The following is a 57,671-nucleotide window of genomic DNA, read 5'->3' on the forward strand; positions in this document are numbered from 1 at the left end:
GTGGGGGTGGGTCAGGTTCGGTGGGGGTCCAGATCGCGAGTTCGTTCTGTCTGTGGGTGCGCAGATCCTCGACGTACGGGACTCGCCACACAGCTGGTGCTGCGGAGGCGACGACGTCCGCCCATCGGCGCAGGGTCTTGGGGAGTGGGCCGGGGGCGTCGGGAACAAGGACCAGTCCGAGGAGAGTGCAGTCGCCGACGAGGCCGGCCTGAGCTTGCAGGAGAAGGTCGTGGGCAGCGTCAAGGCCGGCCCGGTCCGTACGGCACACGACCACGACGTTGCGGTGCCGGTCGGCTGCGGGCCAGCCCCGGCGAGCATCGCCCGCCGGGGCCCAGATCTGAGCGAGTGTGCCTGCGCCGGAGCGCCCGTGAGCGGCGAGGAGCCACATCACGGGCGGGCGACCGTGGACTGCAACCGGGTCGTCGTGAATCGGTGCTCGGCGTGAGGGCGGCGGTATCCGCAGCCCGGCCGGGGTGACCGACACGTCGTCGTCTCGGTAATAGTCATGGTGCTCAGCTGGTTGTGCGGCCATCTCGGGCGCACCTCCTTCTCCGGCGTTCTCGGTCACCGAGTGGTGGTTGGTGAGACGGTGGTCGGCACAGCGGCAGAAACAGAGGGGGTCGTCGTGGTGGCCGCTGAGGTCGTCGTTGCGGTTCCGGTGGTTCCGACGGTGGCGTGGGCGGCGAGGATGCTGCCGGCACTGCGGACGGTGTCGGTGGTGGCGAACAAGGCCGCGCCTTGTTTGATCACTGCCCCGACCTTGTCTGCGAGGCTCTGATCGCCGGTCAGGTCGGCGGCGAGTGCGACGATCCACCGCACGGTCAGCTCGACGGGGGTCTCACCTTTGGATCCGACCGGAACGCTGTCGTAGGAGCCGTGTTTGGTGGCGGTGTTCCAGTACGAGGTGTCGGTGACGAGCTGCGCGAGACCGGCGTTCTCGTCGATGGTGTTCGACACTTCCTTGAACGCGACGTCGACGGCCGAGTCGATGGTCGCCGGGGGTACGAGCTTGACCGCTGAGGACAGCACTTTGGTGGCGAGTATGCCGAGGGCTGCGGGTGGGTTGGTCAGGCCGACGGTGGCGAGCTGGCCGATCGTTTCGGGGGTGATGACGTCCTTGGCGACGGTGATCGCCGCCCCGATGGCCATACCGGCGATCTTGGTGACCGCACCGACCGCTTCGTCGATCATCTCGTCGGTCGAGGTTGCGGACGGGTCGGAGTACTTCGCCATCTTCGACAGCACTGTTTCCGAGGACGAGTTGACCTCGAATCGGCCTGCCTTGGAGTCGAAGTCGATGTTGTCGTTGATCACCGACGCGCCGGTCATCAGGGCGGTGCGTCCGACGGCGGTGGAGACGTCGGTGAGGATCCGGACGGGGTCGCGGGTGTCCATCGAGGACTGTCCGGCGATGGATGCCACCAGCTTGGCGGCGGGGGCGTCGATGGGGGTGTCGCACGCGAGATCGCCTGCGGTGCAGTACGAGGCGACCCGGTCGGAGACTGCGCCGAATCCGGCGATTTTCGGTGTCGGTGCGATACCGCCGCCTGCGGGGGCGGCTGCGGCGACGGCCGGGGCGAGTTGGACGGTGTCCACTGCTGCACCGCTCGTTCCCGGTGCCGGGGCGGGGGTGGAGCCGCCGCCGGCGATGACGTCTTCACCTTCGGAGCGGGTGGGGTCGGAGAACAGTGCTGCGCCGGCGAAGTGGTCGGCGTCGACGGGGCCGGTTCCTGCCCCGATGTCACGGGTGACCTGGGAGGCGACCTCGCCGCCCTGGGAGTAGCCGGAGAGGAAGACTTTGGTGCCGGGGCAGCGTGCGGCGATGTCGGAGATCATCTTGGTGGTGTTCTCGACGCCGATGTCGACGGACTGGGCGTAGGGAACGGCGGAGCGATCGCCGGGCTTGCCGCCGAAACTCGCCGGGTACGGGACATAGCTGCGTTCGAGAGCGGGTCCGTCGCCGGAGTTCGCATCACGCATCGCCGGGACGGTCAGGCGGGAGAAGAAGCCCGAATCGGTGTCGGGTGAGGAGTTCTCGTCGATCTCGGTGGTGCCGGGGACGACGACGAGATGCAGTACCGGGCAGTTGCCGTCGGTGCTGGATTGGCTGGTGGTCGTCGATCCTGACGGGGTGGGAGTGGCGGAGGGCTGCGCGGCCGCGACGCCGCTGGCGGAGACCGCGACCGTCATCGCTGCGGTGGCGGCGAGCAGGCGCGGAGTGAGGCGGCGAACCTGGTCGATGGATGTGTGCACGGTTTCTCTCTTCTTCGGTGGGGTCCAGCAGATGTGCCTGGTCATAAGGGGTCAGCGCGGGACGATGGCGGAGATGAGCGTTGTGCCGTCCTGCTGCTCGGTGGTGGTGATCCGTTGGCGGCTCATGCGGCCGTCGATGCCGGGTCCGCGTTCGACGACGGTGACGTCGTAGATCCCGGCGTCGATCGGGTCGGCCAGGACACAGAACTCGATGTCGGGTTCGAGCTGGTCGATCCCCTGCTGGAGTCTCTGCGCGGACGCCATCACCGCGTCCGGTGCACCTGCTGCGCGGGCTGCGGCACCGTCGCGGTCGAAGTAAAAGGCCTTCTCGAACCGCCAGATCGCCACCGCGCCAGGGTCGTCACTGTCTTCGGTGACCGGGTCACCGTCGGCTTGGCCCTTGCACCAGGTGACATCGGCGGCGGCGGCACCGGCGGCAGCGGGGGCCGCCGATGTGGGAAGGGTTGTGGTGGTGACGATGTCGGCGGGAAGCAGTGCGGCAGGGGCCTGCGGTTCGTCACCGACGCCGGTGAGGACCAGAGCTGCTCCCAAGCCTCCTCCGACCAGAACCGCGAGTGCAGTCGTGACGGCGACAGCGGAGCGGTGACGTCGCCACCAGGACTGCGAAGGTGTGGGCGCGGCGTAGGGGCCTCCAGTGCGAAGTAGAGAGGTCCGTTCGTCGAAGGAGCTGTATCCGTCCGTTGGCCGTGCTGGGTCCACGTCGTCCGCAGAGTCGCCTGCGAACCAGTCGTCGTCGGGATCGTCGTCGGTATGGTGCTGGTCGGTCAGGACGGTCAGTCTGCGCTCGGACGCTGCAGCGGCAGTCTCTGTGTCGGCGACGATAGGGTCGGCGAACCAATCATCGGAGCTGTCGTCGGGGGTCTCTCGAGGTGCCACAACAGGGCCTTTCCGAGTGTCGAAGTGCAGGAACGGGATCGAACCTTCGGATACAGCCCGCCCACCGGTACGGTCGGGCTGTACCCGGAGATCAGATCGCGAGGTTCAGGCCTGCCAGGGCAGCGTTCGCCTGGTCGAGAACCGGTGCGACGGCGGTGTTCACCGCAGCGACGGTGTCAGCCACAGCGGGCTGCTCGAGCACCGTCGAGGTGAACTGCGCGGCCTGCTCGAAGGCCGGTTCGGTCCACACCGGGGCGTCGATGACGCTCTGAACGCTGGGGGCATCCAGTGCCAGCGGCGCGGCGGTGACCGGCGGGGCCGGGGGTGCCGGTACGGCCTCGGGTGCCGGGAGCGGGGCGGGCTCTTCGATGATCTGCTGCTCACCGCCGAGGACGGTGGCACCGAGAACGCCGCCGATCGCAGCGCCTGCACCGGTCAGACCGAGAACGATCGGTGCCGACAGGGCGGCACCCACGCCTGCCCCGGCCAGTGCGGCTGCGCCGGGGATGAAGACCCAGCCGACCGGTCCGCCCCAGACAATGGCTCCGGTGCCGGTAGTGGCTGCGACGCCGAGTCCGCCGCCGATCGCAGCGGCGGTACCGGTGATGACTGCGGCCGGGACGGCGGATGCGGCAAGGCCGGCCGCGCCACCGGCGACGACGCCGGTGATGGTGCCCGCAGCGATCCGGTCCGCGCGGGATGCGTCGGCGAATCCGTTGTCCACGAGCCAGTTTCCGCCGTCGGCCTGGATTGCGGCTCCGGTGTTGTTGAACTGCTCGACCAGGTTCGGATCGAGCAGGTTCGGGTCGTACGGCACGAGCTCGCCGCCGACGAGGACATAGCCCTCGGGTGCGTCGATCGGTGCGATGACCTTGCGCTGCACAGTCGGAACCGGCGGCGGGGACGGCGGGGCCGCTTGCACGGCAGGCGGTGCATCGGTCGGCGCGGCCTGCGGCGCGGGAGCCGGCTCGTAGTAGGTGTTCTGGTACGAGGACTGCTGATTACCGGACCTGTAGTCGTCGTAGCTACGCCACTGGGACTGCTGGACCTGAGGTGAGGCCTGGTAGCCGGGCAGGAACTGGCGTTCCTGGTTCGGGGCCGGCGGCGGCGCGACGGGAGTGGTGTCGGTGGTTCCGGACTGGGCGGTGTCGGGTGCGGTGACGAAGTCCTGCGGTGCTGCGTGTGCGGTCGCGGTGCCCCACGCGAGGGCGACGGCCACGGGAACGGCAGTGAGAACGAGAGCCCGGTCCCTGCGGCTGCGGTGACGCCCACCAATTCCTTGCTGAGGAGACATTGTGTGGCTGTGCCTTTCGTAAGCCGCTGTGATGCAGCGGTATTGGGTGATGTGTGACAGGAGTGGTTGATGGTGGAACCACCACCGTCCGCGCTGGGGAACGACCGAAAACGAGGGTCAGCCTTCGGGCGAACCCTCAGCGCGGACGGGTGATGCCTTGGGAGTGGATGCCAGCGGGCGTCCGTTGCACGCTGGCATCCACGAGCACTCAGCCCAGTAGGCCGAGCCAGAACCAGAGCTGCGAGAAGATCCAAGGCATCGGGCGTATTCCTTTCTGTTAGTAAGGAGTTGTGGAATGTGTTCGATGTCCCGGCGGGGTAGCGCAGTTCGGCACACGATGAGGTCGAAGCGTCACCATGCGACCCTCGCGCCGGTCCACCAATTGAGGGGCTACACGGGAGCCTCAGTGCAGTGAGTTCGCCGCGTAGACCCTCGCGACTGATCGCCTCTTCAGGCGTCAGTCGAGATTGGGGGTACTAGGCCACGTGGCTGAAGAGCGGAGACCGTGGGAGTGGTTCCAGGAACGTCGCATTGGCGTCAGTCCATTCACCAATCACCGCGCCCGTCTCTTCGCAGATCAGCCTGTGGTGGCTGTGGTGGGGCACGGCTGGGAGCGAACACACGGCCAGGCCCGCAACACGGTCGTTGACCGAGGGGCAGAGGGCGATGCCGGGATTGCAGGTGGAGCCCGGATGTAACGTTCGCGGTTGCGCGACAGATGTCATAGGTGTCTCCGATCCGATTGCGGTTCTGCTAGATCCGCTTAGGCTGGGAGAGCCCCTGCGGATACAAGTTGGGCCCGATATTGGGGCTTTGTTCTGTAGGTGGAGGGGACTCCGGATGCGTTTCGGGACGACCAATCACGGCGCATCTGGAGTCTGCTAATTCGAGTTACTCTGAGCCAGTCGGCTTCTCGCTTTCTTTGGCGCATCAGTGATGCGTAGACGCTGTGGTTGATGCGGTGTGCGTCTGTAAGCCGAATCTTGCTCTGCCGACGCCCCGGGGGTGAACCTCAGTTGCATCGTCTAAACAACTGTATCTATACACTAGCATCAAAACATGCTTTATGTGCTACCGAATTGGGACAAGTGGCATCGTGTCCTCTCGTGAGGTTCCATCGGTGAGGCGTCGGTTGCGTGGTTTCGCACCTGACAAGCTGCGGGCACGACGAATTGAACTCAAGCTGAGTGGTGCCGAGGTTGCGCGCGTTCTCGGAGTGGCTTTGACGACGTACTCACAATGGGAGCGAGGCCAGTCCCATCCCCGTATAGACACTCTTGCTCGATGCGCTAAGGAATTCGGGTGCGAGATCAGCGATTTCGTCTCAGTGCCGGAGGACGAGGAATACCTCGGTGATCTGCGAATATCCAGGGGGCTGACCCAGGGGATGCTCGCGAGCGAAATCGGCGTCAGTAGCCAGTACATCGGGGCGCTCGAGCGCGGGCAGAGCAAACTGAGCGCGCCGGCCGCCCGCCAGATAGCGGAAGCGTTGGGGTACCCGGCGCAACGGGTCAGCGAGGCATACGAGCGCGTGCGGAAGCGGCCACGGGGCGAACCGGCCTGAGTAGGGACCTGACTCTGGATCGACATTCTGGCTCCAAGACGCGTGCTTGTTAGCCACGTGAAATATGTTCCACGTGGTGCTCAAAGGCTGCGTCTGAGGGCCATGCGGCCGACAGGAAATCTTCAACTCTTCGGGAGAGCGGAAGGTGCCGAGGGCGAAGCTATCACGATCAGTTAGGGAGTGGGAACCTCGAGCACCTGCTCGGAAGGTTGTAGCGCGGGGAGCACCGCAAGGACCAGCCGGTCACCAAGCTGTCCAGGGTAGGGCCTTAGTTCGAGTCGGGTTTGCTGCCACTTCCAGCCGGTCGCGTCGCCGCCGTCGATTGCACGGACGCGTACATCAGCTGACACAGGTGACGTATCGTGAGTCCACTTTTCCAGAGCGTCTGACAGTGTCGCTCGGTCGTCGTCGTGCAACACGCCACAGCCGCTTGTGAGGTCACGCCATTTCACCCAGGTTGGAGCTTCCGGTAACCACATTGTCAAAATCCCGGTTCGGCCGTCGAATACAGCGATGCGTGTTCCACCGCTCTCGAGGCCGCTCGGCATTCCCAGCTCAGCCAATGTCGGTTTGTCGGGTTCCGTTGTGTCTGTCACGTCGTGCCATAGCAGCCTGAGGCCGACGTTGGGAGGGTCAGTTCTCCCCCTCCCCCAGCAATGCCAACGCATGATTCGGCCATCTGCGTGGAGAACGGACATCGGGCCCTCCCACTTCTGACCGTGTGTAGGAACCAACGCCTGGGCGAACAACTCCTCGGACCCATCGAATTTGACAGCCTTGGCGTTGTACTCAGCCGGGGTTCGTTCTGGTACGTGATCAGCAGCAGAGACGCCGGACATCGCGGAAGCCTCGACTGTCTGCTCGATGACGGTGCGTTCGAGTAGCCAGGCTATTCCGGAAACGATGCGCACAGGATCGGGTTCGACCTCCGGGTCCCCCACCCAGACCTGTATGCCGTGGGTTTCCCCTGACGGCCCCAGAACTGGTACTGCGCGTATGCGAGCTTCACGCCGACGGCCTTTGAAGAGCACATCTTGCTGGGCGCGAGAACTGCGCGTGAGTTCCAGAAAACCAGGTAGATCGAACTCAGGCCCAGGTGACAAGCGATCGATTTTGGTCCAATCTCGGACCTTCCCCCCAGTACTGATGACTGTCATCTGTCCCGGCACCAGAGTTTCCACCAGGTGCCAGCTGTTCACGGTGTCCACAGGTTCCCCCTCCTGATCGACTTAGACCGACGACGGTACAGTCACAGCCGCCGCGAAACAGAAAGTCTGACGCCGTGTGGCCTCATTGTCACTGCTTCGCGCACATCGAGCTGGTAACCGGGGTCTGCCCGAATCTCGTACCGACGAGCGATGGACGCCAACGCAAGCACCGCCTCGTGTAAGGCGAATTGGCGGCCGATACACGCTCGCAGACCAGTGCCCCAAGGCTTGTAGATGCGGCGGTTGGTGTCGCTGGCCTGGCCTGTGGCGAACCGGTCGGGGTTGAACTTGTCTGCCTCTGGCCCCCACTCCGGTGAGCGATGCAGCTGTGGAAGGAGAACAAACACCCAACCCTCCGGTACCTCGTACCCGCCCAGCGAAGTTGCTCCGCGCTCACGAGCCTTGCGGAAGTAGCCGGGTGCAGCGGGCCACAAGCGGAGAGTTTCGTCGACTACATGTCGTGTCCGTCGCAGCTTGGGTACATTCTCGAACTCGATGTCGGTGCCATCAGGAGCGACGGCGTCAACTTCGGCCCGTATCCGCTGCATCTCATCGGGCCGCGTGCTCAGGAAATGCAACGCAAAGGCGATGGTCGATGCTGTTGTCTCGTTCCCCGCGATCAAAAAAGTGATGATCTGATTGCGGATGTTCTCCAGGGCCAGTCTGTCGCCCGTATCGGGGTCTGGCGTGCTGAGCATATGTTCGAGCAGATCCGGAGATGTTTTGCTGGAGTCAGGCTGGGCCATTCGCTGTTCGATCAGGGAGTCGACAGTGTGGCGTATGAACTGGAGGTCCTCATCGTGCTGCCTCGTCGCCCTTCGTCCTAAGACAGAGCGGATGATCGGCACATCGTTCGATGACTTGTTCACATAGTGAAGGACGCGAGCGATGGCGTCCGCAAAGGGCACGGCCTGGCGAAACGAGCCAAAATCATGCGACAGGGCGCAACGCCCGATCACGTCGAAGGTCAGCTTTGAGCACTCGTCGTAGGCGTCTACCGGACCAGATCCGCTATCCCACGAGGTCAGAAGTTCGTTGACTGATTCCTGCATGGCTTCGTGGTAACCGCGCATGGCCCCTTTGCTGAACGCCGGCCCTAAAACAGCATGCGCGCTATGCCAGTTCGGCTCCGAGTTGAACGCGGTGAACAGACCGTCTTCGCCGATGGCGCGTAGCTTGCGATGTGGCAGGGCGAGAAATTTTGCCCAGTACTTCTCGTCGTTCACTTCCGCGACAAGCTCCGGTTCCGAGACGACCACGAGTCGGTGGCCGAAAATCTTGCGTTCGTAGATCCCCCCTAGCTCGGTGGCCATTGCCATCTCTTTCTGAACCGGCTTGGCAGTATCGAGGCCAACGATGTCTCCGGCAAACGGCAACCGGTAGCGCGGATGAGGCAGAGTCTTCGAGATGGTTTGGGCGATCTCCATGCCAGATAGTGTCCACCACGTCCACAGACTTTGGTCGACGGCCATTATGTGACGCAGCTGCGAGAGTGGACCGGCAGCGCGTGAAGACCGTTTGAATGACAGAGGTGTAATTCCTGGTGACTTCCTCGGCGTGTCTCAACGCTTCGAAAATGATTCTGGTTCAGGATAGACACCGGTTGGGACCGCGGAAGTAGACGAAGGAGGCCGTGCCATGCCGATGCCCAGTAAGGGTGACCGGACGTCACTGACTGTCCGACTGCCGTCGGAGCTGATTGACACGCTCAAGGCGCAGCGAAGCTCGGCTGGTGCGACATCTCTGAGTCAGTACGTCGCTGATCTGATCGCGATTGCCAGCGACCGCGAAGATCTTGCGCGCGAACTGAATCGCGCGCATGAACAGGGGGTACTGCCCTTGACTGCGTAGCCGTCTCGACCTGAATCGACATTCGGGTCTTAGTCCAACTAAATCTACGCAGCACCTTGAGATGACAAAAACCCCCGGCGTGCGGGCCGAGGGCTTCTGAAGTCAGAGAAGCGAGTGACTAGCTCGCAACTCGTTCTGTGTTGCTTTCCCCGAAGGGACTGTCTTGGCGGACATGTCTCAGGGTACATCGTGCCCTGAAGTAGGTACAAGATTGAATGCTCGTGTCGTCCACCCGGATGCGACTGCGGACCGGCTGTGGCATCGATTCGCACCAGCCATTGCTGCTCGCCGATCGATGCGTCTCTACGACCCGACGACACGTAAATACGTGTCCGCGGGGCCGCTGACGGTCAAACGGCCGGCACTGCCAGCAGCTGTACCGCTGTTCTCACGCGAGCGCGCCTGCATCGTTGCCCTGGACTTCGACACCAAACACCACGGCCACGCCTGCGTTGTCGCCGACGTGACGCGTCTGCTGGCCTGGTTGACCGAATGCGGTGGCCGCGCCGTCGTCGACCAATCGACCAGCGGCGGCCGACACGTACTGATACCGCTGGCACCGGGAAGAACAGTCACCGCCGGCGAGATCCGGCCACTGCTACGTCTTCTTGCAGCGAGACTTCCCACGTTGGACATCACACCGATGACCAACCACAAAACCGGGTGCATCACCGTGCCGGGCTCGCAGTGCAAAGAAGGTGGCTACCGCACCCTCGTCGACCTCGACCCGGCTACAGCGGCCGACATCCTGACCGTCGGGTCCGATGCCGGCACACTCCAACGCCTCGAAGCCCTGCTCGGAGGAACGGGCCGCACGGTCACCAGCCCGATCGACACCCACATCCGCGCCGAGACGTCCACTGAACGCGTCCTCGGCAGCAGCGATGACGCCCGGCTGCACCCACGTTTCTGCCGTTCCGCCCCGCCGCCTCGCTGCGTCCTCGACTTCGCCAGCACCGGCCGCATCGACACCCGCCGCTGGCCCTCACGCTCGGAAGCACGCCAATCCGTCATCACCCACGCAGTCCTCGCCGGAGCCAGCGCCACCGACATCCTCACCCGCGTCACCGAACCCGCGTGGGCGGGTGTGCGTGCCGCATACGCCCGCTACGCCGAACCCGAACGCGCCATCCGCCGCGACACTGCCCGCGCACTCGACTGGGCCGCATCGACACTCCCCGACCCAGTCCGGGATACCGGGCACAAGCAAAAGCACACAGGGGGTACCTACGACCCGGTACTTCGTTCATGGCTCACCCACGCTCAAACCTGGGTCGCCTCCGAGTTTCATCATCGCCGGGATCGCTGGACCACCCATGCAGTCGTTCAAGCACTGGCGTGGGCTGCCGCAGTGTCAGGGCAGATAGTGGAAGGCGTCCCCACTGTCGGTGTCGGTGGGCGGTCACTGTCCATCGCCGCCGGCATGCTCCCCGAATCGACGGTGTGGTCCGTTCTGGAGCGGCTGCGGGACATGGAAGGCTCACCGCTGTTGCTGATCGAACGCGGAGTCGGCCAGAACCCCGACCGGTACGCACTAGTGCCCACACATGCTGGACGAGCGGCGGTAGTCGACACCGCGGCAGGGCCAGCCGAGGTCGAATCGGTACACCCGGCGTGGAGTGTCATCGGCTGGCGTCACCGCATCCTCTACGACGCAGTCCTCGCCGCAGCAGAGCCCCAGACCCCGGACGAGTTGTTCACCGCCATCAGGATGGGACGCACCAGCGGATACGAGGCCCTGTTGGATCTGCGCGTGGCCGGGCTCCTCACAATCGAGAACACCCACATCGGTATCGGGCCCGTCGAACTCGACGACATCGGCCATCGTCACGGCCTCACCTCGGCCGTCCGTGCCCGCATCGTGCGCCACCGAGCCGAACGCATCGTCTGGCGAGAATGGCTTGCAGCCCGCGAGGAAGCACGCACCCCGCCGGAGCCCGATCGGTCGGTGTTCGCGGTCGCCGACGATCACCCGGCCGACTTACCCGACCACGACTACATCCTGGCCGTGATGAACACCGGCCCACCGGACCCGTTCTAACGCACCGTGTATCGGCCACGAGTCCAGGGTGATACCGAGCGCCGGCCTTGTTCGCGTTACTCGCCCTGGCCCTCCCCCCCAGCGCGGCTGGATGCTGCAACGCCGGACCGAACTGGACTCTTTGTGCAACGGCGCTGTGTGGATGCTGGGCTGCGTGAGCAATCGACGTGCTCGATGTCGATCCAGTCGACGTCCTTGGGTGTCGAGGTCAGATAATCGGTGCGTTGGGTTGGCGGCGGATGAAGTCCGCCATCCCGGGGACGGTGAACGCAACCAGGCCGCGGGCCGGCGACCAGATGAGTCCTTTGCGTATGCAGGAGTCACGGTGCGGTGCCATCGACTGCGGGTTCGATCCGAGGGCCTCGGCGAGGGCTGCCGTCCGCGGAGTATCGGTTCCGCTGCGTGCGATGGCCACCAGATAGCGTTTCTCGGCTTCGGTGGCCCGTAGCCACCGTGAGCTGTAGAAGCCGGAATCGAGCGAGGCGTGGCCGGTGTCGACGGCGTCCTCGGCGTCGGCGAGTGTGAACGGGGACTGCTGGGCTGCCTGCCAGAGCTCGTGACCGAACACCTGAAGGAAGTACGGGTATCCATCGCTCGCCGCGACGACGTAGTCGGTTGCCTCGGCGTCGATGTCCTGGTTCAGCCGGGTGATGGGGGTGACGATCGCATCGCGGGCCTGATCGTCGGCGAGAGGACCGATGGTCCTGTAGTCGAACTGGCGCTCGGCGTACGAGCGTGCGTCGGCCAATGCTTGCGCAAGGTTCGGCAGGCCGGCACCGCACACGAAGAACGGCCACTCGCGTTGGGCCGCGCGGTGCTGGGTAGCCAGGATCACCTGCAGGAGCGCCGGCTCGAGTTCCTGCATCTCGTCGATGAACAGCCCCAGCGCGGTGCCGTCCTTGCGGAGTTCTTCGGTGAGATCTTCGACGAGGTCCTCGAATTCGACCCCCAGGCTTGGTTTCTCGGCACCGGCGGAGCGGGCGAGCTCGACTCCGACACCGAACGCGGTGGCGGACATCGAGAATTCTTCGGTCAACTGCCGGATCTTGTCCGCCACCGGGCCGGCGAACTGACGACGGCGTACAGCGCGAGAGATATCTTTGGCGATACGCCTCCGCAGGGCCTCGGCACCTTCCACACTGGTCTGAGCTTCGACCTCGACCACCACCCAGTTGTGGCGGCGAGCCTGGTCCGCCATGGTCGCCAACAGCGTGGTCTTCCCTACCCCTCGAAGCCCCTGCAGCATCAACCCACGGTCGTAGCGGCGTTGTTTCGCGCGTGTGATCAACAGGTCGAAGCGTTCGAGCTCGGCGGTACGCCCGACGAGTTCGGGGGGTCGGGTGCCGGACCCGGGTGTGAAGGGGTTCAGTCCGTACTCCATGCATTCAGACTATCGGATTGTATGTATCTGTATAGCATTCAGTCTTATATAGTTGGATACATTCCGATAGATCATCGGCTGGGTGCAGATCTGGCGGACTACGTCGACAAGCAGCACCTGCTGCAGGAGCAAATACGGTGACAACCTTGCGGTGTCGATGTCGGCCGATGCGTGAACAGTGGATACGCACCGTCAAGAGATGTTGACGTGCGCGGCGGGTGTCGAGCCCACTCCATAGGCGTAGACGCCATCTGTTGCGGTTGTCTGGGTCCAGGTGCAGCGGCAACGTTGCGGTATCCGATCTTTGTGCTCGACGAGTTGGACGATGACCAAGGTGTCGGTGTGCCGGGTCGTGAGCGTGCCGCATCAGATGCTGTCGCCGCTGGTGGATGAGTCGAGGAGTTGCAGGGTGCGTTGTAAGAGGCGCTCGATGCGGTCCTCGACGTCGTCGACCATGTCCGGTACATCGGCCAACGCCGTGTGGGCGCGTCGACGTGCCTCGACACCCGAGCGGTAGTACCCGGAGTCGAGCTCGACAGACACTGGCTCAGGCGCGGCGATCGGGAAACTCCGATCGGTACCACCGTCGGTGGGTCTGATGATGGGGCGACGTGGGGTGTGCAGTGGAGAGGCACCGGTGCGGTGCCTGGCGATCACCGCTCCGACCTCAGCGGCGGTCATCGCCGTGACCGGCAAGGGTAGGTGGCCCCACCGGTCGATCGGCACCGCGACCGGACCGCTGCGATGCGGCAATTCGGTCATGTCGGGAAAAGTGTTGCGTTGCAGATGTTCTGCTAGCAGCGTCGTCGAGGGATAGTGTTCGGAAAACTGTAGGACTGTGTGCCACCGATCCCATATCGTGGCCGGCTCGACATTGCTGGCGTCGTGGGGGGCGATGCGGATTCGGTGGCGGCCGCCGATCCACACAGTGTCACCGTCGGTGGTGATGTCGGTGCGATCGAGTTCGGCAATGGCTTTGTAAGACAGGCCTGCTCCGGCGAGAACGAGAAGAACGGCGTCACGGCGACCGAACAGTGCGGCCGTCGATCCGGAGGTCGGTAGTCCGGCCGCGATGATCTGGTCCTGCTCGGCACGCCGGATCGTTCGCTCGCTACGTGCCGAGTCCAGTGCGATCCGGATCGACGTCACTCGGCCGGGAGCGGGCTGGCCGGCATCGCGGTGAGCGCGGTTGATCGCGGACACCCGACGCAACTGAACCGCATCGCCGGCAGGATTCTCATCGAGGAACTGCGCCAGCGTGATCGGCGACGCAGGTAGGGCCTTGACGTCGGCCGCAGCGCACCAGTCGGCGAACAGTGACCACTGATAGCGGTAACCGCTCACCGTGCTGCCCCGTTCGGTGTCACAGGTGCGACGGTACCGGGCTGAAGGCCGACCGATCAGGGACGCCGCCGAGGGTCGCCCGCCGCGAACGTGGCACGCATGCGCGTCGACGGCATCGCTGTCGACGGTCGATGGTGCAGGTACGCCACAGGCTCGATGTCGGCTTGCGATGAAGCCACAGGACGTAGCCAGTCTTGTGGCTTCATCGTGTGTGCCGTACTCGAGTCTTACTCGGCGAGCTTGGCGATCGACTGCGCCCAGAGGAAGTACTTGTTGCGTCCGAGATCGCCGATGGTCTTGATGTTGAACGCGGCCTTGAGATGCTCGGCATCGCCAGGGCTGACGCCCTGAAGTGCTTCGGCGGGTGCGCCGACGAGCTCGGTGAGTGGCTTGTCTTCGTATGCTTTGTCGAGCTTGTCAGCGATTCCAGCCATGGAGGTGCCTCCTTGCGTCTCGGATAGCGCTGCCTGTTCGATACCGCCACCCGAATGTACGGAGACGTCCACTAGAAACCGTTGCGCTGCAGGCACTGCGCCGTACCGGCGAGCGCGTCGAACGCGTCCTTTGGACCGTGGCCTTCAGAATCCGTAGAACGGTGGGTACGTGGTGGGATCGTCCGGCGTCGCATCAATCCGTGCGGTGCGAAGAAGATCTGCGATAGCGGACTCGCCGGCACCGATGGTGGCGAAGTGGGGGTCGACGTCGTTGGCGATGCACCACGCACGATCGGCCGGCCACACAAACGCAGGTATCGGCAGCTCACCAGAGTCGTCTCGGGCGTCCTTCCACGTCGACACGTCCTCCGCAGTACCTCGGAAGAGGTAGCAGGGCCGCTCCGGGATCGAGACTGTCGCGGCCTGCATGTGGTCGAGGTTTTCGTAGCCCTCCCAGATCAGGAAATAGCACTCGTCCGGAGTTGTGGTGAACCGGGCGAGGGTGGAGACAGCGATTCCGAGCTGGGCGATCTCGGGCGGTCCGTCGTTGGCGAAGTCGGTGTCCATTTCGCGCTGACCGTCGTAAGTCGGATCCGGGATGAATCTTAACCGTGCGTAACGCTCGTACCCCGACGGGCCGCGGGTGACCAGATCCCACCAGTCGCGTCTCTGATCGATCAACCATCGAGCGGGTGAGCCGTCACGACACGGAGTAATCGTCACTTGGACGCCGCCGTCTGCCGACTACGCGCCTGCCCGCACGACACCGGCGGGCGTGAACCGCAACACCGGGTGTTTCGGAGGGTGGCCGCTCCAATGCAGGCCGTCGCTGCCCGTACCGCTATCTCGGCGCTCTCGCCCTGCAGCAACGTCATTCGACGATGTCCCAGTCCAGCACCCCGTTGTCGACCGCTGCTGTGTACCAGCCGACCGATATCTGATCGGTCACGGCCAACCTGACGTCGCGAACAAATGCTTCCAAAGACGGCCAGGTTGGCACACCCAGGTGCCCGCCGTCGTCTGATCGGTACGACACACTCCCCCGCATCTCTCCCGAACGGGTGTCGCAATACATCAAATTCGAATCCCAAGCCGCGATAGGGACGTACCCCGGTAGGAACAGGTGATCTTCCGCCTCGGTGCCCGCCTCGACCAGGTTGTCGACGATCTCGGCGTACGTCCCGTCGAACATATCTGGTTCTGTTGCAACGACATCCGCCATGACTTCGACCATGTCGCGATGCCGCTGAGGTATCTCCACGACCTGCAGCAGACGTCCGGCCGGAACGACGAGTCCCGCGCCGCCGACCTCCTTCTGACCGTCGTGAAGGCCGAAGAACTCGCGAAGCTCGTCCGGCCACGGAACCGTCGCTGCCTCGGCCCGTTTCACCGCACTCGTCGACGCGCATGGCCTGAGCGTTCGCGCCGTCACCGGTGCCACATCCCGCAGCGCAGTCACGAGGAGGTTCCACTCATGAGTCAACGACATTGCCCGACCCTACTGCGTAGAGGAATCTTACGATTATCGCAACGCAGATCGCTTCGCGACAGTTTTCCGCACCGTCACCGTGATTACCTCGTCGGGCGTCGGGACGAAACGTCGACAACTGTTGAGTAATTCTGTTTGTCGACCATTCTTCGACTTGGTGTTACCGTCGTTTCATGACGATCCAGCAGAAAGGCGCATGAGCGCCCGCACCCCACCCGGGCGCTCCTCGAAGCACCTGACCAGATGGAGTCGAGCATCCAGATGTGACGACCCATGACAGCAGCGCCGCACCTTCCCATTGTCCCCGCCGACAGTGCAGCTGAAATCGTTGTGCTGCAACGGTTTGTGAATTCCAGAATCCGGTCCGGCTCGTTGTCGCCCAGTCATAACCCGCACCCGGCCGAGGTGCCGAGCATCGAACTCGAAGATGTCACCGTCCGCGTGGGTGCGACGGTCAGAGATCCGACGTTCATGGGCACCTTCGACAGGACCGCCGGTGTGCGGTGGATACAGGTGAACCTTTACGCGGTGTCCAACGCGCCCTCCGGCACCGGGGCGACGGCGCATCGGCCGGCCACGGACCTACCATATCCGGAGCAGATCGTCTGGTTGCGTACAGTTCTGGGCGATCTCGCCGACTATGCGTACAAGGTCGTCACGGACAGAGGGCTTCTCCGCCCCGGACCGGCCATGTTCACGGTACTCGTGGACCGCCACGGTCACGGCCAGCTCGCACCGAGCGACTTCGACTGGGCTATGGCCGGCGGCAGTAGCCGACGGATCTACCCCGAGAAAGTTGTACCGGAAGACCCGGCGTTGCTCAAGTATCTTCGCCTCCACGGTGACACAGTCGACGCGGATTCGATACTGCACCCACAGATAGTTCCCCCACCGGTGTGGGCGCAACAGTTCCTGTCCGAGATGACGGCGACGATCGCAGACCACATCGGTCGTCTCGACGAGGGCCGGTTGTTCACGTTCCACAAGGTGGCGCTGCACAGTATGGATCGGGTCATCGTGCGATACACCTGGCACCTGCTCGACGGTGGCAGGGAGTACGGGTACGACATCGACCTGAACGGGCTGCGCGCGCACCGGCTGCGCGATCTGGATGATCCCCGAGCGTTCAGTGCAGGCCGATCGATCGGCGGCATACCGTTCGGCCAACCCGTCTTTCACTCCCCTCGCTTCGTCGATGGAGTCATATGGATCGACATCGGCACACCATCGAGGTCGCCGACCGACGGTGCAGGAGAGTCCGCATGACCGACCGGTCAGACCTCATCATCGCGGGAAAACTCAACGCCCACTTGGGCTTTTGGATCGGCCCTCACCGCGCATGGGCCCGGGCGTCAGTGCAGCGCGAGCCGTTCCACGACGTCCACGTTGGTTCTAGCTTGCCAGTTAAAGGTTCCAGTGTCCTCGACCCACAATCGACCGTGGTCACGGTACGAGCCGGTAGTCGTCCGGGGTTGGAAGAGTACGGGTCATTCCCATCGGATGCGCAGCCGTGTTTAGTGATGGTGCAAGTCAAAGGCTTCGCTGCGGGATCCGACCCGGACGACCTTCGCCGGCCTCGACGCCCGGTCGCGGCAGAGGAGGCCGCGGGGTGGATGCGTGCGGTCATCGGCGACGACTGGGCCGACTATGCGTACGTACTCGTGCACGACACAACAGTGACCACCTCCATGGCCTGGCACCTTTTCGTCGTCTTCGTGGACTGTGCAACAAGGGAACCGTCACTCGCACCGAATGATCTGGACTGGAACCGTCTGCCGCGCAGTAGGTACGGAACGTTCGCCAAGGCGGAACCGGACCCACGCAATGTGGTGCTCGTTGACACTCTTGCGACCACCGGACCGTACGCCGACACCGCGGGTCTGACACCCAAGATGTACGCCCCTTACGGAACATGGGATGACGTCGCTCTCGACTCATCGGCGGCGACGAGGGAATGCTTGCCGGCTTTTACCGCACTGGCCGACCGTCTGGTCGTACGCCGCCGAGTACACGAGCGGTTCAGGCCGGTCTCGGTCACCCTGGTCGGGACCGACATCACCGTGACTTATCGCCATCCCATCGATGCGACGACGGATCGAACGGTCAGCATCGTGGCACCGACGATGACTGATATCGAACGCAGACAAACGGATACACGTCACGGGCTCAGCGGTGATGGCGGAAGCTACGTGAAGACCATGAGCGGGTGGGCGAACGGAGTCACAGGAAACTGGCGCGAGTCGATCGCATACGGACCTATGTGATCAGAGCACCGGAGAACCACCTGGGACAGAGGGCGACCAGCCGAACCCGGACGTGCAGCCACCTGTTCCCAGTGATGAACTTGCAAAGCAAGCTACAAGAACATCGAGCGGACGCTCGGTCCCGCTGAACCTTCCTGATGACGCAGATACCGCACCGTCAAGAGATGTTGACGGCGCGTACCCCATTGTCTGGCCGTAAGCATGCAGGCGCGGCATAAAACACACTGATGGGATTACAACCTGTTGTGTCACACGCAGATGTCGGACACCAGGTGTAGCGTCTACTGGGAACAAACCGAAAGCCCCGAAACGGGCACACCAGAGGTAGCGGCTTCGGAGCTATTGGCTGAACTTGGACGGTTCACAGCCAACGTAACTCCGTGGGACCAGCGCGTCAACATGGGCGTGTGCTTCGCTGCCTCGCGCATCTGAGAGGCACCCACACATGTATGAGTTGGATTTCTTGCCTGTTGAAGCTGAAGATGGCAATGGCACGAAGAGTGGCGACGCGATCACGGGCAGATTTTGGCTGGCTGATGGGACTTCGCGGGTCATAGTCGTCGATGCCGGTTACTCCGCGATCGGAGAAAACGTCGTCGATCACGTTCAAACCTACTACGATACCGATCGGATCGACCTCCTCGTCTCGACCCATCCAGACGCAGACCACCTTAATGGACTGGTTTTCGTACTTGAGAACCTCAGCGTCGGAGAGCTACTTATCCATAGACCGCGGGAACATTTTGTTAGTGGGGACGCGGAATTATTCTCCAACATCGAGAGGGTCGATGCTGTCATTGCGCTTGCGGAATCGCAGGGAGTTACTGTCACCGAGCCGTTTCGCGGATTAACCCGATGGGGTGGCCAATTCAGAGTTCTCGGTCCGACGCTGGACTATTACCGGTCGCTGATTCAGCAGTACATCTTGGACGAGAGATCTGGTGTGGCTGCGACTGCTCGCGCAAAGAAGAGTCTGACCGCTGCCTTCTCCAAGGCCACGGACTTGCTGTCGAGGGCTTTGCCGTTCCTGCCACCCGAAACCCTTGAAGAAGATCCGGTTACCAGTCACCGCAATAACACCTCTACTGTGCTTTTGTTATCCGACAACGAGAAGAGGGTGATCCTCACGGGTGACGCAGGTGTGCCCGCCCTGTCGTTGGCTGCAGATGAGTACGAGCGAGTGATAGGTGAGTTCGCAACTGCGCCGGTCGACCTGTTCCAGGTCCCGCATCACGGGAGTCGGCATAACCTGTCTCCGTCTTTGCTCGATCGGGTGATCGGTCCGATTGGCGCAACGGTCGAGGTTGTCGCCGTGGTCAGTTCTGCTAAGGCCAGCACCAAGCACCCGAACCCGAAGGTAACGAATGCACTCCTTAGGCGTAGTGCTCATGTTGTGGCAACAGAAGGCCACATCGTTTGCAGTCAGAACAATGTAAATCGAGCGGGGTGGACACCGATTCCGAGTCTGGGACCGCTAGTCGAAGATTCGGAATAGACGTGGAATTGCCAAAGATGATGGATACATTTGATTTTCGCGCTTACGGTCTCCCGAGCCTGATCGTGAGCAGTCCGGTGGTCGCGCTCCTACAGGTCATTGCGTCCGAACTCGGTGCTGCTGCGCAGTGGTGGCAGGTCGTGCCAGTGCCTCTATGGTTGGCGGTGTGCACATTGTCTGTGCATCTTGGTCACAATCCGGGGAAGAACCTTGAACCGACGCTGTGGGCGAGCTGGGGTGGGCCACCCACAACGTCGCTTCTTCGATGGGTGAACGCAGAAAATCCCGAGCGGGTGGCCGACCTGCACCGCACACTAGCCCTGTTAATTGGCACGCTCCGTTTGCCCTCCGAGTCAGAGGAACGTGCAGATCCCCGACGCGCCGATCAAATCTATGAGACTGCGGTCGGCCGAATAATTGCGTTAACCCGGGACGCAGGAAAATACCCGTTACTAAAGAACACTTTAGTTTGGTACTGCTTCCGACGCAGCTTACTTGGTCTACGCCCGAAAGGAATCATCATTGGGGTCGTGGCAACACTTGCTTGCGCCATTCTGGGGGTCTTGGCTGCCTGCTCAGTTGTGGATATGGGCATAGCCGGCCCGTTCGTAGCTGCTGGAATCGGCTGTGTTCAAGTGTTGGTGCTCGCTGGTTTTGCATCGGAGGATTCCGTTCGAGCTGCAGCCGACAGGTATGCGCAGGAACTCGTCAAGCTCACGTACGCCCTATAGTTAGACGAGATTCTCGCGTCAGACCGACGGCATCGATGATCGTCCCGCACTGTCGCAAGACGGCCTCAACGGCGACCGATCGTGATCTTGCAAGTCGGGTTGCTGGGTACTCCTGGTGACCTTTGACGTTCAACCTGCGATCCCGAACATTGATCGTGTTTTTCTATCATCACCAGCTCTGTAGGTCTGCGGTGTTCCTATGGCAGCGCTGGTCAGGACTATGGACGAGTCTCCCGCGTTGTTGCGATCTTCCGAAGTCGTAGCTCACCGTCAGAGCCCGATATTGGTGACGGCATTACCGACGAGGGGCGCATGTTCACGGCGGTACACCTCGACGGAGTCAAGGCTGGCGTGGCCGGTCTGCCGGGCGATGGCGGATCCATCGGCACCGTTGCGGGTGCCTTGAGTGACGAAGCCGGCGCGGAGCGAATGCCCGCCCAGCTTCGCGAGTGCGGTCGGGTCGAAGCCGGCGTGGTCGGCTCGGCGGCGGATGGTCTGGTGGATCGCGGCTCCGGACAGCGGCGTGCTGCCAAGATTGCCGTTCTTCGCGACGGACCGGAGCAACGGTGCGCGGGCGGCGGTGCGCGGCACTCCCCCACGACATACGTGAGCGTCGAACGGTTCTCGCTTTCGGAGTAGGCGGATCACGGACGGACGGCCACCGGCGTCGAACGCAGCCACGACCTGCACCCAGCGAACGTAGGCGCACGGTGGGCAAGTCTCGTGGGAGTCTGTGTACGGCAGGGCCTTCACCGCTCCCCTGCCCTCTTGGTCGGTCTTCGACTTCCGCAGCCGCACATGCAATCCGTCGTGCCGGTGCACGGTGATGTCGCCGCACACGAGGTCGGAGAGTTCGCTGCGCCGGAATGCGCCGGCGAACCCGAGGAGCAGAATTGCGGAGTCGCGACGTTCGAGGACCTCGTCGGCCCAGCCTCGGCATCGGTCCCGTGCCGTTTCGACGAGGAGTTTGATGTCCTCGACCAGCAACGGGTTTCGTGGGGTGCGGGGTCGGTCGCCCGCCGCGGCATACTCGCGCCGGATGCCGGACAGTGTCGCGGTGACGAGTTCGTGGGCTGATGGCGACAGATGGCCGGTGGTGCGGTGGTGGTGGTTGATAGCGGCGATCCAGGTGCCGAACGTAGCGACGGCGTAAGCCCGCTCCCCTGTTTCGTTTCGGGTGTCGGCTGCGTCGACGAGGTAGGCGGCGACGGTGATCGGGTGTGCAGGGAGCGTCACGTGACCATTCGTCTCGCACCAACTGGTGAAGCGTCTCCACGCGGCGGCGTAGGTCTTGCGGGTTCCCTCGGACCGGGAGGAGTGCACGGCAGTCGCGATCCGCTTCGCGACGGCGGGTGGGATCTCGGGCTCGACCGCGACCGACCTGCCCGCGTCGGAAGTGCCGGCACCGGTGGTCACGGCAGGTGTTCGGCCTGGTCGGAAGTCCATATCGGCAGCCTAGCGTAGGTCACCGACACGCCTGCAGCGCAAAGCTATGCTGAGCTGGCGTTTCGCTTTAGACGGTGCGGAAAATGCAATTTACGTTGGTCTAATCTGAATAAGTAAGGGTGAGTAGGAAGCTCTATCTGCAAGAGTGCCATTGGCGACCGATCAGAGCTGGCGAAGTGGTGGGTCGCGCTTCTGACACAGACCGGCTACCTGGGCTTAAGCCTCCGCTCCACTTCCCCACTGGTCCGAATCGGAGGCTCAGCAGCAAGGCCTCGGCGGATGTGCTTTCCGCCGAGGCCTTCTTGGTTGGATGAGCTGTGTCAGATGCCTCGAAGCGTCTTCACCAGCTCACGTATGTCCTCCTCGTTGAGCGCTTCCCTGATCGCGACTGCCACAGAGTGGGGATCGCTTTTCAGCTTCATCAGCGCCCGGATTGCGGCGCTGCGTGATGCGATCTGCTTGTCAGCATCGGAGGGTCGGCGTGGTTTCTTCTCGTTTGCTTTCGGCGATGGTGGGTTCTGCTGGCGTGAAGACCACTCAGCGACCTGCTCCGCAGACGGAATCTGCGCCAGCGCCCGAGCGTCTCGGATCGCGAGATCGCCTGAACGTAGTTTCTCCCGCAACTCAGGCTCTAGCTTGAGCAATGCGCGCCGCTGCGAGATCCAGCCTTCTGATCGCCCCAATTTTTGAGCGGCCTTGGTGGCGCTTCCGAGTTCAGTAACAAGAAGGTTGACAGCTTCTGCCTCTTCGACAACGTCGAAGTCTTGCCGGTCCAGGTTTTCGACTATTGATGCCCACAGGATGGCCTCTTTGGATGTTGCAAGGCTGTCCTGAACGACCACATCCATTCCCTTGCGGCCATACTTCTCGCTCGCAGCAAGCCTTCGGCAGCCGTTGACCACAACCCAACGTGCGGAACCGATTCTGGCGACGTCCTCTGGCCAAAGTTCGAGCCACCGTGCGCTCGTAACCACTGTCCCAGGTTGAAGCTGCCGCTCCGCGATTGTAGCCAGATCGGCGAGATCCCCGACCGCTGAGCGCGGATTCCGAGGGTTGGCCACTAGTTCGGACAGAGGCACATCTGGTCTAAATTGGCCATCCACAGGGATGGATGCATCCACGGGCGACTTGTCCCCCACTGAACCAACCAGACTAGAAAAATCGACCCGACCGCCCCGGGACTTCTGTGATGTTGCCATTTACTTACCTACTTCCAGCTCAAGGCACAAGCGTTGGAAGTCCTCACGTGCCTGCAGCGATGCCCGATTTGGCGGGTACTCGGTAACCACTTGCCCCTGAGCTGCGGCTCGACTGTGCACCTTGTAGTGCCGAACAACGGTGTTGGCGAGTGGCCAACCTTGCGCTTGGACGAATGCTTCGGTCTGTTCCAGGTCGACTCGGCCGTCTCTTGGATCCCAGTTGTTGATGACGACAATGAATGGGATTCCCTTCGGCTCAAGCACTTTGGAGATTGTGCGGGCCGTCGGGTCGAAGCTGAGTGGCTCCGGGACGATCGGGACGATCGCGAGATCGGTCACCGAAAGTACAGTGTCGAGCGCTTGTCCTGAAGTGCCGTTATCTACAGCCCCAGGACGATCGCCGATCCAGCCCGGCGTATCGACGTAAACGTGTTTGATTCCATCCAGGTTTGGCAGATGGCGGAGCATTTCCGGGTCGTCGATCTGAGTGACCCGGAAGGGAAGGTCCTGCACTCTTTCGGCCCACCACACTGCCGAGCCCTGAGGGTCGATCGAAGCTGCCAGTACTGGCGATTCGCTCTGCTTGGCTCCGGAGCGAGTCAAGACGTCATTCTTGACTGCCGCCAGGTTCATCGTGAGGGTACTCTTCCCCACTCCGCCCTTTTGGCTGATTATTACGTGTACGGGCATTGAGCCCACCTTCCGTTTGCTTCACCGCGGTGCGGCTACTTCGGTGTGGTGTTCTGGCGATGATCTTTACCGCGGTAAAGATCCGCGAGAACGCGCAGCGCTGGAGTTGCTTGCGCCCTCGAAATGTACATCACTATGCCTCCAGAGTGTTCGGTTGTAGCTTCGACTCGCCGGGTCATGTCTGTGATCCGATGGCAGACTCCCCCGCTGGACCTCGGCGCTCACTGGCTCGTCCACGCGCTGTGGTACTTACCGGCTAAATCTTTACCGCGGTAGACGTCAAATCAGTGAAGGTGGGCAGTGCTTAAGTCCGCCTGTCGCACCATCAACTACTGGTATTCAGACTTCTGACCCGAGGGTGTGGGAGCTACACCGTTGCAGATTCGTGCGAGGACTGTGTCATTGAAGCAGCGAGCAGGGCTGCGGACGGCAGCCGTCCCCAACGTTGGCTGGTTCGCTGGTCGACAGCAGTTAGTCGGGAGGCTTGCTAGGTATGGTGATACACGAAGTGCCGGCACCACGCCCGTCGGATGTCTTTAAGGCCCGCTGAGGCGCGTCGTACTAAGATTTCTGGGCGCGACCTGGCGTTGGTTCTGCAACAGTCGTTGCACTTCGAAGTACGCGCTAGTTGCTTGCTGTTGCAGTGCACTGCAATCATGCGCGACCAGGCTCTTCTGATGCAATCGGCCGGCCGATATCGTAGTGAGGGTGCAACAGTTTTCGTTAGGGTTTTCGGGCAGGCCCAGTTTGGTCGTTTCGCCCAATTCCGGCGGACTGTCAAGGCGCTAGGTCCTGAGCCTTGGCGTTGTCGCGTCTTTACCGCGGTAAAGGCTGATCTCTCACCGCAAGGTGATGATTCAGTAAATGCGAGTGGGTGGTGGGGTGATGTGGGCTCCAGTGAGGCCTTGAGTTTCATTTCTTGTCGGCAGTTAGTTTCAGCCATCTCGTAGGACCTTGGTTTGGCCGGCAACGCCTTGCGGCGGATTTACGTAGGGTGAATCGCGATAGTTCGCGCCGAAGTAAGACCGGGGGGCAGGATGTCGCACCCCACCCAATTTCGTCACTGTGACGAAAAGTGTCGCACCGACAAGCGTCGGGATCTGGCCGATTTGCAGTCGAAGTTCCGGGTTCTTTGGCGGTGCGCATTCGAAGGCCGGCCGAAGGTGGCGGCGGGCCTTTGATAGACAATATTCAATCGAATCCGCTTTAACGAGGCTGGCGTGTGCTGGGGAACTTCCTGTTGAGTGCATTTGCTTGAGTTAAATCGTGGATGCGCTTGATGCGCTGGGGGACCGGGGCCTGCAGAGCCTGGAGTCCGGGTGACCCGTTCCATATCTTGGCGACCTTTACCGCGGTAAAGATTGAATTTGACCTTGGAGTGGTACAGAGCTGCACCCTTGCGTCGAGCTCTCTTCGTGTTGCCGTTCGAGCGCGCCCTTCGAGGCAGGCTTCAGTGCTATGCCTCGCTCAGGCCGAGTGCGACGCTGGCAAGGCTGCATCCTGACATCGATGGAGCGAACATAATCGCGCTCCTATGGGATTGGGGCAACAGGTGAGTCGAATCGTGGGCTGGCACCAATGGTCCAGGCTCTGTGTCCTCTAAGGAGAAGCGCTTCGTAGGAGGGAACGGATGAAGGTGTGTCAGGGTCTGGACGAACGAACATCTTCACGCCGGTGGCGCGGAGCAGCATCAATGCTTGCTGTTCGAGTTCGTGGACCCGATTGCGGGGCCTGGTCGGTGTTCCCAACGCTGTGAGCAGTGCGAGGTAGAACCGGCCGGGTGACGGGTCCGGGGGCATCTGCATGCACAACACCGGTATCTGCTCGCGGTCGGACAAGCTGATCGGCGGATGAGTGCGCCGGAACTTTTCGATGATCATCGACTTGTCGTTGTTCGTCGGACCGAGCAACAGTAGGTTCGGCATACGCTGTCGGTCCGGCCACGACAGCAACGTCTCCAGATGGTCGATGACCGTAGCGATCACCTCATCGGTGCTCACGCGCACTCTGTACCTCGGTCCCACCGAGCGGCGCCGCCAGTTCGAGCGCCACCTCGCGTGAACGCGCGGCTCGCGGCGATGCCCGATGATGCGTACGTTCGCCCGTGGCCGCTGCATCCGCAGCCACTGCCAGGTGAGGCCCTCTCGTCCCACCGCGGGCTCGGCCACGACACCCCGTGTGGCCACGAGATGGTGCGCGCCACCCTCGCCGGTATCCAGGTATCGGTCGCGTAATAGTCAGTGAGATAACCGATTTCGGGTGTACTGTAATGCGCTTCATGCCGTACTGTTGGGGGCAGCGGGAAGGCCAGGTTCTTCTCAGAGCACTTGCAGGCGAACGCTTTTCCCGACATGACCAGATGGTCGGTGCACCCAGGTCCCGTCGCCGTGCCGATCGACCGGTGGGGCCACATGCCGTTCCCCGCACAGTCGATGTCCCCGGCAGGGGTCGGATGGATCGTCGATGCCCATCGCACTGGGCAGCCGCCTCGACACGACCCACGACCGCCTCGGTCGCTGCTCCTCGGTGATCGCGCGCTGGAAGCGGACATGACCGGCTCGCCGCCGCAACCCGTTGCAGCTGCACTGGACTCGGACTACTACCGAATCGGTATCGATGCCCGCCGCCGTGCCCACACCGATCTGGCCGATGTGTCCGACATAACCGATGATCTCGAGCATCGGATCGAGAATCTGTTGCAACGCACCCTCGAACTGCTCGATGGCGCGCCGAAACCAGAAGCGCAACCACACATCGAGTGGGTCGGGTGAACAGTGATCGACAAGAACGATACGGCCATGCCGTGAATGCGTACGCCGGCGTCAGAGAGTTCTGCTACGGGGTCATCCCGCCGCGGGACCTCGCTTCTTGATCGAGCGCGCGCGATCGACAGCTTCGATGTCCGCGTTGATGGTTCGGCGACGTTTCCTCAGAGTCAGTGCCGACAGCGGCAGGCTTGCGGCAAGTGCGGCGAGTAGTACCAATACGAAGGGAATGTCGAGGGTCGTCAGCGCGTCGACGGCCAAGATCACGCCTGCAGCGACGCACACGAGTATCAGCCGTACGCCGTTGTAGGCCAGCACATGAAAGACGAGCTGCCCCTGGGGGGTTGCGGGTGTGCGGATCAGTGGCATCGGCCGTCCTGTCGTGCGTAGTTGTGCGGGCGTCACCGTAGGGTGCGGGGCCGGGTTTCGGTGCCGATCTGCTTGAGGAAATCGTTGTAGGCGTTCAGTTCGCTGTATCCGTCTTCTTCGGCGTGGCGATCCGCGACGGCCGATTCCTCTTTTTCGTCTCGGTTCCATCGAATGCAGAAGATGAGCACCACCAGCAGGGCCACCGGCTCACCGTAGGACCATGCCAGCGCCCCGGCGAGTTTCTGATCAGCTATCGGATCGACACCCCACTGCGGGGGAGGGGAGGCGAACGTGGCGAGCATGGGGGTGCTCGACATCATCAGGATGACACCGAAGAACACATGCAGCGGCATCTCGACGAACAGGTCGAACATACGGCCCAGATTGCTCTGCCGAACAGGGAGGGGGCCGACGGCGAGCACAGGGATGATGAACAGCAGCCCGCTGGCGAAGAAGAAGATCTCCATCGATACGTGCCCGATCTCGCTGACGGCGAGAACATCGAAGATCGACGACAGATACAGACCGTAATAGCTGAAGAGGAACAACGGAATCGTCAGCCCGGGGTGAAGCGCGATGCGCCCGGCGCGGCTACGCAACCCCGTCAGCGCCGCGATCAGTACCCACCGCCCGGTTCCGTGATGAGCGGTGGCACGCAACAAAAGTCGTCCGGGCGAACCCACCACCAACAACGGTGGGATGGTCATCGACAACGTCAGATGCTGGAACATGAAGACGCTGAACAGGCTGTAACCGTAGCGTTCGACCTGCAGTCCGGTCACCAGGACCAGCGCCGCGCAGCCGAGCAGAAAACTCGCACTCCGCCACCGTGACCACGCGATACCTCGACCGCGGACCCGGTAGAGCCCCCAGCAGTACAGCCCGGCCATGACGATGCCGGCGATCGGCAGGATCGGGAGCGGCGGTACATCGAAGCTCAGCAACGCTGCCAGCGTCGGCGGGCCTTCCGGGGGAGTTACTGCGGCGATGTTCATCGGGACCCTGTCATTGCTTGTCCTTGCCTCGGATCACCAACGTCAGGGCGATGGCAGCGAGACCGAGGACAGTCAGGCCCACGATGGAGAGCAGCATCATGGTGTTCTGTTTCGGTGGCCGGTCTTCGCTGGCGGAGGGATTGTTGGGATCGTAGGGCTGCGTAGCCGTGGTAACAGGAGTCGGCGAGGTCGAGGTCGCACCGCCCTGCGATTGCTGTGCAGCGGCGTCCTGAGGGGTGGCGGTCGCCGCAACGTCGACGGAGAAACCGTACGACCCGGTGATCGGGTGCCCGTCCGCGGAGGTGACACGGTAGCCGACGGTGTACTGCCCGTTGGGGAGTCCGTCCTCGAGCAGGACCGATACGTCGGGGCCCTCGACCGTGGCCGTTCCCTGTGCCCACTGAGTGTCGCCAGGACCCACGACGCTGATGGTTGCGAACGATTCGTTGATGTCCTGGTTGAACACCAGACCGACACCGATCGGCGCGAACTCCAGGGTGGCATCGGCGGGCGGGTCGGAGCTGACCAGTTCGCTGTGCGCCGACGCCGGCGCTGCAGCGAACAATGCTGTCCCGCAGATCATCACAGCGATCAGCATCAGACGTTTCACGTGGGGTACTCCTCTGTATCGAGCCCGACCCAACAACTACGGGACATAGTAGTAGGGAGGGCGGTTTAGCGGTGGGTCACTTCTGCGACGATGGTTATTTCACCGGGTCCGGCGGATCGGATCGCTCACGGCCGGCGATGGCTTCGGTGATCACTTCCGAGGGCGCGATCGAATCCGAGTGCGGGCCACCGACGTGCTGCTCGGCGCGGATGCGTTCGACCATGTGCGGATAGTGAAGCTCGAACGCCGGCCGCTCGGAGCGGATTCGGGGCATCTCGGTGAAGTTGTGCCGCGGTGGTGGGCAACTGGTCGCCCACTCGAGGGAGTTACCGAACCCCCAGGGGTCGTCGACGGTGACCACTTCGCCGTAGCGGTAGCTCTTGAAGACGTTCCAGATGAACGGCAGCGTCGAGGCTCCGAGAACGAACGATCCCACGGTCGAGACCTGGTTGAGGGTGGTGAATCCATCGGACGGGAGATAGTCGGCGTAGCGGCGCGGCATTCCTTGCGCTCCGAGCCAGTGCTGAACGAGGAAGGTGGCGTGGAATCCGAGGAACGTCATCCAGAAGTGCCACTTGCCCAGTCGTTCGTCGAGCATGCGGCCGGTCATCTTCGGGAACCAGAAGTAGATGCCCGCATAGGTCGCGAACACGACCGTTCCGAACACGACGTAGTGGAAGTGCGCGACGACGAAATAGGTGTCGGTGACGTTGAAATCGATGGGCGGGCTCGCCAGCAGCACCCCGGACAACCCGCCGAAGACGAACGTGACGAGGAATCCGATGGAGAAGAGCATGGGGGATTCGAGGGTGACCTGGCCGCGCCACATGGTGCCGATCCAGTTGAAGATCTTCACCCCGGTCGGCACGGCGATGAGGAAGGTCATGAACGAGAAGAACGGCAGCAGCACGGCACCGGTGGCATACATGTGGTGCGCCCACACCGCGATGGACAAGGCGGCGATGCCGACGGTGGCGTAGATCAGCCCCTTGTACCCGAAGATGGGTTTGCGGGAGAAGACCGGGAAGATCTCCGAGACGATTCCGAAGAACGGTAGCGCGATGATGTAGACCTCGGGGTGCCCGAAGAACCAGAACAGGTGCTGCCAGAGCAACGCCCCGCCGTTGGCGGGATCGAAGATGTGGGTGCCGAGTTTACGGTCGGCGAGCAGGCCCATCAACGCCGCGGTCAGCAGTGGGAACGCCAGCAGGATCAGAATCGAGGTCACCAGAATGTTCCAGGTGAAGATCGGTAGCCGGAACATCGTCATTCCCGGAGCGCGCAGGCACACCACGGTGGTGACCATGTTGACCCCGCCCAGGATGGTGCCCAGGCCCGCGACGAGCAAGCCCACGATCCACAGGTCGGATCCGATACCGGGGGAGTAGACGGCGCTGCTCAACGGGGTATACGCGGTCCAGCCGAAATCTGCGGCACCGCCGGGGCTGATGAACCCTGCGGTGGTGACCAGCGCGCCGAACAGGTACAGCCAGTAGCTGAAGGCATTGAGCCGGGGGAAGGCGACATCGGGTGCGCCGATCTGCAGCGGCAGGATGTAGTTGCCGAAGCCGAAGACGATCGGGGTGGCGTAGAGCAGCAGCATGATCGTGCCGTGCATGGTGAACAGCTGGTTGTACTGCTCGTTGGAGAGGAACTGCATTCCCGGAACGGCGAGCTCGGAGCGCATGATCAACGCCATCAGGCCACCGACGAGAAAGAACCCGAACGAGGTCACCAGATACATCAGCCCGATGACCTTCGGATCGGTGGTGGTGACCATCGTGTGCAGGAACGACCCCTTGCGGGCCCCGCGGGGAGGATAGGGGCGAACCGCCGGCGCAGCCGGAGGAGATGTCAGCGCCGTCATGGAACCACCTTCGAATCGCACGCGAATTACAGGACGCGTCCGACAGCCTAACTCAAATACTATGCTGCATAGTATTTAGGGGTGGTTCAAGTCAGCAGAACCGCGCACGCTGCGGCGGAGACCGCACTGAGAAGGAGGATTGCCATGGCGGCCGGCACCACGAGCGGCAGCACGGCGGCGGCAGCGTACGCGCCTGCCCCGGTTCGGCTCGGCGTGTGCGCGCTCGTGTCGAGGTGGTGCAACCGCTCGGCGGTCGATTCCCCGATCAGGCCCAACGCCCACAGTGGACGCGCTGAATGCGCCTGCGAGACCGTCGACAAGGCCGAACGCACAGTGTCGGCGCTGGTGACCGCGGCCGCGGACCGGTCCGCGGCGACCTCGACCAGAACCCGCACCGCTGCAGGTGCTGCGGCGAACAGAGGAACGCGAGGAAGTGCTTTGGCCAGGATCTCGCAGATGTTGACGATGCGGTGGTGTCGCCCGCGCAGGTGGGCACGTTCGTGTGCGATCACAGCTCGCTGCTGATCGGGATCGAGATGGGCGAGCAGGCCTTCGGTGGCCACGACGTAGCCCGGGCGACCGTCGATGCTGTAGGCCAGCGGGAGCGGGTGGTCGAGCCACATGATCGGTTCGGGTCCGGGGTCCGTGCGCGCGACGACGGCGATGACATCGCGGTGATAGTCGCGGACTTTGGACCGGGCTCGAAGCTGACGGCGAGTCGAGCGCAGGACGCGCGCCGACGCCGACGCCGCGAGGACGACCGATGCCCCGGCTACAGCTTCACCGATCCACGGCTGCGCCGCGTGTTGCAGCGATCCCAGGCAGCGGACGGCAAGTTCGACCATGCCCTCGGCGGGCGCATGGCCGGGCCAGAGCAACACGGTCACCGCGGATCCCACGAGAAACAGCACCCCGGCGATGCTGCCGATCCATGCGGTCAAGGCGAGAGTGGGGCTCACGGTGCGGGTGAGAGAGGTCAACGGCTGCGGCAGGGCGACGGCCGCGATGATCGCCGCGAGGAGCAACGCCAGCGCGACGATCACCGGTTCACGTCCGGCAGGTTCCCCCGCAGAGCGTCGAGCTCGTCGTCGGTGACGGTTTTCGCGAAATGCATCAGGACGGCGGCCGAGTCGGTGCTGGTGTCGAGGATTTCGCGCAGCGCTTGCGAGGTGGCCTCCGCGCGCGACTGCACCGGGGAGTACAGGTACGCGCGTGACTGCTTGGTCCGCTCGACCCACCCCTTCTCGTGGAGATGGGTCACGACGGTCAGGATCGTGGTGTAGGCGGGGTTTCTGCCGGCCATGCGCTCGCGCAGGTCGTGGACCGACTGCGGTCGATCGCATTCCCAGAGCACGTTCATCACCTCCGCTTCGAGATCACCGAGCCTTTTCATCGCCAGTTCTTCTTTCCTTGTCGTGTCAGGTGATATCGACTCCGCGTGCCGACAGCCACGCCGCCGGGTCGGACTTGGCACCGTCGGGTTGCCACACTTCGTAATGCAGGTGGGGTCCGGTGGATTGGCCTCGGTTGCCTACCGTAGCAATGAGCTCGCCGGCTTTCACGCGTTGACCGGCGGTGACGAGCGCCTGGTCTATGTGGCCGTACACCCCGATCGTGCCGTCGTCCTGACGAATACGCACCCACAGGCCGAACCCTTGCGCCGGCCCTGCTTCGATGACCTCGCCGTCGGTCACCGATACGATCGGCGTCCCGATCGTGTTGGCGATGTCGAGTCCGTAATGCGTTGTCCCCCAACGTGGCCCAGAACTGGAGGTCAATGTTCCCGACACCGGCACCACCGAGAGCGGGCGGCGCGCCTCGGCATCGCGTGCTGCGCGCTCCGCCGCCCGAACTCCCCCCTCGGCGAGTTGTTCGGTCATGCGCTGCGCCAACCGGCCGACGTCGAGATCGGGCAACTGCAACACCTGCGGGGGTGAGGCAACGACCGGGCTCGGCGGCAGGGCGCCGGCGGGAGGTCGATCGATACTCGCGGCGCTGAGCGCCACACTGTCCTGCGACCCGGTGTTCGGAGCCGTCGCTGCCGCGGAAAGAAAGGCACCGACCGCGACCGACGCAGCGATGGCGCGGCCACCCGGCTTCGGCACCCGGCGGCGATGAAGTCCGCGGCGAGTAGTTCGCGACACGGCCTGGACATCGGCGCGGCCCCCGTCGTCGTGCGTCGCCTCGTCCGGACCGGCCACGTGCGCCGCCCACATCGACGCGGTAGTGTCCGCGGCCGCGGTGTCCCAGGCGTCGCTGACCGCGTGAACGGTTTCATCCGGTGCGGGCGTCTGCGCCGAGGGCGTGTGCTCGTCCTCCGGCAGAGTGTCGGAGTACCCGGCATCGGCGGGCGACTCGGTCACGAAACGTGAGGGTGCGAACTCGGCCCGTCGATGACGGGGGCGATCGGTGAGCGCCGTCGGCCTGGTGCCGACGGGCATCGAGATCACGCCGCCGCGCGCCGGCGCTGCGCAGTCGTCGTCGATCGGATCGGGTGTGCGGTGTCGGGCCAAGATCACAATCCTTGGTGGCTACGAGGCCGAGGCCTCGCTCGAGATAACGAAATGGTGACGGTCAGGCCACAGGTTACTACTATCGAGCATAGTTTTTCCATCCCCTTCGACCCGGATTCGCTCATACCGCTGGTCACGGTCCTCGGAGGACATCCCGCGGGCTGCGGCGACCGGGCTGCGGCGACTCTGACCGAGAACGGATTCTTCGGGTATCAGGGGTGATCGCGCCGAGAGGACAGGCCACCGAGCATGGTGTTGTACGCCTCGAGTTCGGTATCACCTTGATCGTCGATTCGGCGGTCTCGTTGTCGTGCCGCGTTCTCGTCGGCCGCCGACCACCGGACCGCGGCGAGAACCGCGGCAGCGAGCAACGGTAACTCGCCGATGCCCCACGCAAGAGTGCCGCCGCGCCGCTGGTCGGCCAGCAGGTCTGCGTTCCAATCCAGACGCAGTCCGCTGTAGAAGCTCGCTCCGAGCGCGGTCTCGAGATCGATCGTCACGACGAGGAAGAATGCGAACCCGGCCAACGCGGTGATACTCGCGAGCAACTTCGTCAGTCCCGCGATCGGTCTCGGTACCGGGTCTTCGCCGACCGTGCCCCAGAACATCACCATCCCGACGGTCAGGAACCAGCCCTTCATCACCATGTGTGCCACATGCGAGTCGGCGACGGTGTCGAACACTCCGCCGGGGTAGATCAGGTAGAAGCTGCTCAGGAACACCGTGGTGCTGACCCACGGGTGGATTGCGATCCGGGCTGCTCGGCTGTGCCATGCAGCCCGGAGCCATTCGCGCGAGCCCGGTGCGTCGGCTGCCGGCGCGGTCGGCAGGACCGAGGCGAACAAGGTGGCCGGTCGGCCGAGGACCAACAGCAGCGGCACGGCGATGGCGACCGCGGTCAGTCCCGCCATGTGCACGCTGAACATCGCCGGGCTGTAGAGCCCGACCCCGGACGAGGTCGCCACGAGCAGCACCGCAGTGCCCATCAACCAGCTCGCGGTCCACCGCCGCCGCCATGGCAGGCCTACCCGCCGACGACGCCGCACGGCCACCAGATACACAACAGCCGCGATCACGGCCGCGGACCCGAACACCAGGTCGAAACGCCACTCGAACGCCAACCGCGCAGCGGTGGGCGGGCCGTCCAACACGTAGCCCAAGGCTTCTTCGTGCGCCTGAGGTAGCGAGGCGTCCTGCGGCGGGGGCGGGGGAGTGCGACCGAGTGCGACCGCCAGGCCCACTGTGGTGACGAGAACGAGGGTCTCGATCATCGACAACGTGATCAGGGATCTGCGGTTCTCGGGATCGTGAGCCAGAGCGCCGACCGTTCGTCGTCGCTGTATCCACCCGAGGGTCCCCACGATCGCCAGGGCTGCGATCTTCGCCAGTATCAGAGCGCCGTACGTCGAATCCCACAGCGACGTCACGGGTACTCGCACGGCAGCGTTGACCACTCCGGAGACCGCCATGATCACGAACGCAACCAGAGCGAGCGTCGAGTAGCGGCGGGTCGCGACGGCAAGGTGTCCACCCCCGCGCAGCGCGTGAGCGAGAAGTGCGAGGAGTCCGCCTACCCACAGTGCGGCGGCGAGGATGTGCAGGATCAACGAGTTCGTCGCGATGTCGTGATTGCCGCCGGTCGAGGAGTGGCCGGTGACCGCGCGCGGGATCAACGCGAGCATCGACAGGGCGAACAAGGCGGGGGTCCATCGATGCCGCAACACCGCCGCGCATGCTGCGGCGGTGATCGCCGCGATCGCGGCGGTGATGGCCCATGCAGTGGAGGCCTCGACATCGCCGATCGCACCGAGGAACTGCACCGGTTGCGCCGCAACGGATCCGACAGGTTGACCCGACGCGTCCGAGAGCGTCAGCGGCACCAACGCCGCTGCGCACACCGCCCACACTGCGGAGGCCTTCGCCGCGGTGCGGACGGCGATGTACCCGTCGATGTCGAGCACACCCGACATTTGGGGAGGAACGAGGAACGCTGCGAGAAGCAACGACCCCACCGCCACGACCGCGGCTACCTCTCCGAGCGCGGTCAGCGCCGGAATACCGTAGGTCGTGATCGGTCCCGGATCGGGAAGCCCGAGCAGAATCAGCGCCTGCGACGTCGACAACGCCGCGAGCGCAGCGGCCACCACTGCCGCGATCGCGGCCCACAGCAGCATCACCTGCGAACCGGAGCGTCGATTCACCGGACCGCGGGTCGAGAGTGCGGCTTCGGTGGCCATGTCGTCGGTGGCCATGACGCGGCACCCCTTACGTGGATGATGTGTGGCGGGAAAACTGTCGGCCGGCAATATCGGCACGGCTGCGCGACCGAGTCGCGCAACCGAGATCGAACTACTACGAATCATAGTTCTGCGCCGACGCAGTGCGGCCGCGCGGGCAGCAGCTTCCAGCGAACACGACACTTGCATATATGCGCATATCGCAATATGTTGTGTTCCTGCTATCGAACCACGCCGAGAAGGGGTACCCACGATGGGACACGGACATGGCCACGGGATAGAGCCGGGATCGCCGGCGAGCGCATCCGGTAAGCACCTCGGGCGACTGTGGATCGCTGTCGGTCTCGGGGCGGTTACGTTGGTGACGCAGGTGGTAGTGGGTCTGTCCACCTCGTCGCTGGCGTTGTTGTCCGATTCCGCACACGTGTTCACCGACGTGTTCGGGGTCTTGATGGCGATCGTGGCGATCACACTCGCACAGCGGCAGTCTCGCAAGACCGGCCGCACGTTCGGACTGTATCGAGCCGAAGTGTTCGCGGCTCTGTTCAATGCAGTGCTGCTCTTCGGTGTCGCTGGGTGGATTCTCTACGAAGCCGCGCAACGCATCACGAACCCACCGGAGGTGCCCGGGATTCCGGTCATGTTGGTGGCACTGCTCGGTCTGGCCATGAACCTGATCGCGTTCCTCCTTCTGCGTAGTGGTGCGAAAGAGAGCCTCAATGTTCGGGGTGCGTATCTGGAGGTGATGGCGGACATGCTCGGCTCGATCGGAGTGCTCGTCAGCGGACTGGTCACCGTCGTGTTCGGGTGGCGGTACGCCGACCCGGTCATCGCGGTCGCCATCGGGTTGTTCGTTTTGCCGCGTGCATTCACTCTGGGGCGTCATGCCGTACGAATTCTGCTGCAACACGCTCCGTCGGGCATCGATGTCGCCGCCGTGGAAAAGGCCCTGACCGGTGTCGACGATGTCGAAGAGGTACACGATCTGCACATCTGGACACTGACGTCGGGGATGGAGGTCGCTTCGGCGCATCTGACGGTCGCCCCGGAGGCCGAGACACCCCGGGTGCTCGCTGCAGCGCAGCAGGTTCTCCGCGACGAGTTCGGTCTCGAGCACGCCACTGTGCAGGTCGAACCCCAGGAAGGCGAAGGCCGTTGCCGAGAGGTCAATTGGTAGGCAGGTCTCTGGTAGGCAGGTCTCGACCCGGTGCGAGATCGGCACGCCGTGCTGTCGTCGACACGGCAGCGATGTACCGGAACCGGCACCAGTCGGGTGGGGGCACAGAGTGGGTCCTCGATTGCCGCACATCGGCCCGGTCGACACCGTTCACCCCGAACCCGTCCACCTCGCATGTTCGGCCGCCCGGTGATGGATCAGTCGACTGTGAGGGTATCTACGGTTCTGGTCACGGCGCGGTTCGGCAGTGGCTCGGTAGCGGGGCTGCGCATGACCGCCCCGTCGGTGATCGAGAAGGCACTGTTGTGGCAGGGGCACTCGATCGTGCCGTTGCGGACTCGGTTCACTGTGCACCCTTGGTGAGAACAGATAGCCGAGAAGGCACGGAAGGTACCGGGTTCCGGTTGGGTGACGACGACCTGCCGGTCGGCGAGCACGATTCCACCGCCGACAGGAACATCGTTCACCGACAAGGTGATGGGACCGTCGGAAGCGGTGTCCTCACCGGACGGGGCTTCGCCGACGCTGCATCCGGCGGCAGCCAGGCACGCTGTAGCGCAGCTCGTAGCGAGAAAAATACGGCGCGGTAGCGCCGGGATGTTGTCGCTCATGCAGCAGGTTCCCCTCGGTGCGCCTCGGTGCGCCTCGGTGAGCGAGAGGCGACGATCGCTTGTCGGTGGTTGTGGTCGACTATGTTTCGAGCCGTTTCGGTGTCGATCACTCTCACTGTTCGAGCGAATCAGCATGATTGTCCTGTCGCGAATGTGTCTGCACTGCAGGGCATTCGATTCGAGCACCGAGGTATCTCATGCAAGTTCACGATTCGGCGCTGTCGGGCACTGCGGGCCGAGGGGTAATCTTTGTGGCCTCTCGCGTGAACAGTGCCGCCCCGATCATCAGCACCACCCCGCAGGTGATGTAGATGTCGGCGAGGTTGAATGTCGGCCACCAACCGGTGTGAAAGTAATCGGTGACCGCGCCGTCGAGGAGCCGGTCGAGGACATTCGAGAGTGCACCGGCGAGGACCAACGACAGCGCTGCCGTGGTGACCGGACCCGCGTGAGGCGCGGTACGCCACCCGTAGATCGCCAACCCGGTGGTGATCGACGCCGTCACGGCGACGACGACCCACACGGGCAGAGAATCACCCAGGCTGAACGCCATTCCGCGATTGAAGGCCAGTCGCAGCTCGAGTATCCGCAGCGGAATCGTCGAGCCGGGCAACGCCGCCTGCGCCCAGTAGTCGACCAGTAGAGCGGCAGCGACCAGAGCCAGGACAAGGGCGGTTGCGGCGGCGCGGAGCCGAGCGGTGGCGATGGGGGAGCGGGTCACTGGTCCTCGTTCTCGGGTGTACACCGTGCGTACGTCCGGGTGCACCGCAGACGGTGCAGGTGACCCCGGATTTGCCAACACTTGAAATACTATGCACCATAGTAGTTGATGAATACCGTCGATTTCTCCGCCACCCGATGCGTCGTGTCGCCGTGAGGGCGGCGGCACCCTCGTCATGAGGGCGATGCCCGATGCCGAACCCGGGCCCGGACCGTCCTGCGTCGACCGAGGTCGAGTGTGGCGGCTGTATCGGACAAGTCGAGGTGAAGGGCCCCGAACCTGGGCACGTCTGACCGCAGCGGCAACTTCGGGGCTGGCGATGTACGCCACGTTCCCGCCCATCGATCTGTGGTTTCTCGCTCCGGTAGCACTTGCAATGCTGCTGTTGGCTGTGCGCGGGCGAGGGGCGCGTGCGGGGGCCGGCTACGGCTTCGTTGCCGGCTCGGCGTTCTTCGTGCCTCTGTTGCCGTGGGTGGGGGAGTACGTCGGGTCGGTGCCGTGGCTGGCGCTGGCTGTCGTTCAGGCCCTCTTCGTGGCGATGTTCGGCGCGGTAGCGGATCGGATGTCGCGACTGCCGTGGGCGCCGGTCTGGGTGGCGAGCGCCTGGGTGGCGATCGAAGCTGCGCGCTCACGTGTCCCGTTCGGCGGATTCCCCTGGGGCCGCATCGCATTCGGTCAATCCGACGGGCCGCTGCTGCCTCTGGCTGCGTTGATCGGCGCGCCGGGGTTGTCGTTCGTCGTGGTGCTGATCGGGTCCGCTCTGGCCGGTGCCATCGCTTCCGATCGGTTCACCCGCAGAACTGCAGCAGCGTCGTGCATGGGTGCGGCCACTGTTGTAGGGGCGCTCACGGTGGTGGCTCCACTGTTCGCTCCGCCGCCGCAGGACACGGTCACCGTCGCCTTGGTGCAAGGCAACGTCCCGCGGCTCGGTCTCGACTTCAACGCCCAACGACGAGCAGTGCTCGACAACCACGTTCAGCGCACCATCGAGCTCGCCGACGACATCGACTCCGGCCGCGTACGCGTACCCGATCTGGTCATCTGGCCGGAGAACTCCTCCGACATCGATCCCCTGCGCAATCCCGATGCCGCGGCGGGTATCGATGCCGCAGCCCGCGCCGTCGGAGTGCCCATTCTCGTCGGCACGGTGCTACGCCAGGGCGACGGCACCACCACGAACACTTCGATCGTGTGGGATCCGGTCACCGGCCCAGGGCAGAGGCACGACAAACGTCGACTGGTGCCGTTCGGGGAGTACCTGCCGATGCGCACGATCGTCACCGCACTCTCTCCCTATGCCGCCCAAGCAGGACGCTTCGTTCCGGGTCAGGGCAACGGCGTCGTCGACCTCGCCGGAGTGCCCGTCGCGGTGGCCACCTGCTACGAGGTCGCCTTCGACGCATTGCTCACCGACTCCGTTCGCGCCGGTGCCCAGCTGATCGCAGTGCCGACCAACAACGCCACCTTCGGTCGGACGAACATGACCTATCAACAACTCGCCATGTCGCGGGTACGGGCGGTCGAACACGGGCGCAGCGTCGTCGTTTCGGCCACCAGCGGCGTCAGCGCCGTCATCGATGCACGCGGGGAGGTCGTCGAGCGCACGGAGCTGTTCACCCCCGCAGCTGTCGTCACCGAGGTGTCACTGAGCACCACGCTCACCCCGGCGACGATCACCGGCAGCGTTCCGGAATGGATTGCCGCTACCGGCGCTGTTGCGGCACTGGCGTTCTCGCTGCTGCGCCGACCACGCTCCACCACACCGAACCCGCAAACTACTATGTCGCGTAGTATTTAGATGGTGGTCGGTGAAGGGTGTGCGGAGATGACGATCGACGAACACCCCAGTGCGCACTCGCCGGGACTGGTGCGCAGAACGGTGGCGATGCTGCGCAACCGGTGGCGACAACTGACGTCGATGCGGACAGCGCTGGTGCTGCTGTTCCTCCTCGCCGCCGCAGCAATCCCCGGCGCATTGCTGCCGCAGCGCAATCTCAATACCCAGGCCGTCGATGCCTACATCGCCGCCCGCCCGGCTCTCGGGCCGGTGATGGACACACTGGAATTGTTCGACGTGTTCGCAAGTTCCTGGTTCACCGCGATCTACGTCCTGCTGTTCGTGTCTCTGATCGGCTGTCTGACTCCCCGGTTGATCGAGCACGGTAAAGCTCTTCGCGCACAACCTGTTCGAGTACCCCGAAATCTCACTCGACTACCGTTGCATCATTCGGGCACCCTCGCCGGCGACCCCGAGAAGGTGATCGCCGACATCGCGCCGCACTTGAAAGGGTGGCGTACCGTCGTGCGGCCCGAGCCCGATGGGGCACTGACCCTCTCGGCCGAGAAGGGCTACACCCGCGAGGCCGGAAACCTGCTCTTCCACTTCTCGCTGATCGGCCTGCTCGCCGCTATCGCCATCGGCAAACTGTTCGGCTACGAAGGCTCGGTCATCGTCATCGCCGACAACGGACCCGGTTTCTGCAACACCTCTCCCGCCGTCTACGACTCCTTCCGCGCCGGCAACAGCACCGACGGCACCGGCCTCGAGCCGTTCTGTATCCGGGTCAAGGACTTCACCGCCGACTACCTCGAGAACGGTCAGGCCGAGATGTTCACCTCGAACATCTCCTACCAGAGCGCCGACGACATCGCCGCCGACACCTGGCGCGACTATCAACTCAAAGTCAACGAACCCCTCCGGCTCGGCGACGAACGCATCTACCTCACCGGACACGGCTACGCCCCCGAATTCACCGTCACCTTCCCCGACGGCCAGACCCGCACCGAAGCCCTGCAGTTCCGCCCCGACGACGCCACCACGTTCCTCAGCAGCGGCGCGCTGCGATTCGACCCACCCGGGGGGACCTACGCCACCGCCGACGAACGCCGCCGAGGGCAGATCGCCATCGAAGGACTCTTCGCGCCCACCGCGCAATTCAACGGAAACCTGCTCTCCTCCCGCTTCCCGGAACTGGTCGATCCCGCTGTGGCAGTGGACATCTACAAAGGCGACACCGGTCTCGACACCGGCATCCCGCAGTCGATCTTCTCCCTGGACCAGGAGATGATCAACCAGGGACGGCTGGTCAAGCAGGACCGAGTCAACCTGCGGCCCGGAGAATCGACAACCCTCACCGACGGCACCGTCGTCCGGTTCGACGGGGCCAAGGAATTCGCGAACCTCCAGGTCGGATACGACCCCGCGCAGCGGTGGGTGCTCGTGTTCGCGGTCACGATGATGACCGGACTACTGATCTCCCTGGTGATCACCCGCCGTCGTGTCTGGTTTCGGATCCACCCTGCCGAACACGGCCGCGCGGGCGTGGACATGGGCGGACTGGCTCGCACCGATCACGCCGGCTGGGGACCCGAATTCGAGACCCTCCGGTCACAGATCTGGCCGCAGGCAACTTCGAGCGACTCCGAGACCCACGACAGAGAAACGGTGTAGCGCCATGCCGATCGACGACACCCTCGCCCGCTGGAGCGACATCAGCTTCGAGACCGCGTTCGTGGTCTATCTCCTCGCCGCGATGGCGTTCCTCGGCCAGCTCGCGACGACCCGTGCGGCGACACTGCACAACACGGAGCGACTGCGCACGCGAATAATCGCCGCGACGTCGACGACACCCGGTCGCATTCCCGACGCACCCCGGCGGGTTCCGTCCGAACGCCTGGGGCGCACAGGCCTCGGGCTGGTGATGGTGGCGCTGACGTTGCATGTCGGGTCGATCGTTCTTCGCGGGATCGCCGCCAGCAGGCCGCCGTGGGGCAACATGTACGAATTCGTCTCGGTCACCTGCGCGGCCGGTGTACTGGCTGCACTGGTGGTGCTGCGCTCCAAGCAACTGCGCACCCTGTGGTTGTTCGTCCTGGTACCGACATTGATCCTCCTGTTCGTCGCCGGCACCGTGCTGTACGCCAACGCAGCACCGGTGGTACCGGCACTGCAGTCGTACTGGCTGCCGGTGCACGTCTCCATCGTCTCGCTCGGCAGCGGGGTGTTCTTGATCTCCGGGGTTGCAAGCGCGCTGTTCCTGATCCGCATGAAGCATCCCGAGGCCTCGGGGAGCAGAATGAGCCGAATCGTCGCCCGTCTGCCCTCCGCGCAGACACTGGACATCGTGGCGTACAAGACCACGATCTTCGCATTTCCACTCTTCGGCGTCGGCGTCATCCTCGGTGCCATTTGGGCCGAAGCCGCATGGGGCCGATTCTGGGGCTGGGACCCGAAAGAAACGGTCTCCTTCATCACCTGGATCGTCTACGCCTCCTACCTACACGCCCGCGCCACCAGCGGATGGCGCAACACCCGCGCAGCATGGATCAACATCGCCGGATTCGTAGCGATGCTGTTCAACCTGTTCATCATCAACATGGTCGTCTCCGGCCTGCACTCCTACGCAGGCCTGAACTGATGACTCCCGCTACGTGCCCTCCAGCGCGTCCGCAAGGTCCTGCGGAATGGGCATCGGCGACATCAGTCCCGCCTCGACCCGGCCGGTGTTACCGGCCGGGTATCGCCCCGACCACGATCCTGGAGCAGCGACCACGATCCGAATCAACTGGCCCCAGGATTCGCGCCGATCATGTTCTACCGCCGCAGCTTTCAACATCGCGGCGTGGTTGCGAGCATGCAACCGTCAACAGGGCTGCGAGAGGATGTGTGCTCGTTCGAGGTGGTACCAGCGCACCTCTGTTGTCGATGCCCGTGCTGCTGCGGTCATGTCGATCCCGTAGAGCCTGCGTGCAGTCCGATCACCGCCCGCAGGTCTCTACCTCTGTCCGCGGAAGAGTTCGCCGTACGCGGGGGTCGATGTGCAGCAGGTACATCCATCCGAGCACACGGAGCTGCCATCGTCTGCTCCGATCGCCGACGGTGACGTTGCGGTGGTGGAGGCCAGTAGGTTCCCAGATGCGAGAGGTGCGGTGTTCCTCGGCGTCGGAGCCGGAGCGCAGCAGGCATCCTCGAAGGCCGCTGCGGGTGCGATCGTGACGTTGAGGGCACCGGACGCCGCGGGCGGGGGCACGAACCCGTCCAACGGTGTGGTGCGGGCAGCGCGAATCGCATTGGCTATGACCAGGACTTCGGCGAGTTCGTGGACGAGCACCACAGTCGCCAAACCGAGGACACCGGTGGCAGCCAGTGGGACGAGCACGCCGATGATGGCGATCGACAAGGCGATGTTCTCGATCATGATGCGCCGGGCGCGTCGAGCGTGGGCCAGCACCTGCGGTAGATGCCGGAGGTCTTCCCCCATGAGGGCAACATCGGCGGTCTCGATGGCAACGTCGGTTCCCATGGCGCCCATGGCGATACCGACATCTGCGGTCGCCAAGGCGGGAGCGTCGTTGATGCCGTCGCCGACCATGGCAATCTTGCGTCCGGCCGCGATGTCGGTCAGCAGGGCCGCTTTGTCCTCGGGCAGTAGTTCGGCGTGGACGGCGGTGATGCCCGCCTGGGTCGCCAGAGCCTGCGCAGTGAGCGCATTGTCGCCGGTGAGCATCGCAGTGTCGATACCGAGCGCGGTGAGTTGGCGGACAGCCTCGGCGGCCTCGGGCCGCAGTTCGTCGCGGACGGCGATCGCAGCGATCAGAACTCCGGCGCGTTCGACGAGAACGACTGTGGCACCGCCGCTCTGCAGACGAGCGACGTCGGCGCGGAACACCTCGGAGCTGGGGTGTGTGTCGAACCAGCTCGGTTTCCCGAGCCTGATCGCGGCACCGTCGAGGGTGCCGGTCAGGCCGTGCCCGGCGATGGCAGTGACATCATCGGCGGCCGCGACGGTCGATACGGAGGCCAGTACGGCGCGGGCGAGTGGATGCTCGCTGCGCGCTTCGAGCGCAGCAGCAACGGCCAGCGCGGCGTCGCGGCTGATTCCCGCAGCGGTGACGACGTCGACGACCTCCGGTCGTCCTGCGGTGAGGGTGCCGGTCTTGTCCAAGGCGACGACGCGAATGCGGCCCAGCTCTTCCACTGCTGCACCGCCTTTGATCAATGCCCCGTTGCGACTCGCAGCCCCGATCGCCGCCACCACCGACAGCGGCACCGAGATGGCCAACGCGCACGGTGATGCCGCGACCAGGACCACCAGTGCGCGTTCGAGCCACAACATGGGGTCACCGAGCACCGCACCGACGCCGGCGACGAGTACGGCGAGAATCATGATCGAGGGCACGAGCGGACGTGCGATACGGTCCGCCAGCCGTTGGCCGGCCCCTTTGCGGTCCTGGGCCTGTTCGACGATGCGGACGATGCGAGCAAGCGAACTCTCCGATGCCGGCGCGGTGACGGTGACCTCGATGGCCCCGCCGCCGTTGATGGCACCGGCATGCACCTCGTCACCGACACCGGCTTCGATGGGCACGGACTCGCCGGTGATCGCAGACACGTCCAGATTCGTCGAACCGCGAGCGATGGTGCCGTCCGTGGCAGCTCGCTCACCCGGCCGCAGCACCATGATGTCCCCGATCACGACATCGTCGGGGGACAGGGCCTGCTCGGTTCCACCGCGCAGGACAGATACCGTCGGCGGCACCAAGGACAGGAGTGCGCGCAGTCCGCGGCGGGTCTTGGTGACCGCGTATTCCTCGAGCCCCTCGGCGACGGAGAACAAGATACCGAGCATCGCGGCCTCGGGGATCTGGCCCAATGCGATGGCACCGAGCAGCGCGATCGTCATCAGCGTGCCGACACCGATGCGTCCGTGTCGCAGATTTCTCACCGTCGCGGGAACGAAGGTGACGGCGGCGATCGCGGCAGCGATCAGAGCGCCGACGGTCGCAACCGCATCGGCACCCGTTCGACCGAGCAACCACGATGCGCCCAGGATGATCGCGGCGGCCGAGGCGAGTTGCAGCTCGCGGACCTGCCACAACCTCGGGAGTGCATCGGTTGGAGCTGGACCTCCCGTGCCCGCACCGTCAGCAGTGGATTCGGTGGTCGGCGCTGCCGGGGTAGGTCCGCAGCACGCGTCAGCCATGATCGACCCCGGTGACTTCAGCGACGATCGAGGTGGTGGGCAGTACCTCGGTCAGTGTCGCGAGCAGTCGGGTGCCGCGGTCGGTGAGCGCATACATGACCAACTTTCCGTCTCTGTTCGATGTGACGGCGTCCGCGGCTTTGAGTTTGCGGAGATGGTGGGAGACCAGCTTCTGGCTCTGTCCCACGATCCACGCGATGTCGCAGCCACACATCTGCCCGCCGGCGTTCAACGCGAGCGCGATGGTCAGTCGGGTGGGGTCGCCGAATGCTCGGGCAGCGTCGGCGACCGGTTCGATATCGCCGAGCGCGGGCAGAGTAGCGCGCACCCTCTCGGCGTGAGGGAGGTCCATACACAACAGATCGCACGAGTCCAGAGGTTCCAAGGCCATGGGCACAATCTAACAATCATGCGATCGTTAGGGAAGGACCATTAGTCAACGTTCGCACGATTGTTAGTGTCATAGCGGGTCGAAACGCCCATATCGGGCCCATTGATCAGTCCGAACGAATCGAGAAGGTAGTTGTATGAGCCGAGCGTTGAAGATTTCCTTGTCCCTGGTGATCGTGTTCGCCGCCGCGTTGGCTGTATTTCTGGTGGTGGATCGATCGGGGTCTCCGGATGCTGCCGCCGCCGAGCAGGCCGCGACCGACCCTGCCTCGATTGCGGTGCGCGAGAACAGTCATCGGTTGAACTCGGTGCCCGACGGCCGGGTCACGTTCGTGGAGTTCCTCGACTTCGAGTGCGAGGCCTGCCGATCGGCCTACCCGGCGATCGAGCAATTGCGTGAAGAGTACGGCGACCGGGTGAGCTTCGTGGCCCGCTACTTTCCGATCGCCTCCCACTTCAATGCCGAACGAGCCGCACGCGCAGTCGAGGCCGCGGCCCAGCAGGGCGGATTCGAGGCGATGTATCAGCGCATGTACGAAACGCAGGCGCAGTGGGGCGAACAGCAGGTTCCGCAGGACGAGTTGTTCCGCAGCTTCGCCGTCGAGCAAGGGCTCGACATGAGCGCCTTCGATGCCGCCTACACCGACCCTGCGACGCTCGCGCGCATCGAGGCCGACGTCGCGGACGGGATCGCGCTCGGCGTGCAGGGCACCCCGACGTTCTTCCTCAACGGCACCAAGATCGAACCCACCACCTACGGAGACCTCGCCGATGCCCTCGACGCTGCACTCGGCTGACCCCGCAGCCGCTCTCACCCGACGCAGCGGACCGTTCGCCCGGGGCCTGCCCTGGCTGCTACTGGTGGGCGGCCTGATCGGCCTGACCGCCGCGTTCGTGCTCACAGTAGAGAAGTTCGCTCTGGCGCTCGATCCCGCCTACGCCCCGACCTGCAGCATCAACCCGGTACTCAACTGCGGATCGGTGATGGACACCCCGCAGGCGTCTGCGTTCGGATTTCCCAATTCCCTTCTCGGGATCGCAGGCTTCGCCGTCGTGGCGGCAGTGGGTGCCGCCCTTCTCGCCGGTGCGGTGTTCGCGCAGTGGTTCTGGGGTGCAATGCAGGTCGGTGTCACTGCTGCCGCAGTCTTCGTGCACTGGCTGATCGCGCAGAGCCTGTACGAGATCGGTGCCCTGTGCCCGTACTGCATGGCGGTGTGGGCGGTCACCGTACCGATCTTCTGGTACGTCACGCTGCGCAACCTCGACCGCGCCAGGTCGAAATCCGCTCTTGGGCAATGGTTTCGGCCATGGCTTGACTCGCTGATTCGCAATCACTCGATTCCACTGACCGTGTGGTTTCTCGTCCTCATCGCCCTGATCGCGCAGCGTTTCTGGTCGTACTGGTCCACGCTCCTATGATCCGCGACGTACCGTTCGCCCCTCTGCCGCTCTCTCGAGAAAGAAGGTCACGGCGATGACGCGCGGCTGGTCGATCGTCATGCTCGTCGTTGTCGTTGCATCGATCGTTGCACTGTGGCCCCGCTCCGGTGGCGTCGAGGGCGGCCCGTCCGAGGCCATCGCCAACAATGTCGCGCCGGTCGGACCCGAACCCACACTGTCCCGCCCGCCGGATGACGCGGCACGAGCAACAGCGCTACCGCTGTGTCCGCCGCCGGTACCGCGCGAAGGCGGTCCGCTGGCAGGAGTGATAGCGCGCTGCATCGGCAGCGCCGACGATGTCGATCTCGCCGACGTTCTCGGAAGCGAGGTGACGCTGATCAACCTGTGGGCATCCTGGTGCGGCCCGTGCCGCACCGAGATGCCCGTACTCGATGCCTACACCGCAGAACCCGACGCGATCCCAGTCATCGGAATCGACGTCGAGGACCGGCCCGCGGACGCGGCCGCGCTGCTCACGCAACTGGGCGTCCGCTATCCGAACTACATCGACGGCGGCAGCGTCCTGGACGCGCTCTCGGCACCGCCGGTCCTTCCCCTGAGCTTTCTCCTCCGCCCGGACGGAACGGTCGAGCGCGTCACCGACCCGACGGTGTTCGAGACGACAGACCAGATCCGCACTGCAGTAAAGGATTTCACCTCATGACACGCTTCCCACCAGTGTGGGTCGGTGCGCGCCGTCAGGGCAGCACGCCCACCGCGGCAATTGGATCGATTCTTGCCCTCGTACTACTGATCTCCGGATGCTCCGACGGCGCACAGGCTGCGCCCCCGGGAGGCAGCTTCGACTTCGTCGCCCCCGGCGGTCGAACCGACATCGTCTACGATCCCCCCGAAACACGCGGAACCATAGGCGAACTCGCCGGCCCCGATCTGATGGAGGAAGGCAAGACGACCGCTCTGTCGGACTACGACGGCAAGGTCGTCGTGATCAATCTCTGGGGCCAGTGGTGCGGCCCCTGCCGCGGCGAAGCCGACGACCTCGAAGAGGTCTACGAGACCACCCGCGAGCGTGGCGTGCAATTCCTCGGCCTCAACGTCAGAGATCCACAGAAGGACAAAGCGCAGGACTTCGTCGTCGACAACGACGTCTCCTACCCCTCGATCTACGACCCCTCGATGCGGACCCTGATCGCCCTCGGCGGAAACTACCCGACCAGCGTGATCCCCTCGACGCTGGTACTCGACCGTTCACACCGCGTGGCCGCGGTCTTCATGCGCGCCCTGCTCACCGACGACCTCCTTCCCGTCGTCGAACGGATAGCCGCGGAATGACGACTCTTCTCGCCCAAGACATCGGGTCGGCCTTCCAGAACGCGGCATCGAGCGGGCCCCTACTGCTCGCGATCGCGGCATGCATGCTCGCCGGGCTGGTCTCGTTCGCCTCCCCGTGCGTGGTGCCGCTGGTGCCGGGATACCTGTCCTACCTGGCAGGAATCGCCGGTGCCGACGCCCAATCAGCCGATACCCGATCGCCCCGCACCTCGACCACCGGCACCTCGACCACCGACACGTCGTCGCCGGAGCTGGCGAATCGCTGGCGTGTGGCCGGCGCAGCGTCGTTGTTCGTCGCCGGATTCACGATCGTCTTCGTCCTCGCCACAGCCTCGATCTTCGGAGTCATCGGCACCTTGCGCATCAACGAGCAAGTACTTCAACGAGTCGGCGGCGTCATCACGATCATCATGGGTGCAGCGTTCATCGGATTGATACCCGTTCTGCAACGCGACACCCGATACGCACCTCAGCAGATCTCGTCCCTCGCCGGAGCGCCGCTGCTCGGCGGTGTGTTCGCGCTCGGCTGGACACCGTGTCTGGGCCCCACCCTCGCCGGCGTTCTGTCTGTCGCGGCAGGAACCGAAGGTGCAACCGCAGCCCGCGGGGTCACTCTCATCGTCGCGTACTGCATGGGACTCGGCCTACCGTTCGTCGTCCTCGCGTTCGGCTCGAGTTCGGCGATGCGAGGTGTGGGGTGGCTTCGAAGGAACTCACAGAAGATCAAGATCGCGGGCGGTGTCATCATGATCGCCGTCGGCATCGCGCTGCTGACCGGAGTGTGGGGGTTGTTCATCGCCTGGATCCGCAACGAATTCGTCAGTGCAGTGGTCCTGCCCATCTGATCGAGATGTCGCCAAACCACCCCGCCGCATTGCATTGTTCGGGTAGCCGAACTATATTTTCAGGGTCCTGACATACTGTTGGTGCCGGAGGGTGTGGTCATGTCTGTGCTGCAGCGCCGATCGTCTCGGCCGCCCTCGAGGTTTCGGTCGGGCCTCGTTCTGCTCGGACCCGCTTTCGTCGCAGCGATCGCCTACGTCGACCCCGGCAACGTCGCCTCCAACGTCAGCGCCGGTGCGCAGTTCGGATACCTGCTGGTCTGGGTGATCGTTGCCGCGAACGTGATGGCCGGTCTCGTCCAGTTCCTCTCCGCCAAACTCGGCATCGTCACCGGAATGACACTGCCCGAAGTAGTCCGCGAGAAGTCGAGCAGGACTGTGCGACTGGCATATTGGGGGCAAGCAGAGGTGGTCGCCATGGCGACCGACCTCGCCGAAATCGTCGGCGGTGCGATCGCCCTCTACCTGCTCTTCGACCTGCCGCTCCTGATCGGCGGCCTCATCACCGGGGCCGTATCGATGATCTTGCTGATGGTCCAGGATCGCCGGGGCCAACGGCCCTTCGAGTTCGTGATTCTCGGGCTACTCGGTGTCATCGCCGTCGGATTTCTTGCCAGCGTCGTCGTGGAACCGCCATCGTTCACCGAGGCCGCCGCCGGTCTCATTCCGCGGTTCGACGGCGCGGAAAGTGTGTTGATCGCCGCCGCGATGCTCGGTGCGACGATCATGCCGCACGCGGTGTACCTGCACTCCGGTCTAGCACGTGACAGGCACGGACACCCCGAGGCAGGGCCCGTCCGTCAGCGGTTGTTGCGGATCACCCGGATCGATGTCGGGTTGGCGATGCTGCTGGCCGGGGCAGTGAACATGTCGATGCTGCTGTTGGCGGCCTCGACGCTGGGGGGCCGCGAGGGCGTCGATTCCATCGACGGAGCTCACGCAGCAGTGGGTGACACTCTGGGGCCGGTGGTAGCACTGCTGTTCGCGGTGGGCCTGCTGGCCTCGGGCCTTGCATCGACATCGGTCGGGGCGTACGCGGGGGCGATGATCATGGACGGGCTACTACGTAAGCGCATTCCGATTCTGGTGCGACGACTGGTGACACTTGTTCCCGCACTGGCAATTCTGGCAGCAGGAGTCGACCCCAGTCGGGCACTGGTCGTCTCGCAGGTCGTGCTGTCGTTCGGTATCCCATTCGCGTTGATTCCCTTGGTGCGGTTCACCTCGGACCGCATCCTGATGGGCGGCGATGTCAATCACCGGATCACGGCATACGCGGCATGGCTCATCGCGGGAATCGTCGTCGCACTCAACATTGCACTGATCTATCTGACCGTGGTCTGACTGCACCAAAACCGGGATCGCATCAGTCCTCGGTGTCGGCAGAGTCACCCTCTACCGACACCTCGCCGCCCTTCAGCAGTCAGCGGGGGAGAGGCCGCGTACCTTTCTTCCACACCAACGGGCCACAGTGCCACTGCGGCAGCGAGAGTCGAGCACTCCTGCCTCAATTTTTGCAGGATTCTGTGGATCTAAGTCACACGCTCTGAGCCCAACGGCGTCCTCGAGCGCTTCGACGGCACCGCACCACCACACCTGCTCTATCTCTGAAGCCAGGACGAAGTACGGCGCGACCCGAAACTGTTGCAACAGAACAGCTCTGTCAGTGCCCAATTGTCATACTCGCCGTCATACGGATAGAACCGTCGGTGGACCACCACTACCCGCCGAAATCGCCGAGCAGGCGGTGCAATCGTCCTCACCGCCCTGCAAACAATCGACCACGCTCGCAGTGAGCCAGCCGATGGGGGTCGATCAAGCGCCGCCGGTAGGCCGGTCCACTGACTCCAATACGTCCGCGAGCATCGGAACGTCCCAGTCGCGATCGTCGAGATCCGCGATAGCCCTCGCCGTCAGATCGTTGAATGCTGTCCCCCTTCCAAGCAATACGGGGAGGGGGTATGGTCCGAGTCGTCGCTAGGTACCCCCTGGGGGTATTATTCAGGATGAAGGAGTACCTCATGATCACCACGAATTACCGAGTCACCGGCATGACCTGCGGACACTGCGAGGCGTCGGTCCGGGAAGAAGTCGGTGCTGTGGCCGGGGTCGACACGGTCGAAGCATCGGCGTCGGCGGGGACGCTGACGGTGACGAGCGCCGACGAGCCCGACCACGCCCAGGTCGTCGCTGCCGTTCGCGATGCCGGCTACACAGCCGAACCGCAACCCGCAGATTCACGCACCGCGTAGCCGCTGAACTCGGCGGAGAGAAGGATTTACCGCGATGAACAACCACACACATGCCGATGTCGGCGTGGCCGAGACAGCGGGCACACAGTCGGGCCACGACCCGTCTGGACACAGCGCAGCCCACACCGGACACGGCGAGCAGACTGAACACGAAGGCCATACCGGGCACGGTGGCCATGCCGGTCACGGCGATCACGTCGGCATGTTCCGTCGCCTGTTCTGGGTCATGCTGGTCCTCGCCGTTCCGGTGATCGTTGCCTCGAACATGTTCGCGATGCTCCTCGGATACTCGCTGCCCGACGCAGCGTGGATCGCCTGGGTCTCCCCGGTGCTGGGCACCGTGATGTATGCCTGGGGCGGTTCCCCGTTCCTCACCGGCGCGGTGAGTGAAATCCGTTCACGTGCACCGGGAATGATGCTGCTCATCGCCCTCGCGATCACCGTCGCATTCGTCGCGTCGATGGGAGCGAGCCTGGGCCTGCTCGATCATCAGCTCGACTTCTGGTGGGAACTGGCGCTGCTGATCGTGATCATGTTGCTCGGGCACTGGATCGAGATGAGATCCCTCGCGCAGACCACCTCCGCTCTGGACTCGTTGGCGGCGTTGCTCCCGGATGTCGCCGAACGCGTCGACGGCGACGATGTGGTGCCGGTGTCCCCGGCCGAGCTGGAGCTCGGTGATGTCGTTGTCGTCCGCCCCGGCGGCCGAGTACCGGCGGACGGCACCATCGTCTCCGGATCGGCGAGCATGGACGAATCGATGATCACCGGCGAATCACGCACCGTCCGCCGCAGCGACGGCGACCACGTCGTCGCCGGCACGGTAGCCACCGACTCCGGTCTGCGCGTCCAGGTCACCGCAGTAGGGGAGGACACCGCCCTCGCCGGCATCGGCCGCCTGGTCGCCGACGCCCAGAACTCGACCTCGCGCGCTCAGCGCATCGCCGACACGGCCGCCGGTTGGCTGTTCTGGTTCGCTCTCGGTGCCGCGATCATCACCGCCGCTGTGTGGACTCTGGTCGGGATGCCCGACGACGCCGTCATCCGCACCATCACCGTGTTGGTCATCGCCTGCCCGCACGCACTCGGACTGGCGATTCCGCTGGTGGTCTCCATCGCCACCGAACGCGCCGCCCGCGGCGGTGTCCTGGTCAAGGACCGGCTCGCACTCGAAACCATGCGCACGGTGGACACCGTGCTCTTCGACAAGACCGGGACCCTCACCAAGGGTGAACCCACCGTCACCGCAATCGAGGTGACAGACGGGCGCACCGCCGACAACGTCCTCGCGCTGGCCGCTGCCGCAGAAGCCGACTCAGAACATCCCCTGGCTCGCGCCATCGTTGCGGCCGCACGCGCGCGGAACCTGACCGTCCCGGCTGCAGCAGACTTCCAGTCGTCTCCCGCCGTCGGGGTCTCTGCGGACGTCGACGGCACCCGCGTGCAGGTCGGCGGGCCCGCGCTGCTCGAGCAGGAGCGCGGATCCGAACTTGCTGTCGCCGACCGGTGGCGGGGCGACGGGGCGATCATCCTGCACGTCCTCGCCGACGGGGCCGTGATCGGTGCCCTCGCGCTCGCCGACGAGATCCGGCCCGAATCCCGCACGGCAGTCGATGCGCTCCACGCTCGGGGTATCGCGGTGGTGATGATCACCGGTGATGCCGATGCCGTCGCGCAGTCCGTCGCGACCGAGCTCGGTGTGGACCGCTACTTCGCGGGGGTGAAACCGGAAGACAAGTCCCACAACGTTGCTGAACTTCAACAGGAAGGGCGCACGGTGGCGATGGTCGGTGACGGAGTCAACGACGCACCGGCTCTGGCGCAGGCCGATGTCGGTATCGCTATCGGCGCGGGTACCGACGTTGCTATCGCGTCGGCCGGAGTGATCCTCGCCAGCGACGACCCGAGGTCGGTGTTGTCGGTGATCGAACTCTCGCGGGCCTCGTACCGGAAGATGAAGCAAAACCTCTGGTGGGCAGCGGGATACAACCTCATCTCAGTTCCGCTCGCGGCAGGAGTGCTCGCGCCGGTCGGGTTCGTGCTGCCCATGTCGATCGGCGCGATCCTGATGTCGCTGTCGACGATCATCGTCGCCGCGAACGCGCAGCTGCTTCGGCGACTCGACCTCACGCCCGACACCATCACCGGAGCGGTGAACGAGGGGAGTTCCAATTCTCCGTCGCAGCGCACACCGTCACTGTGAGAGCTGATCTCGTACCGGAAACGCAGCCCTGACGACTGCGAAGCGCTGATGGCCGCACCCTCTCCGCCGGAGAGGATGCGGCCATCGTTGTGTATAGCGGACCAGGTCAGCCGAGCAGCCGCTGCATGGTCTCGATTTCCTGCTGCTGGGTGGCGACGATGGTGCGGGCCATCTCCAGGGCGTCAGGGTTGGAACCGTCTGCGATTTCGGTGTTCGCCATCTCGATGGCACCGGTGTGGTGGGCGATCATCATCGTCAACCACTGGCGGTCGAATTCGGGTCCCGACGCTGCCATCAACGCGTCCATGTCCTGAGCGGTCATCATGCCGCTGTCGGAGCTGTGGTCCATCCCGCCCATCTGACTCATGTCAGCCGAGGGCGCGGGCTTACCCCACTCGGTGAGCCAGGTGGTCATCTGGTCCATCTCGGGCTGCTGTGCGCCGGCGATCGCCGATGCCAGCGACAGCACGTCCGGGTTGTCGGTGCGGCCGTTCGCCATGTCGGCCATCTCGACTGCTTGGGCGTGGTGCGGATACATCATCTGCGCGAACATCACGTCGGCATCGTTGAACTCTGCGGACGCGCTTGCTTGGGCCGAGGACATCGGTGCGGAGGACATCGAGCCCATGGAGTGCCCGTCCATCGACGACTCGGTCGAGTCGTTGCTACAGCCGACGACGAGGAACGCGCTGGCGGCGGCGGCAGCGAGTGAAGCCATGACTTTGGTACGCATGTGGAATCTCCTTGCAAGAGTGGACAATCAGGGGTGTGTGACGTGTTTCGGTCCGCCGGTCGACGCGCGTCTACCGGGCTCCCTGTCACACTCGCAAGGTCACCGATCTGTCCAACTCCCACAACGTCCACGGCGGTGCACGTTCGAGCGTGGAATCGGTGCATCCGACGGTCCGGTTGAGTAGCGTCGGTACTGGATCGATGGCTGCGCTCAACGCCGGGACCGTCAGCGCGGGCGACGACACCGTCGTGCCCACACAAGGGTGCATCATTTGGTGGGCCGTCGGGCAGTCGTGCTCCCCGGCCATCACCGGAACCGACATAGTTTCGGACATATGAAGCGGCGTCGCCATCGAGGCACGGCCGCCGTTCAACGACATCGAGCCGGTTACGGACATCGACATCGGTGTCACCGAATGCATCAACAGGACACCGAACACCGTCAGTGCAATTAGCAGACCGGTCACCGAGGCCGTGCCCCGTCGACCACGTCTGACTGCCAATTGCATGCCCTTGACGGTAGCAGAGATACCCCCCAGGGGTAATGGCGAACCAGGGGATCGCCCGCCCTCCGCTGTCGGGCAGAGGCCGAATCTCTGGGAAACGCCGCCCCAGTTAAGGAGCTGTGCACTCGACTTCTGAACCAGTGCAGCTCACTTCTGAATCTGACAATCTGTCAGTTTCAGAAGACGGCTGCACTCATTGCAGGCGTTACGAGGGTGAGTGCACGTGTCTTCTGACATTCTGATGTCAAAAGTGCGGTGCACGGTCGCATGTTCGGCTCTCGGTGACAGGGAGGCTTGTGATGGACCCCGACAAGCTCGACGTCGTGGAGACCGGTGTGCTGACAGCGTCGGGGGAGCGGTGGTCCCAGGCCGAGACCCGTTTCGCTGTCCTGGCTCCCTTGCTGGAGATGCATCCGGTGCGTTCGGAAGCGGTCGACGCTGCAGCGCAGCGCTTGGGACTGTCCAGGCGGCAGGTCTACACGTTGGTCGGCAGGCTCAGGAACGGGACGGGGACGGTCACCGATCTTCTGACGAAGGTCTCGTCGGGTGGGCGTGGCCGCAGCCGAGTATCCGCTGAGGTCGAGGAAGTGATCGCCGACCATCTGACTCGATACTTTCTTCACCGTCAGAAGCTCAGTGTCGCTGCGCTGCATAGACGTATCGCATTGGCCTGTCACCGTGCGGGTCTGCCTGTGCCGGCCAGGAACACCGTCACCGCGCGTATCGCCGGCCTCCATCCGGCGTCGGTGGCCAGGTCACGCGGGGGACCCGATGCCGCCCGGCCGCGTCAGTCCGCCGGCGACGTTCCACCGGCGGTTGCGGGGATTCTCGATCAGGTCCAGATCGACCACACCGTCGTCGATGTGATGATCGTCGACGAGTACGAGCGTCAAACGATAGGTCGCCCCTACTTGACGATCGCCATCGATGTCTTCAGCCGTACCGTCCTCGGGTTCGTCGTCACTCTGGAGGCACCGTCAGCCGTATCTGCTGGGTTGTGCCTGGGCCGGGTGTGCAGCGAGAAGCAGACGTGGCTCGAAGCATGCGAGCTGGCCGAACAGGTGCAATGGCCGATGGCAGGCAAGCCGAAGCGGTTATACCTCGACAATGCCGCCGAGTTCAAAAGCGAAGCGTTACGCCGCGGATGCGCCCAGCACGCGATCACCCTCGAATACCGTCCACCGGGCCGGCCGCATTACGGCGGGATCGTCGAACGCATTCTCGGAACGGCGATGACGGCTGTGCACGAGCTACCCGGGACCACTTTTTCGAACCCCGCGGACCGAGGAAATTACGACTCGGACAAGCACGCCGCGTTGACATTGCGCGAGTTGGAGCGCTGGCTGGTTCTGGCGATAGCCTCGTATCACGCGAGCGTGCATTCAGGGATCGGGAACACTCCGGCCGCCGTGTGGGCCGGCGGTGTCGCCGCAGCTGGTCATGCCCATCGTGTGGTGCTCGGCGAGACCGCGTTCCTGGTGGACTTTCTTCCCGTCATCCGGCGACGTCTGACGCGCACGGGCTTCGTTCTCGATCACGTGCACTACTTCTCGAACGCGCTCAAACCGTGGGTTGCGCGGCGAGAGGAGTTGGGGCGGTTCGTGATAAGACGTGACCCACGCGATCTGAGCAGAATCTGGGTCCTCGAACCAGACGGTGCAGGCTATGTCGAGGTGCCGTACCGGACGATGTCACATCCCGCGGTAACACTGTGGGAGCACAGAGCTGCTATCGCCCGTCTCCGCGAACAAGGTCGGTCGAACGTTGATGAGAGCGCACTGTTTTCGATGATCGAGCAGATGCGTGAGGTCACCGACCGCTCGCAGAAAGCCACCCGCAAAGCCCGGCGCAACCGTGCCCGCCGCACGCATCTCACCGGCGCCGCGTCTGCACCGATCCCGGCGATCCACCCGCCGGTGGAGCCTGAAACGGACGGCGGCACCGCAACGCCGGTCTTCAGCGACATCGAGGAATGGTGAGCCGATGACCGCATCGAAAGGAAGCAGCAACGAACCCACCGAGTCGTCCAGCGAGGATTTGGGGCACCTGCGGGAGTCGGTTCGACCGCTCACCGCACTCGACGACGCGGAGCGGATCCGGTTGATCCGGTCGGAGAGATGGACGGGTATCCGCAGGCCCGTACGGTCATCGACCATCTGGAGACGTTGCTGTCGTGGCCGGACCGACAGCGTATGCCGAACCTACTGTTGCTCGGTCCGACGAACAACGGCAAGTCGATGATCATCGAAAAGTTCCGGCGCACTCATCCGCCGATCAGCTTGTCCGACCGCGAGCAGATACCGGTGTTGTGCATGCAGATGCCCCCGGACCCGTCACCCGGCCGGTTCTACCTCGCACTGCTCACAGCGTTGGGAACACCGACCAGGCCCCGCAATCGGGTCCACGAACTCGAACAGCAAGCATTGATGCTGCTCCGCGCCACCGGCGTGAAGATGTTGATCATCGACGAGCTCCACAATGTTCTCGCCGGCCGCGACAACGTCCGCCGCGAATTCTTGAACGTGCTGCGATTCCTGGGCAACGAACTACGCATTCCTCTTGTCGCTGTCGGAACCCGCGACGCCTACCTCGCCATCCGGACCGATCCCCAGCTGGAGAACCGATTCCACCCCATGACTTTGCCGGTCTGTACCAACACTGCCGACACCAGATCACTGCTGGCCAGCTTCACCACGAGCTTCCCCCTCCGTAAACCCTCGCACCTGACATCACCGGAGATGACCGACTACCTCCTCACTCGCTCCGAGGGCACCATCGGTGAACTGACAACGCTGCTCACTGCCGCAGCAGTGACCGCCGTCGACAGCGGAGAGGAAGCGATCACCTCATCGGTGCTCACGCGCACTCTGTACCTCGGTCCCACCGAGCGGCGCCGCCAGTTCGAGCGCCACCTCGCGTGAACGCGCGGCTCGCACCGATGCCCGGTGATGCGTACGTTCGCCCGTGGCCGCTGCATCCGCAGCCACTGCCAGGTGAGGCCCTCTCGTCCTGGGTGGCCCGGATATGCGAGCTGTATCCGCACATCAAGCCTTCTGACCTGCTTGCAGACCTCGATATCGATTGTGCTGTCGAGGATCTCGACCGCTACACACCGGAGCCGATACTTATCGAGCTGGCCGGTCGCGGCGCAGTCCCGGTAGAGAGGGTGCGGATGATGACGTTGGCGGGGTGGACACCGTGGTTGCTCGACAGCACCGACCCCGCCGACTGCGACTTCGACACCTACGTCCACCAGTTCTCGATCCTGCTACCGGCCGACCTCGCGAGGGAGGATCGACGACGTCGCACACCCACGAGCGAGGCATGGTTGCCGTGGGCGAGCACTCCGCGTAGTCGGGCATGCCCGGCATGTGTCGACAGCCTCGAATCCACTGCTGGTATCAACATGGCTCTGCTGCAGCAATATCCGGTGCTGAGCAGCTGCCTCGACCACCGTTGTCGACTCGAACCCTGCTCTGTTTTCCCTGGTCATGCGATCTTCTGGGATCAGGTCCGGTTCGGTTCGGACGAACGGGTCTCGCCCGTTCCGGTTCCCTCGGCGGTCACGGACCTCGATCGGCGCA

The 57,671-nt window shown here is 64.0% G+C and carries 52 protein-coding genes and 3 pseudogenes (1 of these 55 running past the window's edge); 25 read left to right on the forward strand and 30 right to left on the reverse strand.

What is annotated here, in order from left to right; all coding sequences use genetic code 11:
- From CH305_RS27910 to CH305_RS27925, 4 genes are all read right to left on the reverse strand, one after another.
- Nucleotides 1-532 (reverse strand): DUF6668 family protein (locus CH305_RS27910; RefSeq protein ID WP_094705660.1); only part of this gene is annotated, 532 nt, incomplete at its 3' end.
- 32 nt (nt 533-564) lie between these two features.
- On the reverse strand, nt 565-2,253 hold the full coding sequence (locus CH305_RS27915) for a cutinase family protein (protein ID WP_238325129.1): 1,689 nt from the start codon (nt 2,251-2,253) through the stop codon (nt 565-567).
- A gap of 51 nt (nt 2,254-2,304) precedes the next feature.
- The gene (locus tag CH305_RS27920) at nt 2,305-3,150 is read right to left on the reverse strand and encodes a hypothetical protein (RefSeq protein WP_094622982.1); all 846 of its coding nucleotides are present in this window, start codon (nt 3,148-3,150) and stop codon (nt 2,305-2,307) included.
- Between the two features lie 91 nt (nt 3,151-3,241).
- Nucleotides 3,242-4,444 carry a hypothetical protein gene (locus CH305_RS27925; protein ID WP_256984008.1) on the reverse strand — a complete coding sequence of 401 codons (1,203 nt, stop codon included), beginning with the start codon at nt 4,442-4,444 and terminating at the stop codon, nt 3,242-3,244.
- Nucleotides 4,445-5,564: 1,120 nt separating this feature from the next.
- On the opposite strand from CH305_RS27925, the gene CH305_RS27930 reads away from it, so the two are divergent.
- The gene (locus tag CH305_RS27930; RefSeq protein ID WP_176458467.1) at nt 5,565-6,008 is read left to right on the forward strand and encodes a helix-turn-helix transcriptional regulator; all 444 of its coding nucleotides are present in this window, start codon (nt 5,565-5,567) and stop codon (nt 6,006-6,008) included.
- Between the two features lie 173 nt (nt 6,009-6,181).
- Here the strand turns inward: CH305_RS27930 and CH305_RS27935 are convergent, their stop codons facing one another.
- Both CH305_RS27935 and CH305_RS27940 read right to left on the reverse strand, forming a co-directional pair.
- Nucleotides 6,182-7,216, reverse strand: a complete 1,035-nt coding sequence (locus CH305_RS27935; protein WP_052057167.1) for a GAF domain-containing protein — start codon at nt 7,214-7,216, stop codon at nt 6,182-6,184.
- Between the two features lie 41 nt (nt 7,217-7,257).
- Nucleotides 7,258-8,643, reverse strand: coding sequence for a cytochrome P450 (locus CH305_RS27940; protein WP_032370878.1), 1,386 nt, complete (start codon nt 8,641-8,643; stop codon nt 7,258-7,260).
- Nucleotides 8,644-8,854: 211 nt separating this feature from the next.
- Here CH305_RS27940 and CH305_RS27945 point away from each other — a divergent pair, with 211 nt between their 5' ends.
- Nucleotides 8,855-9,067 carry a hypothetical protein gene (locus CH305_RS27945; protein ID WP_032370879.1) on the forward strand — a complete coding sequence of 71 codons (213 nt, stop codon included), beginning with the start codon at nt 8,855-8,857 and terminating at the stop codon, nt 9,065-9,067.
- Nucleotides 9,068-9,278: 211 nt separating this feature from the next.
- Nucleotides 9,279-11,108, forward strand: a complete 1,830-nt coding sequence (locus CH305_RS27950) for a hypothetical protein (protein WP_143536293.1) — start codon at nt 9,279-9,281, stop codon at nt 11,106-11,108.
- A 208-nt stretch (nt 11,109-11,316) separates the two neighbouring features.
- On the opposite strand, the gene CH305_RS27955 is transcribed toward CH305_RS27950, so the two are convergent.
- From CH305_RS27955 to CH305_RS27975, 5 genes are all read right to left on the reverse strand, one after another.
- A complete protein-coding gene (locus tag CH305_RS27955) occupies nt 11,317-12,489 on the reverse strand; it encodes an ATP-binding protein (RefSeq protein WP_032370880.1) in 1,173 nt (390 codons plus the stop codon).
- A gap of 366 nt (nt 12,490-12,855) precedes the next feature.
- A complete protein-coding gene (locus CH305_RS27960; protein WP_032370881.1) occupies nt 12,856-13,833 on the reverse strand; it encodes a hypothetical protein in 978 nt (325 codons plus the stop codon).
- Nucleotides 13,834-14,060: 227 nt separating this feature from the next.
- On the reverse strand, nt 14,061-14,267 hold the full coding sequence (locus CH305_RS27965) for a hypothetical protein (RefSeq protein ID WP_032370993.1): 207 nt from the start codon (nt 14,265-14,267) through the stop codon (nt 14,061-14,063).
- Nucleotides 14,268-14,411: 144 nt separating this feature from the next.
- A complete protein-coding gene (locus tag CH305_RS27970) occupies nt 14,412-14,948 on the reverse strand; it encodes a hypothetical protein (protein WP_230591170.1) in 537 nt (178 codons plus the stop codon).
- A gap of 190 nt (nt 14,949-15,138) precedes the next feature.
- Nucleotides 15,139-15,756: an SMI1/KNR4 family protein gene (locus tag CH305_RS27975; RefSeq protein WP_032370883.1), complete on the reverse strand. Its 618-nt coding sequence runs from the start codon at nt 15,754-15,756 to the stop codon at nt 15,139-15,141.
- A 405-nt stretch (nt 15,757-16,161) separates the two neighbouring features.
- Between CH305_RS27975 and CH305_RS27980 the strand changes: the two genes are divergently transcribed.
- The 4 genes from CH305_RS27980 (at nt 16,162) to CH305_RS27995 (ending at nt 20,246) form a co-directional block, all read left to right on the forward strand.
- Nucleotides 16,162-17,022 carry a hypothetical protein gene (locus CH305_RS27980; RefSeq protein WP_143536294.1) on the forward strand — a complete coding sequence of 287 codons (861 nt, stop codon included), beginning with the start codon at nt 16,162-16,164 and terminating at the stop codon, nt 17,020-17,022.
- A 254-nt stretch (nt 17,023-17,276) separates the two neighbouring features.
- Nucleotides 17,277-18,020, forward strand: coding sequence for a hypothetical protein (locus tag CH305_RS27985; protein WP_032370884.1), 744 nt, complete (start codon nt 17,277-17,279; stop codon nt 18,018-18,020).
- Nucleotides 18,021-18,465: 445 nt separating this feature from the next.
- A complete protein-coding gene (locus CH305_RS27990; RefSeq protein WP_032370885.1) occupies nt 18,466-19,515 on the forward strand; it encodes a ComEC/Rec2 family competence protein in 1,050 nt (349 codons plus the stop codon).
- A gap of 2 nt (nt 19,516-19,517) precedes the next feature.
- Nucleotides 19,518-20,246 (forward strand): hypothetical protein, encoded by a 729-nt coding sequence (locus CH305_RS27995; protein WP_094622983.1) that lies wholly within the window; start codon nt 19,518-19,520, stop codon nt 20,244-20,246.
- Between the two features lie 270 nt (nt 20,247-20,516).
- Here CH305_RS27995 and CH305_RS28000 read toward each other — a convergent pair whose 3' ends face one another.
- The 4 genes and pseudogenes from CH305_RS28000 to CH305_RS28015 form a co-directional block, all read right to left on the reverse strand.
- Nucleotides 20,517-21,692, reverse strand: a complete 1,176-nt coding sequence (locus CH305_RS28000; RefSeq protein WP_032370886.1) for a tyrosine-type recombinase/integrase — start codon at nt 21,690-21,692, stop codon at nt 20,517-20,519.
- Between the two features lie 320 nt (nt 21,693-22,012).
- Nucleotides 22,013-22,666, reverse strand: coding sequence for a ParB/RepB/Spo0J family partition protein (locus tag CH305_RS28005; RefSeq protein WP_329946442.1), 654 nt, complete (start codon nt 22,664-22,666; stop codon nt 22,013-22,015).
- 225 nt (nt 22,667-22,891) lie between these two features.
- Complete coding sequence (locus tag CH305_RS28010; RefSeq protein ID WP_032370995.1) at nt 22,892-23,581, reverse strand: ParA family protein; 690 nt, start codon at nt 23,579-23,581, stop codon at nt 22,892-22,894.
- A 1,655-nt stretch (nt 23,582-25,236) separates the two neighbouring features.
- Nucleotides 25,237-25,551 (reverse strand): annotated as a pseudogene (locus CH305_RS28015) (TniB family NTP-binding protein); the annotation flags it as partial.
- Nucleotides 25,552-25,638: 87 nt separating this feature from the next.
- On the opposite strand from CH305_RS28015, the gene CH305_RS29250 reads away from it, so the two are divergent.
- Nucleotides 25,639-25,815 carry a hypothetical protein gene (locus tag CH305_RS29250; protein WP_155288467.1) on the forward strand — a complete coding sequence of 59 codons (177 nt, stop codon included), beginning with the start codon at nt 25,639-25,641 and terminating at the stop codon, nt 25,813-25,815.
- A gap of 117 nt (nt 25,816-25,932) precedes the next feature.
- Complete coding sequence (locus CH305_RS28020; RefSeq protein WP_094650287.1) at nt 25,933-26,352, forward strand: hypothetical protein; 420 nt, start codon at nt 25,933-25,935, stop codon at nt 26,350-26,352.
- A 72-nt stretch (nt 26,353-26,424) separates the two neighbouring features.
- Here the strand turns inward: CH305_RS28020 and CH305_RS28025 are convergent, their stop codons facing one another.
- From CH305_RS28025 to CH305_RS28055, 7 genes are all read right to left on the reverse strand, one after another.
- On the reverse strand, nt 26,425-26,715 hold the full coding sequence (locus tag CH305_RS28025; RefSeq protein ID WP_052053811.1) for a DUF4229 domain-containing protein: 291 nt from the start codon (nt 26,713-26,715) through the stop codon (nt 26,425-26,427).
- Between the two features lie 32 nt (nt 26,716-26,747).
- Nucleotides 26,748-27,710: a cytochrome c oxidase assembly protein gene (locus tag CH305_RS28030; protein ID WP_032370888.1), complete on the reverse strand. Its 963-nt coding sequence runs from the start codon at nt 27,708-27,710 to the stop codon at nt 26,748-26,750.
- A gap of 10 nt (nt 27,711-27,720) precedes the next feature.
- Complete coding sequence (locus tag CH305_RS28035) at nt 27,721-28,320, reverse strand: copper resistance CopC family protein (RefSeq protein ID WP_032370889.1); 600 nt, start codon at nt 28,318-28,320, stop codon at nt 27,721-27,723.
- Between the two features lie 94 nt (nt 28,321-28,414).
- Complete coding sequence (gene ctaD / locus CH305_RS28040; RefSeq protein WP_052053812.1) at nt 28,415-30,187, reverse strand: cytochrome c oxidase subunit I; 1,773 nt, start codon at nt 30,185-30,187, stop codon at nt 28,415-28,417.
- An 86-nt stretch (nt 30,188-30,273) separates the two neighbouring features.
- Nucleotides 30,274-31,230, reverse strand: a complete 957-nt coding sequence (locus tag CH305_RS28045; protein ID WP_032370890.1) for a M56 family metallopeptidase — start codon at nt 31,228-31,230, stop codon at nt 30,274-30,276.
- Entirely contained in the window at nt 31,227-31,580 is a 354-nt protein-coding gene (locus CH305_RS28050) for a BlaI/MecI/CopY family transcriptional regulator (RefSeq protein WP_032370891.1), read from the reverse strand. The genes CH305_RS28045 and CH305_RS28050 overlap by 4 nt, the downstream gene beginning before the upstream one ends.
- Before the next feature lie 25 nt (nt 31,581-31,605).
- Nucleotides 31,606-32,550 carry a M23 family metallopeptidase gene (locus tag CH305_RS28055; RefSeq protein ID WP_230591172.1) on the reverse strand — a complete coding sequence of 315 codons (945 nt, stop codon included), beginning with the start codon at nt 32,548-32,550 and terminating at the stop codon, nt 31,606-31,608.
- 46 nt (nt 32,551-32,596) lie between these two features.
- Between CH305_RS28055 and CH305_RS29255 the strand changes: the two genes are divergently transcribed.
- Nucleotides 32,597-32,758, forward strand: coding sequence for a hypothetical protein (locus CH305_RS29255; RefSeq protein WP_155288468.1), 162 nt, complete (start codon nt 32,597-32,599; stop codon nt 32,756-32,758).
- A gap of 154 nt (nt 32,759-32,912) precedes the next feature.
- Here the strand turns inward: CH305_RS29255 and CH305_RS28060 are convergent, their stop codons facing one another.
- Entirely contained in the window at nt 32,913-34,952 is a 2,040-nt protein-coding gene (locus tag CH305_RS28060) for a cytochrome c oxidase assembly protein (protein WP_032371001.1), read from the reverse strand.
- A 238-nt stretch (nt 34,953-35,190) separates the two neighbouring features.
- Here CH305_RS28060 and CH305_RS28065 point away from each other — a divergent pair, with 238 nt between their 5' ends.
- Entirely contained in the window at nt 35,191-36,114 is a 924-nt protein-coding gene (locus CH305_RS28065; RefSeq protein WP_032370892.1) for a cation diffusion facilitator family transporter, read from the forward strand.
- A gap of 197 nt (nt 36,115-36,311) precedes the next feature.
- Here the strand turns inward: CH305_RS28065 and CH305_RS28070 are convergent, their stop codons facing one another.
- Complete coding sequence (locus tag CH305_RS28070; protein WP_032370893.1) at nt 36,312-36,725, reverse strand: Rieske (2Fe-2S) protein; 414 nt, start codon at nt 36,723-36,725, stop codon at nt 36,312-36,314.
- Between the two features lie 205 nt (nt 36,726-36,930).
- Nucleotides 36,931-37,446 carry a signal peptidase II gene (lspA, locus tag CH305_RS28075; RefSeq protein WP_052053813.1) on the reverse strand — a complete coding sequence of 172 codons (516 nt, stop codon included), beginning with the start codon at nt 37,444-37,446 and terminating at the stop codon, nt 36,931-36,933.
- Between the two features lie 319 nt (nt 37,447-37,765).
- On the opposite strand from lspA, the gene lnt reads away from it, so the two are divergent.
- The 3 genes from lnt to ccsB are packed head-to-tail and all read left to right on the forward strand — an operon-like array spanning nt 37,766 to nt 41,864.
- Nucleotides 37,766-39,244 (forward strand): apolipoprotein N-acyltransferase, encoded by a 1,479-nt coding sequence (gene lnt / locus CH305_RS28080; RefSeq protein ID WP_094721993.1) that lies wholly within the window; start codon nt 37,766-37,768, stop codon nt 39,242-39,244.
- Nucleotides 39,245-39,271: 27 nt separating this feature from the next.
- Entirely contained in the window at nt 39,272-40,897 is a 1,626-nt protein-coding gene (locus CH305_RS28085; protein WP_032371004.1) for a cytochrome c biogenesis protein ResB, read from the forward strand.
- Nucleotides 40,898-40,901: 4 nt separating this feature from the next.
- Complete coding sequence (gene ccsB, locus CH305_RS28090) at nt 40,902-41,864, forward strand: c-type cytochrome biogenesis protein CcsB (RefSeq protein WP_032370894.1); 963 nt, start codon at nt 40,902-40,904, stop codon at nt 41,862-41,864.
- 9 nt (nt 41,865-41,873) lie between these two features.
- On the opposite strand, the pseudogene CH305_RS28095 reads toward ccsB, so the two are convergent.
- From CH305_RS28095 to CH305_RS28105, 3 genes and pseudogenes are all read right to left on the reverse strand, one after another.
- Nucleotides 41,874-42,173, reverse strand: a pseudogene (locus tag CH305_RS28095) (DUF3703 domain-containing protein).
- Nucleotides 42,174-42,221: 48 nt separating this feature from the next.
- Complete coding sequence (locus CH305_RS28100; protein ID WP_032370895.1) at nt 42,222-44,429, reverse strand: cation-translocating P-type ATPase; 2,208 nt, start codon at nt 44,427-44,429, stop codon at nt 42,222-42,224.
- A complete protein-coding gene (locus tag CH305_RS28105) occupies nt 44,422-44,820 on the reverse strand; it encodes a metalloregulator ArsR/SmtB family transcription factor (RefSeq protein ID WP_032370896.1) in 399 nt (132 codons plus the stop codon). The genes CH305_RS28100 and CH305_RS28105 overlap by 8 nt, the downstream gene beginning before the upstream one ends.
- A 136-nt stretch (nt 44,821-44,956) precedes the next feature.
- Here CH305_RS28105 and CH305_RS28110 point away from each other — a divergent pair, with 136 nt between their 5' ends.
- The 8 genes from CH305_RS28110 to CH305_RS28145 all read left to right on the forward strand — a co-directional run bounded on the left by CH305_RS28110 (nt 44,957) and on the right by CH305_RS28145 (nt 52,849).
- Nucleotides 44,957-45,616: a thioredoxin domain-containing protein gene (locus CH305_RS28110; RefSeq protein ID WP_032370897.1), complete on the forward strand. Its 660-nt coding sequence runs from the start codon at nt 44,957-44,959 to the stop codon at nt 45,614-45,616.
- Nucleotides 45,591-46,238 carry a vitamin K epoxide reductase family protein gene (locus CH305_RS28115; protein ID WP_032370898.1) on the forward strand — a complete coding sequence of 216 codons (648 nt, stop codon included), beginning with the start codon at nt 45,591-45,593 and terminating at the stop codon, nt 46,236-46,238. Before CH305_RS28110 ends, CH305_RS28115 begins: the two co-directional genes overlap by 26 nt.
- A 55-nt stretch (nt 46,239-46,293) precedes the next feature.
- Nucleotides 46,294-46,923 carry a TlpA disulfide reductase family protein gene (locus CH305_RS28120; protein WP_032370899.1) on the forward strand — a complete coding sequence of 210 codons (630 nt, stop codon included), beginning with the start codon at nt 46,294-46,296 and terminating at the stop codon, nt 46,921-46,923.
- Entirely contained in the window at nt 46,920-47,552 is a 633-nt protein-coding gene (locus CH305_RS28125; protein ID WP_080729299.1) for a TlpA disulfide reductase family protein, read from the forward strand. The genes CH305_RS28120 and CH305_RS28125 overlap by 4 nt, the downstream gene beginning before the upstream one ends.
- Nucleotides 47,549-48,397 (forward strand): cytochrome c biogenesis CcdA family protein, encoded by an 849-nt coding sequence (locus CH305_RS28130; RefSeq protein ID WP_032370900.1) that lies wholly within the window; start codon nt 47,549-47,551, stop codon nt 48,395-48,397. Before CH305_RS28125 ends, CH305_RS28130 begins: the two co-directional genes overlap by 4 nt.
- Before the next feature lie 99 nt (nt 48,398-48,496).
- Nucleotides 48,497-49,738, forward strand: a complete 1,242-nt coding sequence (locus CH305_RS28135) for an Nramp family divalent metal transporter (protein WP_032371006.1) — start codon at nt 48,497-48,499, stop codon at nt 49,736-49,738.
- A gap of 677 nt (nt 49,739-50,415) precedes the next feature.
- The gene (locus tag CH305_RS28140) at nt 50,416-50,646 is read left to right on the forward strand and encodes a heavy-metal-associated domain-containing protein (RefSeq protein WP_032364250.1); all 231 of its coding nucleotides are present in this window, start codon (nt 50,416-50,418) and stop codon (nt 50,644-50,646) included.
- 34 nt (nt 50,647-50,680) lie between these two features.
- Nucleotides 50,681-52,849, forward strand: a complete 2,169-nt coding sequence (locus tag CH305_RS28145; RefSeq protein ID WP_094622984.1) for a heavy metal translocating P-type ATPase — start codon at nt 50,681-50,683, stop codon at nt 52,847-52,849.
- A 106-nt stretch (nt 52,850-52,955) separates the two neighbouring features.
- Here the strand turns inward: CH305_RS28145 and CH305_RS28150 are convergent, their stop codons facing one another.
- Entirely contained in the window at nt 52,956-53,582 is a 627-nt protein-coding gene (locus tag CH305_RS28150) for a DUF305 domain-containing protein (RefSeq protein WP_032370902.1), read from the reverse strand.
- 85 nt (nt 53,583-53,667) lie between these two features.
- Nucleotides 53,668-54,090, reverse strand: coding sequence for a hypothetical protein (locus tag CH305_RS28155; protein ID WP_032370903.1), 423 nt, complete (start codon nt 54,088-54,090; stop codon nt 53,668-53,670).
- 296 nt (nt 54,091-54,386) lie between these two features.
- Here CH305_RS28155 and CH305_RS28160 point away from each other — a divergent pair, with 296 nt between their 5' ends.
- The 3 genes and pseudogenes from CH305_RS28160 to CH305_RS28170 form a co-directional block, all read left to right on the forward strand.
- The gene (locus CH305_RS28160; RefSeq protein WP_032386874.1) at nt 54,387-56,066 is read left to right on the forward strand and encodes a Mu transposase C-terminal domain-containing protein; all 1,680 of its coding nucleotides are present in this window, start codon (nt 54,387-54,389) and stop codon (nt 56,064-56,066) included.
- A gap of 4 nt (nt 56,067-56,070) precedes the next feature.
- Nucleotides 56,071-57,008: pseudogene (locus CH305_RS28165) on the forward strand (TniB family NTP-binding protein).
- Nucleotides 57,005-57,671, forward strand: the 5' portion of a protein-coding gene (locus tag CH305_RS28170; protein WP_176456963.1) for a TniQ family protein. It continues 566 nt past the right edge of the window; only the first 667 of its 1,233 coding nucleotides appear in the window; its start codon is at nt 57,005-57,007; its stop codon lies beyond the right edge, outside the window. The pseudogene CH305_RS28165 and the gene CH305_RS28170 overlap by 4 nt, the downstream one beginning before the upstream one ends.

The sequence above is a fragment of the Rhodococcus sp. 15-649-2-2 genome (assembly GCF_002258645.1).
GTDB lineage: Bacteria > Actinomycetota > Actinomycetes > Mycobacteriales > Mycobacteriaceae > Rhodococcoides.

Excerpts from the sequence above, each read along its gene's own strand:
- CH305_RS28060 (WP_032371001.1), bottom strand. The coding sequence starts at position 34,952 with ATGGCCACCGACGACATGGCCACCGAAGCCGCACTCTCGACCCGCGGT.
- CH305_RS27975 (WP_032370883.1), bottom strand. The coding sequence starts at position 15,756 with ATGTCGTTGACTCATGAGTGGAACCTCCTCGTGACTGCGCTGCGGGAT.
- lnt (WP_094721993.1), top strand. The coding sequence starts at position 37,766 with ATGTACGCCACGTTCCCGCCCATCGATCTGTGGTTTCTCGCTCCGGTA.
- CH305_RS28135 (WP_032371006.1), top strand. The coding sequence starts at position 48,497 with ATGTCTGTGCTGCAGCGCCGATCGTCTCGGCCGCCCTCGAGGTTTCGG.
- CH305_RS28140 (WP_032364250.1), top strand. The coding sequence starts at position 50,416 with ATGATCACCACGAATTACCGAGTCACCGGCATGACCTGCGGACACTGC.
- CH305_RS28065 (WP_032370892.1), top strand. The coding sequence starts at position 35,191 with ATGGGACACGGACATGGCCACGGGATAGAGCCGGGATCGCCGGCGAGC.
- CH305_RS28160 (WP_032386874.1), top strand. The coding sequence starts at position 54,387 with ATGGACCCCGACAAGCTCGACGTCGTGGAGACCGGTGTGCTGACAGCG.
- CH305_RS28085 (WP_032371004.1), top strand. The coding sequence starts at position 39,272 with ATGACGATCGACGAACACCCCAGTGCGCACTCGCCGGGACTGGTGCGC.
- CH305_RS27955 (WP_032370880.1), bottom strand. The coding sequence starts at position 12,489 with ATGGAGTACGGACTGAACCCCTTCACACCCGGGTCCGGCACCCGACCC.
- ctaD (WP_052053812.1), bottom strand. The coding sequence starts at position 30,187 with ATGACGGCGCTGACATCTCCTCCGGCTGCGCCGGCGGTTCGCCCCTAT.
- CH305_RS28030 (WP_032370888.1), bottom strand. The coding sequence starts at position 27,710 with ATGAACATCGCCGCAGTAACTCCCCCGGAAGGCCCGCCGACGCTGGCA.
- CH305_RS28150 (WP_032370902.1), bottom strand. The coding sequence starts at position 53,582 with ATGCGTACCAAAGTCATGGCTTCACTCGCTGCCGCCGCCGCCAGCGCG.
- CH305_RS28125 (WP_080729299.1), top strand. The coding sequence starts at position 46,920 with ATGACACGCTTCCCACCAGTGTGGGTCGGTGCGCGCCGTCAGGGCAGC.
- CH305_RS27990 (WP_032370885.1), top strand. The coding sequence starts at position 18,466 with ATGTATGAGTTGGATTTCTTGCCTGTTGAAGCTGAAGATGGCAATGGC.
- CH305_RS28020 (WP_094650287.1), top strand. The coding sequence starts at position 25,933 with ATGACCAGATGGTCGGTGCACCCAGGTCCCGTCGCCGTGCCGATCGAC.
- CH305_RS28145 (WP_094622984.1), top strand. The coding sequence starts at position 50,681 with ATGAACAACCACACACATGCCGATGTCGGCGTGGCCGAGACAGCGGGC.
- CH305_RS28000 (WP_032370886.1), bottom strand. The coding sequence starts at position 21,692 with ATGGACTTCCGACCAGGCCGAACACCTGCCGTGACCACCGGTGCCGGC.
- CH305_RS28110 (WP_032370897.1), top strand. The coding sequence starts at position 44,957 with ATGAGCCGAGCGTTGAAGATTTCCTTGTCCCTGGTGATCGTGTTCGCC.
- CH305_RS27940 (WP_032370878.1), bottom strand. The coding sequence starts at position 8,643 with ATGGAGATCGCCCAAACCATCTCGAAGACTCTGCCTCATCCGCGCTAC.
- CH305_RS28115 (WP_032370898.1), top strand. The coding sequence starts at position 45,591 with ATGCCCTCGACGCTGCACTCGGCTGACCCCGCAGCCGCTCTCACCCGA.
- CH305_RS27965 (WP_032370993.1), bottom strand. The coding sequence starts at position 14,267 with ATGGCTGGAATCGCTGACAAGCTCGACAAAGCATACGAAGACAAGCCA.
- CH305_RS28155 (WP_032370903.1), bottom strand. The coding sequence starts at position 54,090 with ATGCAATTGGCAGTCAGACGTGGTCGACGGGGCACGGCCTCGGTGACC.
- CH305_RS28130 (WP_032370900.1), top strand. The coding sequence starts at position 47,549 with ATGACGACTCTTCTCGCCCAAGACATCGGGTCGGCCTTCCAGAACGCG.
- CH305_RS28105 (WP_032370896.1), bottom strand. The coding sequence starts at position 44,820 with ATGGCCTTGGAACCTCTGGACTCGTGCGATCTGTTGTGTATGGACCTC.
- CH305_RS28050 (WP_032370891.1), bottom strand. The coding sequence starts at position 31,580 with ATGAAAAGGCTCGGTGATCTCGAAGCGGAGGTGATGAACGTGCTCTGG.
- ccsB (WP_032370894.1), top strand. The coding sequence starts at position 40,902 with ATGCCGATCGACGACACCCTCGCCCGCTGGAGCGACATCAGCTTCGAG.
- CH305_RS28010 (WP_032370995.1), bottom strand. The coding sequence starts at position 23,581 with ATGCCCGTACACGTAATAATCAGCCAAAAGGGCGGAGTGGGGAAGAGT.
- CH305_RS27945 (WP_032370879.1), top strand. The coding sequence starts at position 8,855 with ATGCCGATGCCCAGTAAGGGTGACCGGACGTCACTGACTGTCCGACTG.
- CH305_RS28120 (WP_032370899.1), top strand. The coding sequence starts at position 46,294 with ATGACGCGCGGCTGGTCGATCGTCATGCTCGTCGTTGTCGTTGCATCG.
- CH305_RS28070 (WP_032370893.1), bottom strand. The coding sequence starts at position 36,725 with ATGAGCGACAACATCCCGGCGCTACCGCGCCGTATTTTTCTCGCTACG.
- CH305_RS28025 (WP_052053811.1), bottom strand. The coding sequence starts at position 26,715 with ATGCCACTGATCCGCACACCCGCAACCCCCCAGGGGCAGCTCGTCTTT.
- CH305_RS28100 (WP_032370895.1), bottom strand. The coding sequence starts at position 44,429 with ATGGCTGACGCGTGCTGCGGACCTACCCCGGCAGCGCCGACCACCGAA.
- CH305_RS27985 (WP_032370884.1), top strand. The coding sequence starts at position 17,277 with ATGGTGCAAGTCAAAGGCTTCGCTGCGGGATCCGACCCGGACGACCTT.
- CH305_RS27925 (WP_256984008.1), bottom strand. The coding sequence starts at position 4,444 with ATGTCTCCTCAGCAAGGAATTGGTGGGCGTCACCGCAGCCGCAGGGAC.